Below are 55,338 nucleotides of genomic sequence, written 5' to 3' on the forward strand. Positions count from 1 at the left end.
CCGCGACTGCGGGCGATCGACGACGCCAGGAGGAGAGAGCCTCACAAGCGCCGCGGAGCGCAACCGGTGATCCGCGTCTCAGCGGATCGACGTGCGCGGAACGCAGGACGCTCTGCGAGACGCGACCACCCTCCCAGGCCGACTGCGGGCGATCGACGACGAAGGAGGAGAGAGCCTAGGAATGCTGCGGGAACCCGAGGTTGATGCCGCCGTGGGAGGGGTCGAGCCAGCGGCTGGTGATGGCCTTCTGCTGGGTGAAGAAGCGGACGCCTTCGGCTCCGTGGGCCTTGGTGTCGCCGAAGAGGGACGCCTTCCAGCCGCCGAAGGAGAACGTGGCGACGGGAACGGGGATGGGGACGTTGATGCCGATCATGCCGACCTCGACCTCGTTCTGGAAGCGGCGGGCCGCTCCTCCGTCGTTGGTGAAGATGGCCGTGCCGTTGCCGAACGCGCCGTTGTTGATCAGCGCGACGCCCTCCTCGTAGGAGGCGACGCGGACGATGGAGAGCACCGGTCCGAAGATCTCCTCCGTGTACGCGCGGGAGGTGGTGGGGACCTTGTCGAGCAGGGTCGGGCCGAGCCAGAACCCGTTCGCGTCGCCGTCCACCTCGATGCCGCGGCCGTCGATGACGACCTCCGCGCCGTCCTCCTCCGCGATCGCGATGTAGGAGGCGACCTTGTCGCGGTGCGCCTCGGTGATCAACGGGCCCATGTCGCAGCCACGGCGGCCGTCGCCGATGCGCAGCTTCGACGCCCTGTCCTGGATCCTGGTGATGAGCTCGTCGGCGACGGGCTCGACCGCGACGACGACCGAGATCGCCATGCACCGCTCCCCCGCCGAGCCGAAGCCGGCGTTGATGGCGGAGTCGGCGACGAGGTCCAGGTCCGCGTCGGGGAGCACCAGCATGTGGTTCTTCGCCCCGCCCAGCGCCTGCACCCGCTTGCCGTGCTTCGTGCCCGTCTCGTAGACGTACTGCGCGATCGGGGTGGAGCCGACGAACGAGATCGAGCGCACGTCGGAGTGCTCGAGCAGCCCGTCGACGGCCTGCTTGTCGCCGTTGAGCACCGTGTAGACGCCGTCGGGAAGGCCGGCCTCCTTCCAGAGGGCGCCGAGCCAGATCGCCGGGGACGGGTCCTTCTCGGAGGGCTTCACCACGACGGTGTTGCCGGCGGCGATGGCGATGGGGAAGAACCACATCGGCACCATCGCCGGGAAGTTGAAGGGGGAGATGATCCCGACCACGCCCAGCGGCTGCTTGGTCGAGTAGACGTCGACGCCCGTGGAGACCTGCTCCGAGTACTCGCCCTTGAGGTGGTGCGCGAGCCCGGTCGCGAACTCCACGACCTCCTGGCCGCGAGTGATCTCGCCGAGCGCGTCCGAGACGACCTTGCCGTGCTCCGACGTGATCAGCTCGGCGAGCTCCTGCTTCTTCGCCTCGAGGAGCTCGCGGAAGCGGAAGACGATCTGCTGCCGCTTCGCGAGCGACGTGTCGCGCCAGGCGGGGAAGGCGGCCTTCGCGGAGGCGACGGCGGCGTCCACCTCGGCGGAGTCGGCGAGCGCGACCTCCTTGGTCGCGACTCCCAGCGCCGGGTCGTAGACGGGAGCGGTGCGGCCGGACGAGGAGGCCGAGGGAGCCCCGTCGATCCAGTGGCCGACGACGGACAGGGCGGTGGCGGGCTCGGCGATGCTCATGGCGACGACTGTAGGGGCGTGATCACGGCCGCGGGGGTGCCGATCCGTCCAGCGGTGGAGGGGTGGTCTGGACGGATCGGCGCGCTCAGTCGGTGGGACGGGAGGCGTCGGGCGAGGGCGTCGCCGAATCGGGGCTCGAGGCGGCGGGGTCGGCCGCGCTCGGGCCCGCAGCGCCGAGGTCGGCGGCGCCGGCGCCGGCAGCGTCCGGCTCCGCGGTGTCCGGCTCCGCACCATCGGGATCGGCACCGGAGTCGGCAGCATCCTGCTCGGCTGTGCCGATCTCCTCACCGTGCACCTCGGCAGCGGACGCTTCAGCCGCTGCCTCCGCCGCACCCGCCGGGTCGAACCGCGCCAGCGCCGCCGTGATGTTGTCGTGCCCGCCGCGCTCGTTCGCCCAGGCGACCAGCGCCTCCGCGAGCGTGACCGGATCCGCGCCCACCCGCTCCTGCGACTCGCGCAGCACGCGCGCCAGGTCCTCGGCGGCGGACGCGTAGTTCCACAGCCCGTCGGAGCAGACCAGAACCCAGCCCGGCTCGGTCAGCTCCTCGGAGGCGACCCGCGGCTCCTCGTCGTGCGCGTCGGCGCCGAGCCAGCGGGTGATGGCGTGAGCGTCGGGCGCCGTCTCGGCCTGCTCCCGCGGCACTCCCGAGGCGATCTGCTCCTGCGCCCACGAATCGTCGACCGTGAGCTGCCGCGGCTCGCCCGCGTCCGGCATCCAGTAGCTGCGGCTGTCGCCCACGTTGCCCGTGACGAGCAGCGCGCCGTCCAGCACCGCCGCGGTGAAGGTGCACGAGGGCGGATTCGACCGCTTCTCGGGAACGGCCGCGTCGATCGCTCCGGAGGCGCGCGCGGTGGCCATCTGCAGCAGAGCGCGCCAGCGGTCCGCTCCCGCGCTCTCGCCGCCGACCTCGGCCTGCAGCGCGCTGAGTGCCGCGCGGGCCGCGGCGAGCGACGCCTTGTCGGAGTCGGGCGTCGAGGAGACCCCGTCGCAGACCACGAGCAGCGCCGTCCTCAGAGAGCCGTCGGCGCCGGTGGTCGCCCCGAGCGCCATCGCGTCCTCGTTGGCCGGGTGCCGGAGCCCGCGGTCGCAGACGCCGCCGACCAGCGGGTGCGGCGCTTCGGCCCAGTGCTCGCGCTCGGTCGGAGCGGGGCGTCCGCACTGCTCGCAGTAGCCGTCCTCGGCGACCGCTCCCCCGCAGTAGACGCAGGCGGCGGATCCTCCGACGGCGACGGGCGGAGCGGAGGGGGCGGCCGCGACGATCAGCGGCGTCCCGCAGGCCTCGCAGAACGCGTCGCCGGTCGTGACCGGCTCGCCGCAGTTCGGACAGGGAGTCGACAGCGCGCCGCTCATGTCAGCGTCCAGCGTCGGACCTCGTTGGCCCGGTCGACGAGGCGCAGGCGCTCGTCGCGCTCGCGAGTGGAGGCGGCGAGCGCGCGGTAGGAGGCCTCGAGGCCGTCGCGGATGGCGGCCTCGTTCGCCTCGACTCCACCGAGGGTCGCTCCCTCGGCCGGGCCGTCGCGCCGCACCAGCTCGAGGGCGGAGGCGAGGACCTGGGTCGTGAGCTCGAGGCGGGTCCGCTGGTCGATCGACACGGAGTCGACGCTCGCGAGGGCGGCCGAGAGCGCGGGCAGCCCGCGGCCCGACTCCGCCAGCAGCTCCGCCCGGCGGCGGCGCGCGTCGGAGTAGGAGGAGCGCGTGGGCGCGACGATGTCGAGCGCGTCGAGCGCCCCGTCGAGGTCGGAGCGCAGCTGCCGCACCCGCGCGAGACCGAAGGCGGCGGGTGCCGTGTAGTTCGCGTCGGCGCGGGCGCAGATCACGTAGAGGGACTCGGCGACCTCGGGCTCACCGCTCGCCTCGCACGCCGCGGCGAGCGCGAGCTTCGGGGCGAGCTCGCCGGGGACCTGCCCGTAGACGGTGTTGAAGGAGGCGCGGGCCCCGATGTCGTCGCCGCGCGCGAGCTGCGCGAGACCGCTCATCCAGACCGCCCGCCACTCCCACGGGTCCTCCGTGAGGATCTCGCCCGTCGCGCGGGCCGCCTCCTCCCAGCGCTGCGCCTCGATCGCCGCCCGGGCGCGGGCGAGCCGCACCTCGACCGTCACGGTGGGCGCGAGCGCGAGAGCGCGCAGGCGCACGATCGGGTCGGCGACGTTCACGCCCGCGAGCCACGACCGGGCGGGATCGGACTCGTCGCGGCGGAGCGCCGGCAGCGCGTCCCACGGCGGGACGCGGTCGACCACGTCGGCCACGGGCGCCTCGAACAGGGCCGACTCCGTCGAGTGCAGCGCGGGGTGTCCGGGACCGCGGTCGGTCGCGACGACCTCGCGCAGCACCCCGAGCAGCTGGCCGCGCATCTCGTCCACCGTGGCGAAGCGGTCCTGCGGGTCGGGAGCGCATGCCTTCGCGATCAGGCGGTAGAAGGAGTCGTAGCGCTGGAACAGCGGCGTCTCCGACACCGGCGGCAGCGAGGCGACGAAGGTCGTCTGGTTGCCGCGGAAGTCGAGCACCAGCGAGGCCAGCGTGCGGCCGATCGTGTAGACGTCGGAGGCGACCGAGGGACCGAGGTCGGCGACCTCCGGAGCCTGGTAGCCGACGGTGCCGTAGATGGCGGAGTCCTCGTCGTCGATCCGGCGCACTCCGCCGAGGTCGATCAGCTTGACCTGGTCGCCCACCTGGATCATGTTGTCCGGCTTGAAGTCGCAGTAGAGCAGGCCGTGGTCGTGCAGGTAGGCGAAGGCGGGCATGACCTCGAGCACGAAGGCGAGCGCCTGGTCCACCGGCAGCGGATCCGCGGCGCCGCCGTTGGCGTCCAGCCGCTCCTTCAGGATCTGCTTGAGGCTCGGCCCGCCGACGTACTCCATCACGATGTAGCCGGCGCCGTCGTGCAGGACGAAGTTGTAGATCTCGACGATCAGCGGGTGCTCGACCTCGGCCAGGAACCGGCGCTCGGTGACGGCCGCCGCGTACGCATCGGGGTCGCCGGAGTTGAGCAGGCCCTTGAGCACCACCCAGCGCCCCGAGACGTTCCGGTCGCGCGCGAGGTAGATCCAGCCGAGGCCGCCGTAGGCCAGGCAGCCGACGACCTCGTACTGGCCGCCGACGACGTCACCCTTCACCAGCTGCGGAGTGAACGAGAACGGCGTACGGCAGTTGGGGCAGAACCCCTCGGTGCGGCCGGGCCGACCGTCGCGCCCGCGGCCGACGGCCGTGCCGCAGTGCGAGCAGAAGCGCTTGCGCTCGGGGAGGACCGCCTCGGTCATCAGAGCGGCCATCGGGTCGGCGGCCGGGCGGGACGGGACGGTGGTGAGCCCGGCGCCGAGCCTCGGGCCGCGCAGTCGGGTCGAGGTGGTGCCGACGCGGCGGGTGACCTTCGAGCCGGTCTGCGCCGTGCGGGCGGAGCCGAGGGCGGCGGTGGCGAGGCGGGCGGAGGAGGTGCGCGTGCTGCGCGCGGTGGCCGACTCCTCCGCGGGCCCGGGTGCCGTGGCGCCGGGGGTGCCCTCGACGAAGCCGGTGCCGAAGGCGGCGGAGGCGGTGGCCGGCGGGGAGGCCGGAGCGGCGCGGCGCGCGGTCGGCGTGGAGGCGGCGGCGCCCTCCTCGGGCGGCAGGCCGCAGACGTTGCAGTAGCCGTCCTCGATCGTCCCGGTGCAGCCGGGAGTCGCGGTGCAGGGGGCGCCGTTCATAAAGTGGCCTTCCGGTGGTGCGCGGGGTCGGGGTGCGGGAGGTCGCGGGTGACGACGTCGTACTGCTCGACCAGGTGGCGGGCGAGCGGGACGGAGCAGGGCACCGCGTCGAGAGCGGCGCGCACCTCCTCCTCGGCCGCGACGCCGACGGCGGTGGCAGCGCGGCCGTTGCCCTCGGCACGCTCCCGCAGCGCCCGGAGGCGGAAGCCGAGGGCGGCCCGTTCGCGCAGCGGCGAGGTGTAAGCGGCCTCGACCGCGTCGAACGCGCGGCCGACGGCGGTCAGGCGGGCGAGGTGCGCGTCGAGCGCCTCGCGGTCGGACGGAGGATCGCCCAGCCGGGAGACGTCGGGCACGGCCAGCCGCGGCGGGTCGGCGATCTCGCGGCGGCAGCGGGCCACGAGCTCGCGCAGCGGCGCCTCGCGGCGCTCGGCCGCCTCCGCCAGCTCGCGCGCCCGACGGCGGTCGCGCTCGAGTCCGCGCCGCTCGGACGCGGCGATGATCAGGTCGCGCTCGAGCCGGGCGGAGTCGCTCTCGAGCTGGCCGAGCGGCCCCGTCACGTCGGCTCCCCGGCCCGCCCGCTCGGCGAGCGCGTCGAGGCGGGACCGCAGCACGGCGACCCGCTCCGCCCGCTCGCGGTCGACCGTGCCGCCGCGGTCACGGGTGAGGTCGCGGCAGCGCTCGATCTCGGCGCGCACCCCCACGATCCGTCCGGCGACGTCGGTGCCGCTGGGGTCGAGCTCGAGCCGGGAGCGCAGCTGGCCGACGACCGCGTCGCAGAGGCGCACCGCCTCCACCAGCGAGACCGCGCCGCTCCCGGAGGCGTCGAGACGGCCCCAGATCAGCTGCGACATCCGCTCGCGCGCCACGACGTCGACGCGGCCGGAGTCCCAGACCGCCTCGAGCTCGGCCAGGCGCCGGGTGACGGACTCGCGGAGCGACTGGGCGAGCACCACGTCGGCCGTGTAGTTCTCGGCCTGCGGCGACGCCAGCGCGGCGGCGTCGAGCCGCGAGAGCTCGCGCGTGGTCCGCTGCAGCCAGCGGGTGAGAGCGGCGAGGTACTCGAAGAGCTCGCGCTGCGGCGCGGCCTCCCCCAGCCGGCCCGGAGCGACGGGCGTTCCCTCCGCGAGACCGGTGCTCATCGGCCGTATACCGGGGCCGGCGGCGAGGCCTCGCCGAGGACCCCGAGCCAGCGATCGTAGATGCTCTGCCAGCGGCCGTCGCTGCGGATGCTCTCGAGCGAGGCGTTGACGAAGCGCACGAAGTCGGGGTCGTCGGCGGGCAGGCCGAGGCCGTAGGGCTCCGAGCTCAGGGCGTCGCCGACGACCTTCGCGTACGGATCCTGCGCCACGAAGCCCGCGAGGATCGTGTCGTCGCCCGCGATGGCGTCGACCTCGCCGGCCTGGAAGAGGGCGAGGCACTGCGAGTGCGTGGCGGCCTCGACGGCCTCGACCTCCGGGTAGTCGTTCTGCAGGCGGCTGAGCGTCGTGGTGCCGCTGGGCGCGCAGACCCTCTCCCCGCCGAGGTCGCCGATGCCCGTGATCGGGACGCCGTCGGGGTCGTCGGAGACGAGCACCTTGAGGCCGGCGTCGTAGTACTCGGACGAGAAGGCGATCGAGCTCCAGCGATCGCAGGTCATCGTGAGGGTGCGGGCCACCATGTCGACCTGCGGGGCGCCGTCGCCGCCGGTCAGCGCGGGGAGGCGCTGAGCGGAGGTGATCACGACGTAGTCGATGGAGTCGCTGCCGAGGATCGCCCGGGCGACCTCGCGGGCGATGTCGACGTCGAAGCCCTCGATCGCCCCCGTGATCGGGTTGCGGGCGCTCATCAGGAGGGTGTCGGCCGAGACGCCGACGCGCAGGGTCCCGCGCCCGCGGATCTCCGCGAGCCTGGTGCTGTCGGTCACGCCGGTCGGCGCGTAGGAGGTGACCGCCGAGGGCGAGCAGCCCGCCGCGGCAGGAGCGGCGGGAGCGGACGCGCTCGCCGTCGGAGTCGGGGTCGCCGCGGCGAGGGGCGTGCCGAGGTCGTCCGCCCCCGTCGTGCAGCCGGTGAGGGCGAGTGCCGCGGCGGTGGCCAGGGCGAGGGCGGCGGCGCGCAGGCGGTTCATCGGTACTCCTCCAGTCGCTGGGCTATGCCGCGCCAGGCGAACACGGCTCCGGCGAGACCCGCCGCCAGCAGGATCCACGAGACGAGGGTCGCGAACTCCGCACCTCTGTCGAGCGTGGTGGCGGCGGCCAGGGCCTTCTCCTGCACCACGTCGCGGGCGTCGTCGGAGAAGGTGGTGAAGAGGTCGTTCGGCGTGCCGTTCCCGGTGATCGTGGCGACGCGGACGGCCTGGTCCCAGTTCCCGGCGTCGTCCGCGGCGCGGATCTCCTCGTGGAACGACTGCCACTGCCCGAACTCGTCGACGAGCCGCGTCCTCGCCAGCTCGTCCTGCAGGTCGCCCGAGAGCTTCTCCCGGGCGGAGTCGACGGCCTGGGTGTAGCGCTCCTCGAGGGCGGCGCCGGAGCCGCGCTTGATCAGCGTGAAGCTCTCGAGCGACTTGGCGTCGCTCGCGGCGATGAGCGCGTTCGACACGGTGAGCGCCTCGCGGTAGGACTCGACCCGCGCCGTCCCCGCGTCCGCCGCGACCGATCCGTAGGCGAGCGCCCCGCCGACGCCGACGACCAGCAGGAGGGCGGTCCCCGTGGCGAGCGGGCGGTTGAGGTAGCGGTGCGTACGGCGGGCGAGCCAGAGCTGCGCCGCCAGGAGGAGGACCAGCATCACGAGCGAGCCGACCATGAGCAGGACGCTCCAGCGGACGGCGTCGTAGGCGGCCGCGACCCGGTCGGCGCCGGAGTCGACGAGCCCGTCGAGGTCCTCGAGGATGCCGCCGTCTCCCGAGAGGGCCGTCGACGCCTGGTCGAGATACGCCGAGGCGACGGGGAAGCCCTGCCGGTTGTTGGCCCGCGCCTGCTCGATCAGCCCGCTGTAGGTCGTGATGCTGCTGGCGACCCGGGCGAGGGCCCGGGTGTCCGCCGAGTCGGCGGCCGAGAGCCCGGCGATCGCGGAGGCGGCGCCGGTGAGGCTCGAGACGTACGACGCCCGCAGCTCGGTCGGCTCCAGTCCGCCGACGAGGAAGGTGTTGGCCGCGATCGCGTTGGCGTCCACCAGCAGCGTGCGGACGTTCTGCACGCCGAGGAGCTGCGCCGACTGCTCCCGGGCCGTCGTCGCGGCGCGCGCCTGCATCGCTCCGGCCTGCTGCGCGAACACGCCGAACAGCACGGCGGCCAGCGCCGTCAGGGCGAGCAGGAGGCGCAGGGTGGCCGGAGTGGTCGCGGTCGCGCGGGCGAGCAGCGACGGCTTCCGCTGCGCCGGCCGGTTGGCGACCTGGACGAGGGGCGGCTCGGGGATCCTCTGCGCGGGCGGCGCGGCGGGTGCGGTGCTCAACGGCTCTCCTCCTCGGGGTCGTCGGTGACGGGGACGGCCGTGCCGCTCGGGGCGGCGTCCGCCTGCCCGAAGGCCTCCTCAGAGCCGTCGACCGCGCCCTCGTCGTCGTCGCCGGCTCCGTCCGGGCTGCTCGAGGCTTCGGGGCTCTCCACCACGTCCTCGGGGAGCAGGATGCGCAGCTGGTCGAGCGTCGGCTCCTCCACGTCGCGGAGGCGCCAGGCGTGCCGGGCGATCGCCGCGTCGAGGACGTTGCGGACCCAGCGCCCGTTGCCGAACGCCTCCGTGCGCTGCTGCGCCGAGGCGAGGCCCGCGAACGCGGCGAGCGCCTCCTCCGTCGGCTCGAAGTCCGCGGAGGCGGCGAGGCGGCCGAAGATCGCCGAGAGCTCGTCGTCGGAGTAGTCGGCGAAGTCGATCGTGGTCGAGAAGCGGCTGGCGAGACCCGGGTTCGTGTCGAGGAAGCCCTGCATCGGCCCGGAGTAGCCGGCGACGATCACGACGAGGTCGCCGCGGTGGTCCTCCATGTCCTTCACGAGGGTGGTGACCGCCTCCGCGCCGTACTGGTCGAGCGCGAGCGCGTAGGCCTCGTCGATGAAGAGGACGCCGCCGCGCGCGGAGGCGATCACCTCCGCGGTCTTCGTCGCGGTCTGCCCGAGGTAGCCGGCCACCAGCTCCGATCGGTCGACCTCGACGAGCACGCCCTTCGAGAGGATGCCGAGCGAGCGGTAGATCCGCGAGACCAGCCGCGCCACCGTCGTCTTGCCCGTGCCGGGGTTCCCCGTGAAGACGAGGTGGCGGGTGAGCGTGGGCGTGCTGAGTCCGGCGGCCTGGCGCAGGGTGTCGATCCGGAGCAGCTGCGTCTGCCGCTTGATCTCGCTCTTCACCCGGTCGAGGCCGATCAGCGCGTCGAGCTCGGCGAGCAGGTCGTCGATGGACTCCGGCGGGTCGAGCGGCTCCGGCTCGGAGGCGGGCTCCGCGGCGGGAGCGGCGGCGGGCGCCGGCTCGTCCTGCGGACCGTCGTGCTCGGTCCGGCGGAGGCGCTCGAGGATCTCGTCGACCCCGGGCACGCCGGCGGGCAGACCGGTCGGCAGGTCGGCGCTCGCGGCACCGTCCGGCGTCCGGCCGGTCGTGTGCGGTACTCCTCCGCTCGTCGTCGGAGCGGCGCCCCGGGCGCCCGGGACGGCGGAGAGCTGGGCCGCGGCGGTCGCGGAGGCGGAGGCGATGCCGCCGATGCCCGGGTCGCCGAGAGCGCTGGCCGCCGAGACGACCTCGGTCAGGGCGCGGGCGTAGGCGGAGGAGTGGTGAGAGCCCGCGCCGACCAGGGCGGCCAGCTGATCGGTCGGCCCCGACCGCCAGCGCCGGCCGCTCGAGGCGGCGGTGAAGAACGCCTCCAGACCGCCCGTCGCGCCGGTCGCGGCGAGCCAGTCCTGCCCGGCGCCGCGGATCGACTCGGCGACGGCGGCGGCCAGCCGCGCACCCTCGTCGCGGACGGCCGCGGCGTCGAGGCCGGCGGCCGTCCCCGCGAGCACGAGGGCGTCCAGCGCCGGGGCGAGCGCGGTCACGAGGCGCTCGGCGGGGTCAGCGAGCCGGATCCGGACGGCGCTCCCGGCTGCGGAGGCGCGTCGAGACCGCTCGGGGAGAGCGAGGACTCCGTGAACTTCTCGGCCAGGAACTGCCCGTGCGCGATCAGCGCCGAGGCGTCCTGCCGCGAGACGGCGTCCGAGATGCGGTCGAGCGTGCCTCCGAGGAGGTCGAGCTGGTCGCAGAGGATCATCAGCGAGGTCTTCCCCCTGTGCACGGCGCGGCGGTCGGCGAAGTCCCTCGGCAGGCGGAGGTAGCCCTCCACCGCCTCGGGGAGGTAGCTGGTCGCGGTCGCGACGACGGTGTGGCCCTGCCGGCTCATCCCGCCGAGGCGGTCGAGACGGGGCACCATCTCGCGGACCGTCTCGTCGATCCGCTGGATGCGCGCCGCGACGATGCCGGGCACCCGGCCCTCCGTCCGCGTGCCGACCCGGTCGAGCGCCGCGAGGATGTCCTCGCTCGTCGGGACGCTCGGCAGAGCGGGCGCGGTCTCCTCCGGCGCCGCGGGGGCACCCGTGAACAGTCGGGAGAACCAGCCCATCGGCTAGCGGCCGAGATCGAGCGAGGACGTCGCGTCGATGTCCGAGTTGCTGCGGCGGGCCCGCTCGACGTACTCGCCGGCCTTCGCCGTCTCGGTCTGCAGGACTCCGACGGTCTGGGCCATGCTGTCGAGCGCCTTGATCTTGAAGTCCGAGATCGAGTCCATCGTCTGGTAGATGTTCGCGAACGCGGCCTGCAGCTGCGGCAGTCCGACCGTGGCCGAGGCGGCCTGCGACTGGATCGAGGCGGACTGGTCGGCGAGCATGCGCGAGGTGGCCTCGATCATGTTGGACGTCGTGGTGTTCAGCGCCGTGATCTGATCGAGCACGAGGCGCTGGTTGGCGAGCGCCTGCGCCACGATGACCGCCGTGCGCAGCGCCGAGACGGTCGTGGTCGTCGCCCGGTCGACGCCCTTGATCAGCTCGACGTTGTTCTTGATGACGACGTCGATCGCGAGGTAGCCCTGGATCGACACGGCCAGCTGGGTCAGCAGGTCCTGGTGCTTCTGGCGCGCGTAGAAGAGGACGTCCTCGCGCAGCGCCTTCGCCCGCTCCGGATCGGTCGCGTCGAGCTCGGCGATCTTCGCCGAGAGCTTCACGTCGAGCCGCTCGGCGACGTAGATGTACTCGTTGAGACGGGTCATCGTCTCCCAGAGGTTCTGCTTCTCGAGGTTCAGGGCCGCGTTGTCCTTCCGCAGCTCGTCCTGCCCGTCGTACAGGGCCTGGATGATCGCGTTCAGGTGCGACTGGGCGCTCTCGTAGCGGCGGAAGTAGTCGGTGATCTTGTTGCCGAACGGGATGAAGCCCAGGATCTTCTTCTGCAGGTTGTCCTCGGACGGGTCCAGATCCTCCACCGTGCGGCGCAGCTCGAGCAGCGTCTTGCCGATGGTCGACCCCTCGGAGAGCCCGCCCTCCTGGAGGGCGCGCACCGGCGTGCTCAGCAGCCGGTTCGACGAGTCGGCGGCCGAGCGGATGTCGGCGTCGCCCATCGTGCGGATGTCGTTGGCCCGCGTCGCGAACTCGGGGCTGCGGGACTCCGTCGCCAGGAGCGTGTCGAGGTAGCCGTCGACCTTCGCCTCGAGGCCGGGCAGGGCGGCTTCCGGCACCTTCGGCGCGATCGACGGCGCCGAGGTGGTCGGCACCGCTGCCACCGGCTCCGGAGGCGTGAGCGAGAGGGCGTTCTGGACGGGCGGCTGCAGGGCCTCGGTCATCGGGATCCTCACCGTTCCTGGCGCTCGGCGCCGACTGGGATGAACGTCCGTCCAGCATATCCCGGGCCCTCCCGCGGGATCCCCGCGAGCCGCCTCGTCCGAGGACTCGACGCGATCGGGCGGCTGTGGAGGAGCGTCCGCCGCCGGTCAGACCGCCTTCGGGCGCCTCCGCAGCGTCGCCACCGCGACTCCGGCCAGGGCGAGCGCGCCTCCGAGCAGCGCGGCGAGCGGCGGGGTCTCGCCCAGGACGAGCCAGGACAGCAGCACGACCACCGCGGGCACCGCGTAGGTGGACGCCGCGGTACGACCCGCGCTGGAGCGCGCGAGGACGTACCCCCACGTCGTGAAGGCGACGGCCGTCGGGAAGATCCCGAGGTAGACCACGGCCAGGATCGAGGAGAGCGGAGCGGCGGCGAGCGCCTCGACGAGCTCCGGGGCGAAGGGCAGGCACGCGACCGTGCCGGCGAGGCAGCCGAGCCAGGTCATCGTCGGCGCGTCGATCCGTCCCAGCAGGCGCTTCTGAAGGGTCGCCGCGCTGCCGTAGACGACGGCGGCGACCAGGCCGAGGGCGACGCCGATCACGTCGAACTGCCCGGTGGAGGTGGAGAACGCGATCACCGCGACGCCGGTCAGCGCCACGAGCATCCCGGCGAGGAGACGGCGGGGGAATCCCTCCCCCAGCAGCAGCCCGGCGAGCACGGCGGTGATCATCGGCGCGATGTTCACCAGCAGCGCCGCCGTCCCCGCGTCGACATGCCGCTCCGCAGCGTTCAACGCCAGGTTGTAGACCCCGAACCAGGCGACCCCCCAGCCCAGCACGAGCAGGAGGAGGCGCCCGCGCGGGACCGCCGTGCGCGGATCCGGAGCCGCCTCCGAGCGGCGCCTCCGGGCGGTGAGGACGACGCGCACCACCGTGAGCGCGAGCGACCCCACCACGATGCGGCCGAGGGTCAGCGCGCCCGGGCCGAAGTCCTCCGTCGTGGCGCGGATGCCGACGAAGGCCGACGCCCAGAGCAGGACGGTGACCGCGATCGCGCCCCACAGCAGGAGGGCGTCCCTCGTGGAGGGCGGGGCGGAGGAGGAGACGTCGGTCATGAGGCCATCGTGGCGCTGCCGGGGATTCAGCACCAGTTCCGTTCGCTGTCGGATCGTTCAGCCGGACTGTACGGTCGTCTCATGCTCGACGTGCACCGGCTCCGCATCCTCCGCTCCGTCGTCGCCTCCGGCTCGATCGCAGGAGCCGCCTCCGGCCTCGGCTACACGCCGTCCGCCGTCAGCCAGCACCTCTCCGCTCTGCAGCGCGAGACCGGACTGACCCTGCTGGAGCGGGTGGGCCGCGGCGTCCGCCCGACCCCAGCCGGACGCGCCCTCGCTGCCCAGGCGGACCGCGTCCTCGAGCGCCTCGCCGAAGCGGAGGCCGTGGTGGAGGAGCTGCGCGAGGGCCGCTCCGGCCGCCTCTCGGTGACGTACTTCGCCTCCGTCGGCAGCGCCTGGATGCCGGAGGTCGCCCGCCGGCTGACCGCCGCGTTCCCCGGCCTCGCCCTCGATCTGCGCCTGGGAGAGGAGCTCGACGACGACCTCGGCGCGCGCCCCGACGTGCAGCTCCTCGTCGCCTCCTCCGAGCCGACCGCCCCCGGATTCACGGCGCACCACCTCCTCGACGACCCCTACCTCGTCGTCCTGCCCGACGGTCATCCGCTCGCCTCCCGGAGCGAGATCGACCTCGCCGAGCTCGCGAACGAGCGCTGGGTCGACAACGACCTGCCCACCGGCTGGTGCCGCCGGAACGTCGTGGAGGCCTGCGCCGCCGCCGGGTTCGCGCCGCCCTTCCACGTCCAGGCCAACGACCACATCACCGCCGCCGCGTTCGTCGCCGCGGGCATGGGCGTGACGGTCCTGCCGGAGCTCGCGGCCCACCGTCTGCCGGACGGCGTCCGCGCCGTGCCCGTCGTCCGTCCCCGGCCTGTCCGCTCCCTCGAGGCCGTCGTGCGGAACTCCGCCGCCTCCTCCGCACCGGTGGCCCTGGTGCTGGAGACACTGAAGGCCCTCGCCGCGCGCCGCTGAGCGCGCCTGCACGGGCGAGCTCGCAGCACACCGGAGCACGATGGGCGCGTGAGCTCCGTCGAACCCGTCACCCGTTCCGCGCCCGCGCTCGGCGGACCGCGCATCCTGAAGCAGCGCTGGACCGAGGCGACGTTCCTGCACTGGCGGGTCGACCCCGCCCTGGTGGCGCCCCACCTCCCGGCCGGGACGAGGCCCGACGAGCACGACGGCTCCTCCTGGGTGGGCCTGATCCCGTTCCGGCTCTCGCGGACGGCCTTCCTCGGCGGCCCGCGGGTGCCCTGGCTCGGCACCTTCCCCGAGGTGAACGTCCGGCTCTACTCCGTCGACGAGCAGGGACGACGCGGAGTCGTGTTCGTCTCGCTCGACGCCTCCCACCTCCTTCCCGTGCTCACCGCGCAGGCGGTGTTCGGGCTCCCCTACCGCTGGGCCCGGATGAGCATCGAGCACCGCCACGGCGCGGTGATCTACGACACGATCCGGCACTCGGACTCGGCCGCCCGCTCCCGGATCGTCGTCCGCCCGGGCGACCCGGTCGGCGAGGACCCGCTCGCCTCGTTCCTCACTGCACGCTGGGCCTACCACGAGCGCCACCTGGGCTCCACCTGGTACGGCCGCAACCTGCACCGGCCGTGGCCGCTGCGCCGCGCGGAGCTGCTGGCGCTCGACGACGGGCTGCTCGACGCCGCGGGCTTCCCCGGGCTGGCGACGCGCGCGCCGGACTCGGTGCTGTACTCGGCGGGAGTGGAGACCGTGTTCACGGTGCCGCGGAAGGTGTGAGGGGGGCGACGCTCCTCCACAGACGGTTCTTCGCGATGCTGTCCGATGAAACGGCGCTCCCGAGGCCCACGGCGAGACTTCGTCCGGTGAGATCAGGGCATGAAGGAATCGGCGACAGTAGACGACGCGCTCACGGAGGCGCTCGCGCTCGCCGGCTCACGGCACGCTGAGCGGTCCGCCGTCGAGGCATCCCGGTACCGGGCAGTCGAGGAGGCACGCCGCCTCGCGATGGCGGCACCGGCGGCGCTCGTCGGCGAGCACGTCCAGGTGCAGGTGGATCGGGCGGAGGCGGCGCACCGGGCGCTGATCGCGGAGCTCGCGACGGGACTCCGGGTCTCGGAGGCGCACGCCTCTGCACTGGTCGACGAGGCGCGCCTGCTGGTGAACGACCTCCCGGCGACGTTGCGCGCACTCGCGGACGGAGCGCTCTCCCCCGAGCATGCGCGACTCGTGGTGCGAGGAGCACTCGACGTCCCCGCCGAGGTCCGTGGGCGCTTCGACGAGGAGGCCGCCACGATCGCGGTCGCCTGCACGCCGCCCCAGCTGCGACGCGCCCTCCGGTCGCTCCGGGAACGGCTGCACCCGCAGACGCTCAGCGAACGTCATAGGGACTGCGCCCGTCGTCGCGCGCTCTGGGTGGAGGGCCTCGACGACGGGATGGCGATCCTGCACCTCTACACCGCAGCTCCCGATGTGCTCGGCGCGATGGACAGGATCGACCGGGCCGCCCGCTCCCTCGCGGATCTGCCGGACGAGGAGCGGACGCTGGGCCAGCTCCGCGCAGACATCGCCGCTGCGCTGCTGGTCGACGGGGAGACATCGGCCGACGGAGACGGCACGTCGATGCCGGCGGGAGTGCGCGCCGAAGTCGCGGTGACCGTGCCGGCGCTGACCCTCCTCGGGCGGTCCGACCAGCCCGCCGTCCTCGACGGATACGGACCCGTCGATCCGGAGACCGCGCGGCGTCTCACAGCAGGTGCTCCCTCGTTCACGCGGCTGCTCACCCATCCGGAGAGCGGAGCGGTCCTCTCCGTCGGACGCGACTCCTACCGAGTGCCGGCGGACCTGCGTCGCCACCTCCAGCACCGCGACGGGACCTGCCGGTTCCCGGGATGCACCCGCAGCACCCGCCACGCGGACGTCGACCACGCGAACGACTGGCACCACGGAGGCACCACGTCGGCCGACAACCTCGCGCACCTCTGCCGACACCACCACCGGCTCCGCCACACCACGGGGTGGACCCACCGGCAGGAGCCGGACGGCACGCTGCACTGGACGAGCCCGACGGGACGGCAGCATGTCACCCGGCCCGGGGAGCCGGGGAACGGGACGGAGGGCGGACACGATCCGACCGGGACCGGCGGGCCGTGACAAGGGGCAGGTCGGGTGGCGTGGACGGGCAGGTCAAGGGGCGGGCCCGCTTCGGCGCGCCCGCGTAGCGTGGACGGCACGGGCCGATAGGCGCGGAAGCGACAAGAGGGGCAGCGACATGGCAGGAACGAAGGACAGGAAAGACGCGACGACGGGGACCTCCGCGGTGCTCTTCGACATCGACGGGACCCTCGCCGACACGAACTTCCTCCACGTCGAGGCGTGGTCGCGCGCCTTCTGGCAGGCCGACCTCGTCGTCCCCGCCTGGCGCATCCAACGAGCGATCGGCGCAGACTCGTCGGAGCTGCTCGACATGCTCCTCGAGGACGAAGTGAAGGAGGAGCAGCGCGCACTGGTGAAGTCGCTGCACACCAAGAACTACGCCGAGACGACAGCACGCATCGTTCCACTCCCGGGAGCTCGCGAGCTCGTCGCGACGCTCGTCGGTCGAGGCGTCCACGTCGTCCTCGCCACCTCGGCACCGCAGAACGAGCTGGACGTGCTTCTCGACGTCCTCGACTTCGGCGGCTCCGTCCACGCTGTCACCAGCGGCGCAGACGTCTCGACCGCCAAGCCAGCACCCGACCTGATCTCGATCGCGCTCGACCGCGCGGGCGTCTCCGTCGACCGCGCCGTCATGGTCGGCGACGCGACCTGGGACGTCCTGGCCGCCGAGCGCGCGGGCCTGGCAACGGTCGGAGTCCTCTCCGGCGGTACCTCGGAGCACGAACTCCGCGAGGCCGGGGCCGTCGCCGTCTACGAGGACGCGGCGGCCGTCCTGACCGGTCTCGGTGAAGGGCCCCTCGCGAGCCTCCTGAACTGACCGACCGCCACCCCAGGAGGCTCACGAGCCTCAGTCGCGGGGTCGCCGTCGCAGCACGAGGAGCGTCACTCCGATGGCGGCGGCGACCGCGGCGAGAGCGCCGCCGATCCACAGGACGTCCCCGAGGAGTGCCGGGTCCGATCCGGACGTCGCCTGCGCTTCGTCGGCGGACTCGGCCTGTCCTCCTGAGACCGCGACGGTGCCGTTGCAGTCCGGGACCGAGTCCGACCCGTCGGCGAGCGCGGTCCCGTCGGACGGCGCCCAGTCGAACGCGTACTGGCCCGACACGGGGTGCCCGTCGGTGGACACGACCTGCCAGGTCACCTCGTACTCCCCCGCCGCGCCGAGCTCGAGCGGCATCGACGCTTCCGGCCCGACGACGCTGACGCAGCCGTCGCCGTAGTAGAGCCCGTCCGGCCCGACGACGCGCAGAGCCGCCGCCGTTCCGTCCGTCCCGAGGACGAGCAGGTCGTCGTTCGTCGTCAGCACCAGCGTTCCCGGCTGCTCCGTCACGGTCGAGTCCGCAGCGGGAGTCGTCGAGACGAGGTAGTTGTGCGCGCTGGCGGGCGCCGCCACAGCGATCGAGCCGAGCAGCCCGATCGCGGTAGCGGCGACGAGGGCCTTCCGACGGGTCACGCCGACGCCCGGGGTCCGCGGCGGCGGGAGGCGAGCCCGACGGCCACGCCGACCGCGCCGACGACGAGCCCGCCGACTCCGAGGATGCGGGCGAGCACGTCGTCGCCGCTCGTGGCCGTCGTCGCCGAGGCGGTGGTCGCGACCGCGTCGTCACCGTCGCCGTCGTCGTCGTGTCCGCCCCCGTGGCCGGACCCCGCTTCCGCCGCGGTCACCGCGACGGTGGGAGCGGGCAGCTCGGGCTCGTCCTGGCCGTCGACGGTCGGCTGGTCCCAGGCGGTGCTGCCGGTCTCGCACGTCTGCAGCACGGGGAACTCCAGCGTGGAGCCCGCCGCGTCCTCGGGGAGCTGCAGCTGGAGGGCGACGGTGTCGCGGTAGCCGTCGGCGAGGGGCGTCTTCGCCGTGTAGACCACGTCCGAGACCCGCTTGGTCGCGGTGCTCCCGTGGGAGTCGGTGACCGGGTCGGCGATCGCGACCTCGTTCTTCACGACGTCCCAGTTCGGGTTGATCGTCGGGCTGACCGAGTTGATGCCGTCGGGCATCGTGATCGTGAGTCCCGTCGTCGGCGAGCCCTCGCAGCCGTGGGCCAGTGAGAACGTCACCACCGTGTACGAGCCGGCGGCGGTGCTGCTCGCCGCCGCGGTCACGTGTGCGCTGGCCGCAGTGGGCGCGGCGACAGCGAGCGCGAACGATCCGGCGGCGACGAGTGCGCCGCTGCCGACGAGGCGGAGCCGCGAGAAGGAAGAAGAAGAAGAAGAAGAAGAAGAAGAAGAAGAAGAAGAAGAACGGGTCATGACGGTCGTGTCCTCGGGGGAGATCCGGCGCGGGGCCGGGAGTTCTGGACGCAGCGCGGGTTCGCGGTGCATGCGGAGGCGCCGACCGGAGCCGCTCCCGCACGGGAGGGGCGTCAGGCGGCGCGGAGGACCCGCAGCGGCGGCCCGCGGTGCCGGAGGATCGAGAGGACCGCGTCGAGGGAACGGGGCGCCCGCGGCTCGGGGGTGCCCGTCATCGAGACGCCGGGTGCCGACGGGAGCGCGACCGCGGACGCGCGGGCGACGATCCGTACGATGACGCGCTGGAGGCCTGCTCCCAGCGTCCAGAAGAGGCGCTCGCCGTACCGGAACGCCGCGATCGTGAAGGCAGCCGCAGCGAGGTGGGCGACGAGCATCAGCGGAGCGTGGGCCGCGTGTCCGCCTCCGCCGGCGATCAGCTCGATGGTCGACCCGTCGTGGAAGTGCGCGCCGGTGCCCGTCGTCCCGACCACGCTCACCTCCCCACCGCTGCCCGTGATGAGGAAGAGGCCGTGGTACGCGATCTGGCTGAGGAGCACGGAGAGCGTCAGCCGGGGAAGGGACGGACGGCGCCCCGAGAGGAGGACGCAGACGACGACGGCGAACGCCGCGGCGAGGGCGAGCACGGCAGGAGCGGGGGTCTCGGCGCCCGCGAGCGTGTGGGAGGCGGCGGCCGTGGCGGTCGCGGCGAGAGCGGCGGCGACGCCGCGAGCCACTCGTGCACCTCGGGTCTGCACTCGCCCGTCCTCTCGTCGTCGCGTCGACGCGTGCGCGCGACGTCTCCAGGGTAATCGACGCGGCGGAGCAGCTCCCCGCCGTCCCGGTTCCCTGCCGTTACGAAGCCGTTACCTAGATCACCGAAAGAAATCCAAACCCCCGCAGGGAGGGCTCCGAACACATGTCAACGGCCGCGACACGGTCCACACAGAACAGGTCCTCCGCATCACGTGGGGGCCGTCTCACGAAGGAGTAATCCCATGCGATCCACCAAGCGTTCCGCCCTCGCCGCATTCGCCCTGCTGGGCACCGCCGCCCTCGGCCTCACCGCCTGCTCGAGCGGAAGCGGCTCGACCACCGCCGCCAGCGACGCGGCGACCGAGATGTCGACCCCGATGGCCACCTCGTCGGCCTCCGCCTCCTCGACCCCCATGGCGACCATGGACCCGGCCGCGAACCTCGTCGGCCCCGGCTGTGCCGCCTACGCCGAGCAGGTCCCGGACGGCGCCGGCTCGGTCGAGGGCATGTCGCTCGACCCCGTTGCGACCGCCGCGTCGAACAACCCGCTGCTCACCACCCTGACCGCTGCGATCTCCGGTGGCCTCAACCCCGACGTCAACCTCGTCGACACGCTGAACAGCGGCGAGTTCACCGTCTTCGCCCCGGTCGACGACGCGTTCGCCAAGCTCGACGCCGCGACCGTCGACTCCCTCAAGACCCCCGAGGGCGCCGCCACGCTGTCCTCGATCCTGACCTACCACGTCGTCCCCGGCCAGATCGCCCCTGACGCGATCGCCGGCGACCACGCCACTGTCCAGGGTGGCAACCTCACCGTCACCGGTTCCGGCGACGACCTGAAGGTCAACGACGCGTCCGTCATCTGCGGTGGCGTCCAGACCGCCAACGCGACCGTCTACCTCATCGACACCGTGCTGACCCCCCCGGCCAGCTAATTCCCTCACCGGCTCCGGCCGGTGAACACGCCGAAGGGCGGGCACCGCGAGGTGTCCGCCCTTCGGCGTTCGTGCGTGCAGAAGCCCTCCGCGAAGCCGGACACTGCAGAGTCGTCCGGCACAGAGTCGTCCAGCACAGAGCCGCGCAACGCAGAGCTGTCCGAACGGGAAGCCGCACAGCGAGGAGCCCTGCGCAGCGCGGAGTCGGAGGGTCACCACGACCCGGCACTCGCCGTCACTCCGCACCACAGCACTCACCACGAACGACACGAGGCGCGGACCCCGATGCAGGGGGTCCGCGCCTCGTCGTCGTGCGGTCGGCGGCTACTCGGCCGGGGCGCTGATCTCGCGCAGGACGCGGTCGCCGGGGCGGGCCTCGATCATCTCGGCCTCGATCTCGGCCCGGTCGAGCAGCTCCTCCATGCGGCGGCGACGGTTGCGCGTGATGAGCGTCACGACCGTGCCCGTCTTGCCCGCGCGGCCGGTGCGGCCGGAGCGGTGGAGGTACGTCTTGTACTCGTCGGGAGCGTCGGCCTGAATCACCAGGTCGATGTCGTCGACGTGGATGCCGCGCGCGGCCACGTCCGTCGCGACCAGCACGTCCACGCGTCCGCTGGTGAGCAGTGCGAGGTTGCGGGTGCGGCGCGACTGGTTGAGGTCGCCGTGGAGGCTCGTCGCGGGGATGTCCGCGTGGTCGAGCTGCTCCGCGAGCTGCTCCGCGAACGCGCGGGTCCGGGCGAAGATCAGCGTCTTGCCCTGGCGGGCGGCGAGCTGCTCGATGATCTCGGCCTTGTCGCGGTGCTCGATCAGGAGCACGCGGTGGTCGATGGTCGAGGACGCCTGGTCCTCGCCGGCGACCTCGTGGACGCTCGGCTCGACCAGGAACTCGTCCACGAGCGTCGCGACGCCCTTGTCGAGCGTGGCCGAGAACAGCAGCCGCTGGCCGCCGTCGGCGGTCTGGCGGAGGATGCGCTGCACGGGCTCGAGGAAGCCGAGGTCGCACATGTGGTCGGCCTCGTCGAGCACCGTGATGGTGATGTTCGAAAGGTCGAGGCGGCCCTGCTCGACGAGGTCCTCGAGGCGGCCCGGCGTCGCGATGACGATGTCGACTCCGCGCTGGAGGGCTCCGACCTGCTTGTACTGGGGGACGCCGCCGTAGATGGTCGTCGTGAACAGGCCGACGGAGCGGGCGATCGGCTGGATGGTCCGGTCGATCTGCATGGCGAGCTCGCGGGTCGGCGCGAGGATGAGCGCGCGCGGAGCGCGGCCCGGCTTGCGGCCCTTCGCTCCGTTGTTCTCCATCAGGCGCTCGACGACGGGGGCGCCGAAGGCGATGGTCTTGCCGGAGCCGGTCTTGCCGCGTCCGAGGACGTCCTTGCCGGCGAGCACCTCGGGGATGGTCGCGGCCTGGATCGGGAACGGCGCGGCCGCTCCGAGCTCGGTCAGCATCCGGACGATGTTCCCTCCCAGGCCGAGGTCGCCGAAGGTGACGCCCTCGACGTCGACGGCGAGAGTGGCCGTCGCCTCGAGGCGCTCGAGCACGACGTCGTCGGCCTGGTGCGGCGCACGGGCGTCGCGGCTGGGGTAGAAGTCCGAGCCGGAGTCGCGGCGCGAGGGCCGGGAGTCGCGGTCGAGCGAGCGGGTCGGGCGGTCGCCGCGGTCGTGGCCGCGCGAGGGACGCGCGTCCCGGTCGAAGGAGCGAGCCGGACGGTCGCTGCGGTCGAACGAGCGGGCGGGACGCTCGGTGCGGTCGTAGCCGCGCGAGGGGCGCTCGTCGCGGTCGCCGGTGCGGGCCGGACGGTCGTCGCGTCTGTAGGAACGCGCCGGACGCTCGTCGCGATCGTTCGAGCGCGCCGGACGCGCATCGCGGTCGAAGGAACGGGCCGGACGGTCGCTCCGGTCGAAGGAACGCGCCGGACGCTCATCGCGCCCGTAGGAACGCGCCGGACGCTCGTCGCGATCGTTCGAGCGCGCCGGACGCGCATCGCGGTCGAAGGAACGGGCCGGACGGTCACTGCGATCGAAGGATCGCGCCGGACGCTCGTCGCGGTCGTTCGAGCGCGCCGGGCGTGCGTCGCGGTCGTACCCGCGGACCGGACGCTCGTCACGGTCGTTCGAGCGCGCCGGACGCGCGTCGCGGTCGTAGCCGCGAGAGGGCCGCTCGTCGCGGTCGTTCCCGCGGGCGGGCCGATCGGCGCGCTCGGTGGCCCGCTCGGCGCGCTCGTCGGCGTTCCAGCGCGCCTTCTTGGGGGCGTTCTCGTCGACGGCGCGGAATCCGCGGTGGCCCTCGCTGCGCGAGCCCGGCTTGGCGCCGGGGAAGCGCGAGCGGCCGCCGAGCTGGGACTTGCCGCTCGAGGCGCCGAAGCGGTTGGGCTCGAAGTTCTTGGCCGGACGTCCGCCGGCGGGCTTCTTGTTCTTGGGCATGGCAGTTCTTCCTGGGTTCAGGTCGTGCGCGAGGAGGCGACGCCGGAGGAGCCCCGTCGTGAGGGGCGTCCGTGCGCTGGACTGCTGCGGGGCAGCAGGGGGGAGAACCCGGGCGAGTCATTGACCGGGGCCGATTCACACATGTGATTCGTCTCACGACGACTGTCGGAGACCCGGCCCACTTGACTAACAAACCCATCCGCACGAGAACGCACGGTGTCAAGAGCCGACCGAGCGAGTCTACACGCGGCCCCGGAGCCTGGCTAGGGCGGGGAGACGTGCGGCCAGGAGCCGCTCAGGTCGGGGGCCGCGAAAGCCGGGAGCCGCGAAGCCCGGGAGCCGCGAAGCCCGGGGGCCGCGCACCTCCGCAACCGGTCCCCCGCGGAGTCGCCCCGCAACAGCCCCCCGGCCCCGAGCCGCAGCACGATCGACGCGCGCCCGCGCGCAACGACCGCCCGTCCGCTACTGCGACGCCCGCCGGGCCCGGTACGCGGCCACGTTCGCGCGATTGCCGCAGTTGCCCGTGTCGCAGTAGCGCTTCGAGCGGTTGCGGGAGAAGTCCACGAGCACCGCCTCGCAGTCCTCCGCCGCGCAGACGCGGATCCGCTCGCGCTCGTCGCCGCGGATCACGTCGACGAACGCCATGGCGGCCTCGACCAGGATGCGAGTGGCGAGCGGGCTCTCGTCGCGCGTCGCGTGGAGGTGCCAGCCGTAGGGTCCGTGCCGGACCAGCTGCGGGAGCGCGCGGCCGGAGTCGAGCATCCCGTTGACGACGGGGACGAGGTCCTCCTCGGCGCGCGTGAGCCAGAGGGTGCGGAGGGAGGAGCGGATCGCCCGCACGGCCTCCAGTTCCTCGGCCGATCCGTCGCGGCTGCCCGTGTAGCGGTTCTGGAGGAGGAAGTCGTCCAGCTGCTCGATCGTCGCCATCTCGTCCTCGCCGGACGGCGACAGCTCGGGGAGCGTGTTGACGAGGGTGGCGGTGGAGGTCAGTGACGCCTCGACGTCATAGGCGAACACCATGTTGACTCCTGACAGTGCGGCTCAGTAGTGTGCGATCAGCTCGCTGTCACGAGTGTAATCCTTTTGACTCCTGAAGGAGCCGGCCATGACCGCCGAGAGCACCGCCGCCGTCACCCTCCCCGCCGCGAGCGCGCCCGCGCCTGCACGGCGCCTCGGCTCGGGCCTCGTCGCGGCGCTGGCCGCGTCGGCGGCGTTCGGTCTGGGCGGGCCGTTCGTGAAGCCGCTCCTCGAGGCGGGCTGGACGCCGGCGTCCGCGGTCCTCTGGCGCGCGGGCGGCGCCGCCCTGATCCTCGCGATCCCGGCGGTCCTGTCCCTCCGCGGCCGTTGGCCCGTGCTCCGCCGCAACCTCGGCACGATCGCCCTCTACGGAGTCTTCGCCGTGATCGCCGCGCAGCTCTGCTTCTACAGCGCGATCGAGCACATGTCGGTCGGCGTCGCCCTGCTGATCGAGTACCTCGCGCCGGTGTTCCTCGTCCTCCTCGCCTGGGCGCGCACCCGCCGGCACCCCGGCCGCTTCACCCTCGCCGGCTCCGCTCTCGCGCTCGGCGGCCTGGTGCTCGTGCTCGACCTGTCCGGCGAGTCGACCCCCGAGCTGGTCGGCATCGCCTGGGCGCTGACCGCCTCGCTCGGCCTGTGCGTCTACTACGTCATCGCCGGCCGAGTGGATCCGGAGCTGCCGCCGATCGCGCTCACGGCGGGGGCGATGACGGTCGGCGCCGCGATCCTGCTGGCACTCGGGGCGCTCGGCGTCACACCGCTGCGCGCGACCTTCGGAGAGGTGGTGTTCGTCGGAGCGGAGGTCAGCTGGCTCCTCCCCGCGGGCGTGATCCTCGGCATGTCGACGGTGCTGGCGTATCTGCTCGGGATCGAGGGCGGACGCCGTCTCGGCACGCGGATCGCCTCCTTCGTCGGCCTGACGGAGGTGCTGTTCTCGATCGCGGCCGCGTGGCTGATCCTCGGCGAGCTGCCCGCGCCGATCCAGTTCGGCGGCGGCGCGCTGATCCTCGCGGGGGTCGTCCTGGTCCGGCTGCAGCGCGAGCCCGGCACCCCCTGATCGCGGGGGTGCCGCATCCGGGGCGCCGGGCACCCCGTACGCTGATCGCACTCATGCGCGAGCCCACCCGATCCCCGCGACGCGTCGCCGCGGTCCTGGCCGCCCTCGCACTCCTCCTCTCGGGCTGCGCGAGCACCACTCCCGTCTCGGAGCCGGTGGCGCAGGCGCTCGGAGCGGCACCCGCACCCGACTGGTCCGGCGTGAGCGTGACGGCCGACGTCGTCTACGACGCGAGCACCGGGCAGAGCGTCGACGTCTGCTCCTCCCCTGCCCCGTCGGCGGAGCCGCGGCCCGCCGTCCTCGTCGTGCACGGCGGCAGCTGGGCCCGTGGAGGCAAGGCCGACGCGAACTGGCGCCCGATCTGCCAGTGGCTCGGATCGGAGGGGTTCGTCGCCGTCTCGGTCGACTACCGCCTCGCGCCCGCCGCCGTGTTCCCCGCGCAGCTCGACGATGTGACGGCCGCCCTCGACTGGCTGCTCGAGCCGGAGCAGACCGCGCGCTTCGGCATCGATCCGGAGCGGGTGGCGGCCTTCGGCGGCTCGGCCGGCGGCAACCTCGCCTCTCTGCTCGGCACGCTGCCGTCGACCTCGTCGCGCCTGGCCGCCGTGGTCGACCTGAGCGGTCCCTCCGATCTCAGCGCCGCCGGCCTCGCCGACGACGACCCGGTTGTCGGAGTCGCGGCCGCCGTGCGCAGCTACCTCGACTGCGCGGACCTCGCCTCCTGCCCCGCTGCGACCGCCGCCTCGCCCCTCGCGCAGGTGGACGGCTCCGAGCCGCCGTTCCTCATCGCGCACGCGGCGCACGAGCGGGTCGCGCTCAGCCAGTCGACCCGCTTCGCGGAGGCGCTGCGCGGAGCGGGCTCGAGCGTCGACCTCCTCGTCCTCCCCGGCTCGCTGCACTCGATCGCGCTCCTCGACGACGCTCTGCGTGCTCGGGTCGTCGAGTTCCTCCGCGCCCACCTGGGCTCGTGAGCGGAGTCGTCGTCCGCCTCGAGGACGCAGCCGGAGCGGAGGGCCTCCTCGCCGCGGTCCCGCCCCCGCACGCCCGCGTCCTGGTCGCCCGGATCGACGGGGCGGCGTCCGGCGTGCTGGTGCTCGCTCCCGGCCCGGACGACTTCGCCGAGGTGCTGGAGCTCGTGGTCGCCTCCGTCCACCGGCGCACGGGAGTCGCCCGACGGCTCGTCGCGGCGGCGGAGTCGTGGGCGCGGGTGCAGCGGATCCGCACGCTGCGCCTGGCCGCCGCTCCGGAGCTCGCCCCAGCGGCCGGGGCGCTCGGCTTCACGGCGATCGACGGCTTCGGAGCCCACGTCGGCGACGACGCGGTGCTCTGCTTCGCGCGTCCGGTCTGAGCAGCGCCCGCTCCGAGGCGTGTGCCGCTCCCGAGAGGCGGCCCCGCCTCGTCCGGCGCGCACCCCCGCCGTCAGTCGATCGAGCAGCCCGGCTCGTCCGACAGTGCCCGCTGGATCCGGGCGCGGTGCTCGTCCGACATCGGCGGCAGCGCGTCGGGCGCGAACCAGCCGACCTCGGTCGACTCGTCGTCCGCGACGTGGGCCTCCCCCGAGATCCAGCGGCAGCGCACCACGTGGTCGAGGTACTGCGAGCGGTCCCCGTTAGGGTACTGCATCGGTGGGAGGGTGTGCACCTGCACGAGGCGCTCGACCTCGATCTCGACGCCCGCCTCCTCCTGCGCCTCGCGGCGGGCGGTGCCGGCGACGGTCTCGCCCGGGTCGATGATCCCGGTGACGGCCGTCCAGGCGCCGGTGTCGGCGCGCCGGACGAGCAGGACCTCGAGCGCCGGCTCCTCGCGGAGGATCACCGCGGTCACGCCGGTGAGCCAGAGCAGCTCGGTCCCGATCCGCTCGCGCAGTCGCAGCACGAAGTCGGGAGTCGCCATCAGTGCTCTTCGGGTCGGAAGTCGAACGCGACGATGCCGGCCGTGTCGACGAACGGCCCGACGAACTCCTTGAACGCGTCGTGCGCCGGATCCCAGTGCGCGGGGTCCTCGACGGCCGGCCGGCCCAGGTAGTAGTGCAGGTCGCCCTCGGAGGAGAAGGTCAGCAGGAACGCGCGGTCGAAGCCCTCGCCCGCGCCCTCGATGCTCAGCTGCGGCCCGGTCTCGATCGACTCGATGTAGGGCCGTCCGTCGCGGACGCACTCGTCGGCCAGGGCGAGGAAGCGGCGGGTGACCTCGTCCGCCTCGGCGACCAGCGCCGTCGGGCGGAAGCGGATCAGGACGAGGTGCCGGAGCGTGCCCGGGCGGAAGTCGCGGGCGACGAAGCGCTCCGGACCGATCTCGTCGAGGACCGCGGTGGCGCGCTCCGGGCCGCTGCGCCAGCGCGAGCCGACCGTCCCGGCCGCATCCCTGATGTCCGTCATGCCGACGCCTTCCCGGCGCGGGCGGCACGCCGCCGCTCACGATACCCCTCGACAAGGTTGTAGACGACGGGCAGGACCACGAGGGTCAGCACCGTCGAGGACACCAGGCCGCCGATCACGACGATCGCCAGCGGCTGCGAGATGAAGCCGCCGTGGCCCGTGATCCCCAGCGCCATCGGCAGGAGGGCGAAGATCGTCGCGAGGGCGGTCATCAGGATGGGCCGGAGCCGCCGCTCGGTGCCGTGCAGCAGCGCCTCCCGCACCGGCATCCCGCGATCGCGGTACTGGTTCACCAGGTCCACGAGCACGATCGCGTTGGTGACGACGATGCCGATCAGCATCAGCACGCCGATCAGGGACGGCACGCCCAGCGGCACGCCGGTGATCACCTGCAGGAGGATCGCGCCGGTCGCCGCGAACGGCACGGACACGAGCAGGAGCAGCGGCTGCAGGAGCGAGCGGAACGTCGCCACCATCACGACGTAGACGATCAGGATCGCGACCAGCAGCGCGATGCCCAGCTGCGAGAACGCGTCGGCCTGGTCGGCGGTCACTCCGCCGAGGGAGGCGTCGACACCGGCCGGAAGCGCCGTCGCGTCGATCGCGTTCTGCACGGCGACGTTGGCCGAGGCGAGGTCGTCGCCCTCCGGGGTGACGGTGATGGTCGCGGTGCGCTGCCCGCGCTCGGTGGTGATGCTCGCCGGACCGTCCGTCTGCTCGACCGCCGCGAGGGTGGAGAGCGCGACGGTGCCGGTGAGGGTCGGCACCTCGAGGTTCCGCAGCTCGTCCACGGTGGCCGGCGGCTGCCCGTCGGCCAGGTAGATCGAGAGGGTGCGGTCGTCGATCACGACGCTGCCGACCTGGCTGGGCTGGAGCGCCTGGCTGACGATCGTGCCCACGGCGACCTCGCTGAGACCCGCCCGGGCCGCGGCGTCGCGGTCGACCCGCACCGCGATGTAGGGCAGCGAGGAGGAGAGGTTGCTCTCGGCCTGGCTGATCCCGTCGGTCCCGCGCAGGGCTTCGAGGAGCTGGTCGCTCGCGCTCTGGAGGTCGCTCTGCGAGGCGGTCGAGAGGTCGACCTCGATGTCCGAGGAGGCGCCGAAGCCGGAGGAGGCGGCGACGCTGATGTCCTCGGCCGAGGCGACGCCCGACAGCGCGTCGCGGACGTCCGCCTGCACGGCTACCTGGTCGGCCGACTCGTCGGTGGTGACGGAGTAGCGGATCGAGGTGCCGCCGCCTCCTCCCCCGCCGAACGCGCTCTGCAGGCCGCCGGAGGAGCCGACGGTGAGCTGGACGGTCTCGACGCCGTCGACGCCGAGGATCGCCGTGCTCGCCTGCTGCGCCGTCGCGTCCTGCGCGTCGAGGCTCTGGCCGACGGGGACCGTCTGGGTGACGGTGAAGGTGTCCTGCCCGCTGGAGCCGAGGAAGTTCGTCTTCATCAGCGGGTACAGCGCACCGGTCCCGACGAGCACGAGCAGCGCGAGGAGGACGGTGACGACCGAGTGCTTCAGGGTCCAGTGGATGATCGGGCCGTAGACCGACTGCAGCCCGCGCGCCCGCCGGGGAGCGGCGTGGGCGCCGTGGTGCGGGGCCTCCTCGACCGGCGCAGCGGTGTCGGCCGGGACGCCCGAGGCGGGTGCCCCTCCGGCCGCCGCGCGCTCCTCCGCGAGCGCCGCCTGCGCGGCCTGGCGCACCGCCGGCCGCATCGAGGGGCGGAGGAACCAGGAGGCCAGCACCGGCACGATCGTCAGCGCCACCACGAGGGAGGCGAGCAGGGCGATCGACACGGTCAGCGCGAAGGGCCGGAACAGCTCGCCCGTGGTGCCGCCGACGAACGAGATCGGCAGGAAGACCGCGACCGTGGTGATCGTGGAGGCGGTGATCGCGCCGGCGACCTCGCGGACGGCGACCGCGATGGTCCGGGCCCGGTCCTCGCCCGCGTCGAGGTGCCGCTTGATGTTCTCGATCACGACGATGGAGTCGTCGACCACACGCCCGATCGCGATGGTGAGCGCGCCGAGGGTCAGGATGTTGAGGGTGTAGCCGGCCGTCTGCAGGCCGATGAACGTGATCAGCACCGACGTCGGGATCGAGATGGCCGTGACCAGGGTCGAGCGCACCGACAGCAGGAACAGCAGGATCACCAGCACGGCGAAGACGAGGCCGAGCGCCCCCTCCTGCGCGAGCGACGCGATCGACTCCTGGATGTAGGGCGCCTGGTCGAAGACCGGGGTGAAGGCGGCGTTGTCGCCGATCGACTCCTCGAGGTCCGGGAGCAGCGCGGCCACGCCGGTCGACACGTCGACGGTGTTCGCCGCGGGGAGCTTGGTGATCGAGAGGGTCAGGGCGGGCTGGCCGTTGACGCGCGAGATCGAGGTGACGGGGGCGTCGGTGACGGCGACGGTCGCGACGGAGCCGAGGGTGGTGACCGTCGGCTCTGCGGTCACGGCCGCGCCTCCCGCCGCCGCTCCGACGTCGGAGCCGCCGACCGAAGCGCCGGAGCCCGCGGAGGCACCCGCGCCCGCTGACGCACCGGCGCCGCCCGCACCCGCGGAGGCACCTGCGGACGGCAGCAGCGGCAGCGCCGCGATCGCGTCGGTCGAGTCGAGCTTGACGCCCGACTGCACCGAGAAGGTCGAGCCGTCCTGGGTGATCTGTCCGCCCGCGACGAGCACGCCGTTCTGCTGCAGGGCCGAGCGGATGTCGCCGGTCGAGAGGCCGGCCGCGGCGAGCGCCGCGTCGTCCGGGGTGATCGTGACGCGCTGGGCGGTCTCGCCGACGAGCGCCGCCTCGCGCACGCCCTCGACCTTCTCCAGGTCCGGGATGACCGTGGTGCGCAGGCGCTCGGCCAGCGCGTCCGCGTCGCCGTCGCTCGACACGGCGAGCTGCAGCACCGGCAGGTCGTCGAGGGAGCCGGTGACCACCTGCGGGTCGACGCCGTCCGGGAGCGTGCTCTTGATCCGGTTGATCGCCTGCAGGATCTTCTGCTCGGCGGTGGCGAGGTCGGTGCCGTAGGTGAAGGACGCCGAGATGAGGGAGGAGTCCGTGGAGGACGTCGCGCTGGTCGTCTCGAGCCCCGGCACCCCCTGGATGGCGGTCTCGATCGGCGTCGAGACGTCGTCGTTGACCACCTCCGGAGCGGCGCCCGGGTAGGACGTGACGACGGCGAGCTGCGGGAAGGAGATCGACGGCGCGAGCTCCTGCTTGAGCCCGGTCAGGGCGACTCCGCCGAAGACGGCGATGACGACGGTGACGAGCGCGATGAGCGCCCGGTTCTTCATGCTGAGGACCGCGAGGAGATGCACCCTCCGAGTCTTCCATCAGCCGACTGAGTGTTGGGAGGGACGCGGCGTTCCGGGGCGTGCGACGGGGCGACCGGCGCCACCGGCCGGCCCCGGACGCCCTCAGCCCAGGCGGACCTCAGCCGTCGACGACCCGACGGGGAGGCTCACTGCAGCGCCCGCCCCGGCGCTCGAGAGCGCGAAGTCCCCGGCGAAGGCCCGGACGCCGACGCGCCCCTCGGCGTCCGTCCGGAGCACCGTCGGCTCGAGCCACCAGTCCCCGCGGATCCGCGAGCGCAGCGCCTCGTAGGCCGGCTTCGGGCTCCCGTCGCGGCGGAGGAACCCGCCCGGCGCTCCGAGCCAGGCGCCGGCGTCGTCGAAGCCCCAGTAGGTGATCGCCTCGACCGCCGGATGCGCGACCAGCGTCTCGTAGTGCCGCACCATCTCGTCCGCCTGCCGCGCCTCCCCCTCCGGGGTGGTCGGCCAGTCCTCGACCACGTGGTCGTTGAGGTCCTCGATCTCGGCGGGCATCAGCTCGCCCGAGACGAGGGTGGTCTCGGTCCAGTGCAGCGGCAGGCCGAAGCGCGCGAACCTGTCGCAGATCGCCGCGATCTGCTCCTCCCCGCGGAACCCCTGGTGCATGTGCGACTGCAGGCCGATCGCATCGGGCCGGATCCCGGCCTCGAGCACGTCCTCGATCAGCCGCTCGTACTCGGGCCCGAGGTCGAAGTCGTTCAGCACGAGCACCGGTCCGGTGCCGAGGCTGCGCGCCTCCGAGAAGGCCAGCTCGACCATGCCGACGCGTCCCTTCTCGCGGGCGAGGCGGGTGACGGCGTTCGTCACGCCGTCCGGCTCGTTCGCGAAGCGCGGCATGATGACGACCTCGTTGATCGCGTCCCAGGTGTCGATCAGCCCGGCGAAGGCGCCCACCTCCCGGCGGATGCGCGCGCGGAGGAGCTGCTCGGCCTCGTCCAGCGGCAGCGCGTCGAGCCACTCCGGCTTCACGTAGTGCCAGACCAGCGGGTGCCCCTTCAGCCGGACGCCGTCCGCGGCGAGCGCGCGCGCCTCGGTGAGCACCTCCTCCGTCGCGGTGCGGCCGCGCTCCTGCTCGAAGCGGCCCCAGTAGACGGGGAGCGTCGCCGTGTCGAACAGGTCGAGCCAGAGCCGGCGCTCCTCGGCGCGCGCGGGGTCGGTGCTCGGCGGAGTGCAGCCGAAGGCGAAGGCGTGGCGGCGCTGCTCGACCGTCACGTCGGCGTGGGCGAGCGGAGCGCCGTCGGCACCGAGGACGGTGACGAGGGCGTCGGCGAGACGGGGGCTGAAGTCGGTCATGCGGGGCCTCTCAGGCGGGGTGGCGCTCGTCGAGCGCCGTGTACTCGGATCGGGTGAGCGGGAGGACCGCTCCGTGCTTGGTGTCCTCGGGCAGGTCGAACTCCTCCGCGAGCTCCCAGCGGCCCGAGGCCGGGTCGGTGCTCGTGTAGGCGCGGTAGCCGTAGGGGCGGAGGGCGTACTGGTCGACCCAGAGCGACCAGCGCTCCTCGCGGTGGTGCCGGAAGACCAGCGGCCCCTCGATGCTCGGGCCGAGCTCCTGCCCGATCCCCCGGGCGACGGTGGTGAAGTCGTCCGCGAGGAGGGAGGAGCCGACCTGCTGGAACACCTGCATCGTGTCGGGGGCCTCGTCGTGCTGCTTGGCGAAACGGTGGACGGCCGTGCGCTCGATCAGGAGCGTCATGTCGATCACTCCGCCGGGCAGCCGCAGGTAGGTCTCGGGCTCGGTGAACGTGCGGAAGTCGCGCGTGCGGGAGAGCAGGATGCGGCTGTCGCCCGTCTCGCCGGTGGCGGGGTCGCCGTCCTCGGCCAGCCCGGAGGACCAGTGCACGAGGAAGTCGCCCGAGACCGGGTCGTAGACCGACTCCGGCGCCCAGGCCATGCCCGCGCCCTCGGGAGCGACGGCGACCGCTCGCGGCTCGGACCACTCGAGGAGGTCAGGGGAGTCCCAGACCACGAGGTCGCGGCTCCCCCGGTGCCGGTAGAGGTCCCAGTCCGGGCTCTCGGGCCGCCAGACGCGGAGATCGGTGGCGACGAGGTGGAAGCCCCGCGGCCCGCGGACGATGTGGGGGTCGCGGACGCCGCCCGTGCCGCCGGTCCACTCCAGCACCGGCCCGAGCGCCCGCCAGCGCAGCGGATCGTCGCCCCGGCTGAGCGAGAGGAAGATCTTCTCGCTGTGGCCGGTCCGGTCCTCCACGAAGTGGACCAGCAGGTAGCCGTACCCGTCGCTCATGAGAGAACGATCTCACACGCCCGGCGGGCACTCCACCTCAGACCACGTCGGCGAGGTACCCCGGGTCGGCCGCCGGGTGCCGGGCGACCTGCGCCCACGCCGTCGCGAGCGCCTCCACGGCCCGGTCGGTCGCCTCGGGCGAGTAGCCGATCGGGATGCGGAGGAAGCGCTCGAAGGCGCCGTCGATCCCGAAGCGCGGGCCCGCGGTGATCAGCAGGCCCGCCGTCCGGGCGGCGAGCGCGAGCTGCGAGCTCGCCGGCCGGCCCAGGCCCACCCAGGTGGAGAGGCCGCCCGAGACCCGCGGCACGCTCCACTCCGGGATCGCGCGCGCCAGGGCCGCTTCGAGGTGGTCGCGGCCCGCGCGCAGCTGCGAGCGCCGCAGCTCCAGCACGCCGTCCATCCGGCCGAGCATGTCCGCGACCAGGAGCTGCTCCAGGATCGGCGTGCCGAGGTCGCTCGCCGAGCGCGCCAGCGCCAGCTTGCGGATCACCACCCGCTCGGCGCGGATCCAGCCGATCCGGATGCCGCCCCACAGCGTCTTGCCGACGGAGCCTATCGAGAGCACCGTCCCCTCGGGCCCGTAGGCGGCGAACGGCAGCGGCGTCATCCGCCGGTCGATGTCGAGCTCGGCCGTCGTCTCGTCGGCGATGATCAGCGTGCCCTGCCGGGCCGCGGCGGCGATCGCCCGCTCCCGCAGCTCGGGGGCCATGGAGCGGCCGGTCGGGTTGTGGAAGTCGGGCATCAGGTAGGCCAGACTCGGGCTCGTGCCGCGCAGCGCGGCGATCAGGCCCTCTCCGTCCCAGCCGTCCGCCCCGTCGACGTTCACCGGCACGAGCCGCGCGCCGGCCAGCCGGAGGGCCTCGTAGGCGTGCGGGTAGGTCGGGGCCTCGATCAGCGCCCGGTCGCCCCTCGCGAGCAGGGTGCGGGCGACGAGCGCGATCGCGTGCTGCGCGCCGATGGTCACCATGATCTGGCCGGGCTCGGTGCGCAGACCCCGCGCGGTGTAGCGCTCGGCGATCGCGCGGCGCAGCACCGGCAGACCGACCGTGTCGTAGGAGCCGGAGTCGAAGTGCTCGGGGGCCGCCTGCGCCGCGCGGGTGTAGGCCTCGGCCAGCTCGGGGAGGGCGGGCAGGGCCGCCTTGGTGAAGTCGAGGAAGTCCGGCGCGAGCGAGGGCACCGCGTGCACGGCCGCTCCCGGCAGGCGGGTGACGCTGCCGGAGCCGCGCACGCTGACGAGGTAGCCGCTGTCGCGCAGCTCGCGGTACGCGGCGGCCACGGTCGTGCGGCTGACGCCGAGGCGGGCCGAGAGCTCGCGCTCGGCGGGCAGGCGGCTGCCCGCGGGGATGCGGCCGTCGATCCCGAGGAGGCGGATCCGGTCGGCCAGCGCGAGGTAGGCGGGCCGGGTGCCGCGCTGCTCGCGCCAGTCGCCGAGGAGGGTCTGCAGGGCGCGCGCGCCGAAGTGGACATCAGCCATGCGTCCAAGGTAGCCGAATTGGACCGCGCGAAGAAGGCCAATGTCGCGCTGTGATGAGTCCATGACGCTCACCGCTCCCGTTGCCGCCGCCGCTCCCCCGGCTGGCCAGTGGCGCCTCCGACCCGTGCCGCGCCTGCTGGTGGGCCTGATCCTCTACGGATTCGCCGACGCGATGATGATCCGCGCGGCGATCGGCGTGGACCCGTGGACCGTCTTCGCCCAGGGGGTCGCGCACCAGACCGGGCTCGGGATCGGACTGCTCACGAACGTGATCGGCCTGCTCGTCCTGCTGCTGTGGATCCCCCTCCGACAGCGGCCCGGTCTCGGCACCGTGCTGAACGTGCTCGTGGTCGGCACGATGATCGACGTCGGACTGCGTGTGCTGGCGACGCCGGAGGAGTGGTGGGCCCGCGGCCTGCTCTTCGCAGGCGGTCTCGTGCTGCTGGCGGTCGCGAGCGGGATCTACATCGGCGCCCGCCTCGGTCCGGGGCCCCGCGACGGACTGATGCTGGGCCTGCACACCCGCACGGGCCTGCCGATCTGGGTGGCGCGCTCGGGCGTCGAGCTCACGGTGCTGCTCATCGGCTGGGCCCTCGGCGGCGACGCCGGCCTCGGCACCCTCCTCTTCGCGGTGCTGATCGGGCCGCTCTGCTCGGTGACCCTGCCTCTGCTCGGGGTGCGGAGGCACTGACCCGCGCACGACGGACGCCCCGCCTCCCAGACCGGTTCCGGGAGGCGGGGCCTTCGCGATCGGATCGGCTAGCGCTTGGCCGCGATCTCCGCGCGCATCCGCGACGCCTCGTCGGAGTCCTGGATCGAGGCGATCCCCTCGGTGATCGAGGTGCCCGACGCGGGGGCCTCGTGCTCGTCCGCTCCGAGCGTGGTCTCGTCGAAGGGCGAGCGCCCGCCGAGGACCTCGCGGACCTGCACCATGTCGATCTGCTTGGTCCAGGTGCCCACGAGAAGGGTGGCGACCGCGTTGCCGGTGAAGTTGGTGACCGCGCGGGCCTCGGACATGAAGCGGTCGATGCCGACGATCACACCGACGCCGTTGACCAGGTCGGGACGGAAGGACTGGAGGCCGCCGGCCAGCGTGGCCAGGCCCGCTCCGGTGACGCCCGCGGCGCCCTTCGAGGCGATCATCATGAAGAGGAGGAGGCCGATCTGCTCCGGGATCGACATCGGCGCTCCGGTGGCCGAGGCGATGAACAGCGACGCCATCGTGAGGTAGATCGCCGTGCCGTCGAGGTTGAAGGAGTAGCCGGTGGGCACGGTGATGCCGACGACGGGCTTGGAGACGCCGAGGTGCTCCATCTTCGCGATCAGGCGGGGCAGCGCCGCCTCCGAGGAGGAGGTGCCGACGATGAGCAGGTACTCGCGGGCCAGGTACTTCATCAGCGAGAAGATGCTGACGCCGGTCACCAGGCGCAGCAGCAGGCCGAGGACGACGACCACGAAGATCGCGCAGGTGATGTAGAAGCCGATCATCAGGGTGGCGAGAGCGACGACCGCTCCCCAGCCGGTCTTGCCGACGACCGCGGCGATGGCGCCGAACGCGCCGATCGGGGCGACCCAGAGCACCATCGAGAGGATGCGGAAGACCAGGACCTGGAGCTGCTTGATCGCTCCGAGGATCGGCTGGCCCTTGGCGCCCATCTTCTGCAGCGCGAAGCCGACGAGCAGCGCGACGAAGAGGGTCTGCAGGATGCTGCCGTCCACGAGCGAGGAGAACAGCGAGACGGGGATGATCCCGAGGACGAAGTCGCTGGTGCTCTCGGCCTTGAGGTCGCTGGTGTCGTAGGTGGCGCTCGAGATGTCGAGGCCCTCGCCCGGGTGCAGGATGTTGCCGACGACGAGGCCGATCGCCAGGGCGAAGGTCGACATCACGATGAAGTAGCCCAGCGCGAGTCCGCCGACCTTGCCGACCGTGGCGGCCTTCGCGATGGAGCCGATGCCGATGACGATGGTGCAGAAGATGATCGGCGCGATCATCATCTTGATCAGTCCGACGAAGGCCTTGCCGACGGGCTCGAGCGTCGCCGCGAAGGCGGGAGCGACGAGTCCGACCACGACGCCGGCGACCACGGCGATGATGACGGCGATGTAGAGCCAGTGGTTCCGGTCGATGCGCCGCCGGGTCTTCGGAGGGGTGACCGCGGGGATCAGCCGGTCGGACGGCGTCTGAGGCGTCTTCGCCATGGGGGTGTCCTTCTCTTCGTCGAGGTGAGGGGGTAGGACGATGGTGGCCCCGCCTCCGGAGCCCGGCACGGTTGCGTTCATACTGTTCACGGCGGGGCGCCCCGAGCGCTCGCTCACGAGGGAGTGGCATGGTCAGGACGCCGAGCGCACGCGGACCGCGCGGCAGCATCGCCGCGCGCCTGTTCGCCGTGCAGCTGCTGAGCATCCTGCTGATCGCCGCAGCGGCCGTCGCGGTGCTGGCCCTCGACGCGCGGAGCCGGGCGGGCGACGAGGCCGCCCAGCGGAGCCTCGTCGTGGCGCGGACGGTGGCCGACAATCCGTTCGTCCTCGAGTCGACGGCCGGCGCGGATCCCTCCGCGAGCCTGCAGCCGTACGCCGAGGAGGTCATGCGGGACACCGGCGTCGACTTCCTCACGATCATGGCGCCCGACCGCACCCGGTACACCCACCGCGACCGCGACCGGATCGGCCTGCCGTTCCAGGGCACGATCGAGCCCGCGCTGGAGGGGCGGACCTTCACCGAGACGTACACCGGCACGCTCGGGCCCTCCGTCCGCGCCGTCGCGCCGATCGAGGACGCCGACGGCGCGGTCGTCGCGCTCGTGTCGGCGGGCGTCACGCTCTCGGCCGTGGACGCCTCCTTCGCCGCCCGCGTGCAGGTCGTCGCGTGGGGCGCGCTCGGCGCGGTCGCGCTCGGCGCGCTCGGCTCGTGGCTCCTCGCACGCTACCTGCGCCGGGTCACGGGCGGGCGGGGCCCGGAGCAGATGAGCCAGGTCTTCGCCTACTACGAGTCCGTCCTGCACTCGGTGCGGGAGGGGCTGCTGCTGGTCGACGACCGCGGCCGACTGGTGCTCGCCAACGACCACGCGCTGGAACTGCTCGGGCTCGAGGGCGTGCGGACGCCGGTGCCGGTCGCCGAGCTCGACCTCCCCGTCGCCCTGCGCGAGCTGCTGCAGGACGACGAGCCCGTCTCGGACCGCCTGGTCGTGGCCCGGGAGCGGATCCTCGTGGTGAACGAGCGGCCCGCCGCCTCCCCCGGCGCCCGCCCCCTGGGCACGGTCGTCACGCTCCGCGACCGCACCGAGCTGCAGCGGGTGAGCGGCGAGCTGGAGTCGCTGCGCACCCTCTCGGACGCGCTGCGCTCGCAGACCCACGAGTTCTCGAACCGCCTGCACACCATCGCGTCGCTGATCGAGCTCGGCCGGCCCGACGAGGCGCTCGCGTTCGCCGCCGGCGAGCTGAACCTCAGCCAGCGCCTGGCCGACCGGGTCCTCGGCTCCGTGCAGGAGCCGGTGATCGCCGCCCTGCTGCTGGGCAAGGCCGCGCAGGCCCGCGAGCGCGGCGTCGAGCTGCACTTCGAGACGCACCTCGAGCCCGGCACGCAGGGGCTGGAGCCCGGGGACCTCGTGACGGTGCTGGGCAATCTGATCGACAACGCCCTCGACGCGGCCGCCTCCTCCGCTCCGGACCGCGAGCCGTGGGTGGAGGTCTACCTCGGCCTCGCCGAGGGCGAGCTGGTGGTGCAGGTGTCGGACAGCGGCCCCGGAGTCGCCGGCACCGCCGACGTCTTCGCGCGCGGCTACTCGACGAAGGAGTCGGACGGCTTCGGCCGCGGCATCGGCCTGGCGCTGGTGCAGCAGGTGGTGGAGCGGCTCGGCGGCTCGATCGAGGTCTCGCGCCACGTCGGCGCGGTGTTCACGGTGCAGCTGCCGCTGCCCGCGCGGGTGGCGTCGTGATCCGAGTGCTCGTCGTCGAGGACGAGCCGCTGACCGCGAGCGCCCACGCCGACTACGTCCGGCGGGTCGACGGCTTCGAGGTGGCCGCGGTCGCCGGCAGCGGCGCGGAGGCGATCCGGGCGCTGCGCGCGGACCCGGGCATCGCGCTGATCCTGCTCGACATGAACCTGCCGGACATGGGCGGCCTCGACCTCTGCCGGGCCGTCCGGGCGGCGGGCCTGGACGTCGACGTCATCGCGATCACCGCCGTCCGCGACGCCGCGAACGTGCGCGCCTCCGTCGCCGCCGGCATCGTGCAGTACCTGATCAAGCCGTTCGTCTTCAGCGCGTTCGCCGCCAAGCTCGCCAGCTACCGGTCGTACCGCGAGCGGATGCACGGCGCCGACGTCGCCAGCCAGCACGAGGTGGACGGGGCCTTCGCGGCGCTCCGCACCTCCAACGCCCCGGGTCTGGCGAAGGGGCTCTCGGCGCAGACCCTCGAGGCCGTCACCGCGCTGCTGGGCCCCGTCGGCCTCTCGGCGGCCGAGCTCGCCACCCGCCTCGACATCTCGCGGGTGACGGCCCGCCGCTACCTCGAGCACCTCGCCGACTCCGGAGTGGCGGACCGCGCGCCCCGCTACGGCTCCCCCGGCCGCCCGGAGCTGGAGTACCGCCGCCGCTGAGCGCGCGTCAGGCGGCCTGCAGCGCGTCGGCGATCTCCTCCTCGATCAGGTCGTGGTTGATCGCCGCGCCCACGCGCAGCCCGTCGGCGGACGAGGCGACGACCTGAGCCATCGGCTCGACCAGCGAGCCCGCGGCGAAGACCCCGGCGACGCCGGTCCGGCCCATCGGATCGACGGCGAGGTGCCGCGCGACTCCCGACGGGTGGTCGGCGAGCTCGAGGCCGAGCCCCTCGGGGAGCCGCCCCTCGACCCGCGGGCCGACGACGAGCGCGTCGAGCTCGTGCCGCCGACCGTCGATCACCACGCCGACCAGGCGGTCGTCCTCGACGAGGACCCTCTCGACGCGGCCGGGCACCAGAGCGATCCCGCGGGCGGCCAGCGCCGCCGCCTCGTCGCCGGCGGGCGCGGGTGCGCCGTGGAGCAGGATCGACGTCCGGTCGCTGAGCTGCCGGAACATCTGCGCCTGGTGCCCGGCGAACGAGCTGCCGAGCACGCCGATCCGCCGGCCGCGCACCTCGAAGCCGTGGCAGTAGGGGCAGTGCAGGACGTCCCGTCCCCAGCGGGCGCCGAGCCCGGGGATCTCCGGCAGCAGGTCGCGGACGCCGGTCGCGAGCAGGAGGCGGCGCGCGCGGAGGATCGTGCCGTCGGCGAGGGTCGCGGTCACGCCCTCGGCACCCGCGGAGGCGCGGACCGCCTCGCCCTCGACCACCCGGGCACCGTAGCCCTCGGCCTCGGCGCGCGCCAGGCGCACCAGCTCCGTGGGCGGGACGCCGTCGCGGGTCAGCACGTTGTGGGCACCGGGCGAGGGTGCGTTGCGTGGAGGTCCGCCGTCGACGACGAGGACGTCGCGGAGACTGCGGCCGAGGGCGGTGGCAGCGGCGAGGCCGGCGAAGGAGGCGCCGAGGATCAGGACGTCGGCGGGGGCGGGGACGGACGGGCCGGTGGGGGCGTCGGTGGAGGTCATGGGTCGATGCTCCGCCGCCCCGGGGCGGGCCGCGAGGATCCGTGCCGTTCCGGCATGCGGCGCGACCGCCCGTGCCAGGATGGCGTCGTGCCCGAGACCCCGCCCGCCCCCTCCGACGACGAGATCGTCGCCGCCGTCGGACCGCGGCTCCGTCGCCTGCGCACCCGCCGCGACCGCACGCTCGCGTCCCTCGCCGCCGAGACCGGCATCTCGGCGAGCACCCTCTCGCGCCTCGAGAGCGGCGGCCGCCGCGCGACGCTGGAGCTGCTCCTCCCGATCGCCCGCGCCCTCGGGGCGCCGCTCGACGAGCTCGTCGGCGCGGCGCCGGAGGATCCCCGCGTGCACGGGCGGCCGGTGCGCCGGAACGGCATGCTCATCCAGCCGCTCAGCCGCGACGCGGGCGCGCTCCAGGCGTTCAAGCACACGCTCCCGGCCGGGCCGGTGACGGAGCCGGCGGAGCAGCGCGCGCACGAGGGCTTCGAGTGGCTCTACGTGCTGAGCGGGCGGCTCCGCCTGCGGCTCGGCGAGCACGATCTGGTGCTGCCGGCCGGCGAGGCCGCCGAGTTCGACACCCGGGTGCCGCACTGGTTCGGCCGCGCCGACGAGCAGCAGGTCGAGTTCCTCAGCCTCTTCGGCCGCCAGGGCGAGCGGATGCACGTGCGCGCGTCCACGCGCCGCTGAGCGCGGTCACGCCTCGCCGAGCACCTCACGCGCGAAGCCCTCGGTGCGCGCCCGCAGAGTCGCGATCCGCTGTGCCCGCGCCGCCTCGAGGTCGAACCCGATGTAGGCCACCGACGGGCGCCGCCGCACATTCACCGAGCACTCGAAGCGGGAGCAGACGAGCGTGCCGAGCGAGTCCCCCGCCCGCCCGGCCGCTCCGGCCTTCCGCGCCCCGAAGAAGACGACGTCGTTCGGGAGCTGCACGTCGCGGCACCACGAGCACTGCGCCCGCGAGCGCGGCAGGGCGTCGGCCTGGGTGAGCAGGACCCCGACGAGGCGCTCCTCCAGCGGCACGACGACGTAGGCGCGGCGGCCCATCCTCCGGTCGCGCCAGCCGAGGTGGTCGATGACCGACCAGTCCAGCGCGTCGAAGTCCTTCGGCAGCGCGAGATCGGCGACCTCCTTGCGGGAGGCGTTGACGAAGGACTCGCGGATCTCGGTCTCGGTCAGTGGCTGCATAGCGCTTCCGAGCCTAGGCCGGGATCAGCCCAGGTGGGCGACGGCCTCCTTCGGAGCCTGAGCGAGGAACTCCTCCTTCTTCACCCGGATCATCGCGACGGCGACGACGGAGGCGACGACCAGCCCGATCGCGGCCGCGACGAAGACCGCGGAGTAGCCGTCGACGAAGGCGACCGGCGACTGCTGCTCACCCGCGACTCCCGCGTAGAGGGTCGTGAAGATCGACAGCCCGATCGAGCCGCCGATCTGCATGGCGGCGTTCGCGGTCGCTCCGGCGGCACCGGCGTCGTGGGCCGCGACTCCGGTGAGCGCGAGATTCTGCAGCGGCACGAAGACCATCGCCATGCCGACGCCCAGGAGGATCAGCGCGGGCAGCACCTCGAGGAGGTAGCCGCCGTCGGGGGTGATGCGGCTCAGGTAGAGGAGCCCGGCCGCCGCGATCAGCGGGCCGACGATCATCAGCACGCGCGGGCCGATGCGCGGCAGCAGCTTGGCGGCGACTCCGGCGACGATCATGATCGTCACCGTCATCGGCAGATTGGCCAGGCCCGCCTCGAGCGGCGGCAGGCCCAGGACCAGCTGCAGGTGCAGGGTCAGGTAGAGGGTGGAGCCGATCATCACGCTGCCGACGATCGCCTGGACCAGGAAGGCTCCGCCGCGGACGCGGTCGGCGACGATGCGCAGCGGCAGCGACGGGTGGTCGGAGCGGGCCTGGATCCGCACGAAGAGGGCCAGCAGCAGCACGCCGACGAGGAGGAAGCCGAGGGTGTCGACGCGGAGCCAGCCCTGCTCGGCGAGGGTGAAGCCGTAGACGACGCTCGCGAGCCCGAGCGCGACGGTGATCGTCCCGGCGACATCGAAGCGGTTGCGCCCCTCCGCGCGGCTCTCGGTGACGAGCAGCTGGCCGGCGATCGCGCCGACCACGACGACGGGGACGTTGACGAGGAGGCACCAGCGCCAGTCGGCGAACTCGGTGAGCAGCCCGCCCAGCACGAGGCCGACGGCGGCGCCCGCTCCGGCGACCGCTCCGAAGACGGCGAAGGCCGTGCCCCGCTCGCGGCCGGAGGGGAAGGAGACGGTGAGGAGGGCCAGAGCGGCCGGAGCGAGCAGCGCGGCGAAGGCGCCCTGCAGCCCGCGGGCGGCGATCAGCTCGGTGCCGGAGGTGGCGAGGCCGCCCCAGGCGGAGGCGGCGCCGAAGCCGATCATCCCGATCAGGTAGGTGCGCTTGCGGCCGGTGTAGTCGGCGATGCGGCCGCCCAGGAGCAGGAGCGCGCCGAACGCGAGGGCGTAGGCGGTGACGACCCACTGGCGCTCGACGTCGGTGAGGCCGAGGTCGGCCTGTGCGGCGGGGAGCGCGATCGTGACGATGGTGCCGTCGAGCACGACGACGAGCTGCGTGAGCGCGAGGATCACGAGCACCCACCAGCGGCGGGCGGAGGAGGGAGCGGACGGGGAGGGCATGGCGGCCTTTCACACGGAGCGGAGCGGGACCGGCGGGTCCGGATCCGAGCCGCGTCATCGGGGCCGAACCACCCCAACCAGTTGGTTGGGCGAAGAAGAGTGTATCGTTCGAGCGCCTGGAGGTGAACCATGGAGCCGACATCCGATGCGGCGCTGCCCGCACGCGAGCGGATCCTCCGCGCCGCCTCCGTCGAGTTCGCCGCCCACGGCTTCGCGGGCGCCCGGGTCGACCGTGTGGCCGCGGCGGCGGGTCTGAACAAGGAGCGGCTCTACGCCTACTACGGCGGCAAGCGCGGCCTGTTCGTCGCGACCGTCGTCGAGGCGCTCGGCGCTCTCGACGAGACGCTCCTCGCCGAGGCGGCGGACCTCCCCGACCTCGCGGGCCGCATGTTCGACCATGTGTGGGAGCACCCGGAGTTCCTGCGCCTGCTCACGTGGGCGCGCCTGGAGGGAGCCGGCGTCTGGGAGGAGGCCGGCGAGCAGCTCGGCGGGGTCCCCGCCCCCGAGGCCCGGGTCCTCGAGTGGCAGCGCACCGGCGTCGTCGACGCGAGCTGGTCCGCCGACGACCTCTTCATCGCCCTCCTCGGCCTCTGCGAGATCTGGCACCTCACCCCCTTCGCCTCCCGGGGCGGGGAGAAGACGCGCGACCGCCGCCGCGCCTTCGTCGTGCACGTCGCGCAGCTGGTGGGCGCACCGCGCTGAGGCCGACCCCTCCCCCGGCAACGGAAGCGACGTCGGCATCTCCGATCCGGACGCGGTGGACGGGGCGGCTCATCCCTCCGAGCCGGAACCCGACGGATCGGAGGAGACTGGGAGGTCCCGCGGATCCGGCTTCGGGACGACCCCTTCATCACCCGGAAGGACCGCGCCCGCCGCGCGCTGAGCCTCGTCCTCGAGGAGGAGTGATTCGAAATCGCCGGGCGCGCACGGCATCTCCGCCCCGATCATGTACATCTCCTCGACAGCGCCGGTGACGAAGCTCGCCCGCAGCACCGGTCCGCCCTGCCCGTAGACCGTCGGGCGCGGAGTCGAATCGGTCACTCTCACCGTCATCCCCAGAGACTCCCAGTAGTCCGCGACCTTCCGCGCATCCCCCTCGACATCGGTGCCCGCCGGGGCCCACCAGGCGTAGCTGTAGCTCGCACCGCTCACCCGGTCGCCGGGGCCGCACACATCGGGCCTGGCCGCGCCGCTCCGCGGCCACCACCCCTCCACATCGAGCCGCCCCGCGGAGTCCCGCACGAACTCCACCACCCGATCCCGACCCTCCCGAGGACTCATCGTGCTCACCGGTCTCGCCTCCTTCTCCGTTGCACAAGCGGTCATCGACATCACGAGCAGAGCGGCGACGGTCAGCGCGACGCCCGTCCGCTGAGGAGAGCCTCTACCCGCCATGGGAGGCTCCCACGACCGCCTTCTGGAAGGCGGTCGGTCCGAGCGGCCGGTTCTCGGTCAGCAGGTCGAGTCGCCGGGAGACGGCCCACGCCGCGTTCTGCAGGGACTCGGTGTTCGTGTCGAGATACCCCGCGAGATCGCCGTCGTCGCTCTTCAGCGCAGCGTGATCCGTCACGATCCTCCCGGCGTCGCCTCCGGTCTCCACACCGAAGACGCGCGCGCCGAAGTCCTCGTCAGCGGGATCCGTGTGGTGGTTCCAGCTGAAGGCGCGGCCCATCCACGCGGCCTCGTCGCCGCTCTCGGTCTCGCCGAGGTACTTGTCCCGCGCCTGCCCCGCGAAGACGGATTCCGCGTGCAGGTCGCTCGCCTCGTCGACGCTGTCCGGGAGGCCGGCCGAGCCCAGCGTCACGACGACCCCGAGCTCGACGTCCGAGCGCGAGGCGGCGACGGCCATGACGGTGCTGCCGTAGGAGTGGGCGACGACGTTCGGCTTCGGCAGGTCGTCGCCCCGGACCGCGGAGAGCCCCTGGACAGCCGAGGCGAGTGCGGCGCCGCCGGCGACCGCCTGGTTCGAGGTGAGGACGTCCATGCCGTTCCCGCCGAGCCGCGCCATCGGCGGGGTCTCGTAGCCGATCCAGGAGACGACGGCGCTGCCGGGCGGGAGGAGCGACTGCAGATTCTGCGACGCCTTCGTCCATCGGGTCATGCTCTCCGTCGTCTGTCCCATCCCGGGGACGGCGTAGGTGACGTTCGTGGCGGTGTCGGGATCGCCGATCGAGACGGCGGCGAGCGGAGGCTCGTCGGCGGTCAGGGAGATGAGGAAGCGCGGGTCCTGACCGAGACCGCGCCGGAGCGATGCCCTCACGTCCCTCAGCGCCACCAGCTGCGACTCCACCGCCGCGAGTCGCTCCCCGTCGCCCGCCTTCCCGCGCAGGCCCGCCGCCTCGCTCCTCAGCGCCACGATCCGCGCCCTCAGCGCCCTCTCGTTCGCCCTCACCCGGGCGCGGTAGGGAACACCCTCCAGATTTCCGATCACCCCGGGCAGACCGGCGACCAGCGCCTCCTGCTGCGGCGAGAAGCGCGCGCCGTCCGTGGAGTCGAGGCTCCGCCACCAGTCGTTCACGAGGGTCGGAGCCAGTCGCCCGAGGCGGGCCGCGAGATCGGGCGACGCGGCGAGGAGTGTCGCGAGATCGTCGGACGAGAGCGCCGCGAGGGAGTCGAGCAGGCTCCGGCCGCCCCGGGGCCGCGCCAGGGTGCCGACGGCGTCGAGGACGGGAACGGAGAGCGCCGCTCCCCCGGCGGCGGTGAAGGCCAGGGAGATCTGCTCGACCCAGGTCGCGTCGGCCGCACCGATCGACAGCAGCTCGCGGAAGCCCTGGAGCACCGAGAAGGACTCGACCGGCGCCCACGAGCAGCGGTTGCCGAAGGCTCCCCAGGCGGCCAACAGATCCTGGAGCCGGGAGCGCATCGCGTCGTCCGCCTGCCGGGTCTGCGAGACGAACACGTCGAGACGCTCGGGGTCGGCGGAGGTCGTGCCTCCCGAGGCGGAGCCGCCCGGGGACGTGCGGGGCACCGACCGGGGGGAGAACAGCGCACGGATCGGCGGAGGCACGACCGGCCGATCGGACGGCGGCCGGTCGACGACCTCGTCGACTCCCGCCGCGAGGGCCGCGATCGGATCGAGGCGGCGCTGCTGCTCGCGCTCGTCCGCCCGCCGCTCCCAGGCCGCGTACTCCTCCCGGCGCCGACGCTCCTCCTCGGCCTTCCTCGCCACGAGCCGCACCGTGTCGGCGAGCTCGTGCAGCTCGGCGCTCAGCCGACCGCGGTTCTCCCTGTCGCAGAGGCGGACCCGGCGGAACAGCTCGGCGTACGCGCCGCGGAACTCGCCCAGTGCGTACTCGGCAGCGACGGACCTCAGCAGCTCCTGGGAGGCGAGCGCCTCCGCCGCCTCGTCCGAGGCACGGACCAGCTCCGCCGCTGCTGCATGGTCGAAAGAGAACAGGGTCATCGCCTCCTGAGTGAGAACATCTCAGGAAATGTAGAACGACCACGACGGCGTCGGCACCGGGTGGCGCGAGACGGCGCGCGGTCAGCGCGCCCGCGCCGCGTCCGGCGGCACGCAGAAGTGGCGCGGACCGCATCGGTCCGCGCCACTCGTTCAGATCACGCGGCTCACTCGGCCGCGGTCAGCCGCTCCAGGTATCCCGCGAACGCACGCAGGTCCTCCTCGGGCCAGGCGCTCAGCGCCTCCTGCATCCGCTGCCGCTGACGGCCGCCGAGGTCGCGCATCCGCTCGCATCCGGCCGCGCTGAGCGAGAGGAACCGCGCTCGGCCGTCGGCGGGATCGGAGGTCATCTCGACCAGGCCCAGCTCGGCGAGCTGGCGGGCCTGGCGGCTGATCGCGCTGCGGTCGACCCCGAGCCGCTCCGCCGCGGCGCCGGAGTGGACCGGACCGCAGCGCTCGAGGATCCGCAGCAGCCGCAGTCCGAAGGGCGGCAGCGCCGGGTCGATCGACGCCGCCGCGTCCCGGACGGCGAGGCGCACCTGGACGGCGAGCACGGTGATCTGCTCCTCGACCTCGTGCAGCGCCTCGGCCGAGGGCGCGGCGGCGGGCATCAGGAGCGCTCGATCACGTCGACGGAGCCGGTGGGAGCGGCGTGCCGGGCGTGCCCGACCGGCTCCTCCTGCCGCTCCTCGTCGGCGTGGCGGCCGTGTCCGACGGGAGTGGCCTCGCGACCCTCCCGGGCGTGCGTCGCGTCGTCCGTCCGCCTGGCCTGGCCGACGGGGCGGAGCGCCGCCTGGCCGTCCGAGGCGGCGATGAGGGCGTCCTCCGCGGCCTGCAGCGGAGTGGTCGGCTCCGCCTTGAGCTGCACCGCGTTCTTCGAGCCGAGGCTCACGTTCGGCAGGAGGACGACGGCGATCAGCGTGACCACGGCGAGCGGGATGCTGTAGAGGAACACGTCGCCGACGCCGATCCCGTAGGCGCTCTCGACCACGACGCGCACGGCGTCGGGCAGGGTGGCCGGCTGCGGGATCGTGCCGCTGCCCAGCGCCTGCGCGGCGAGAGCCTGGTCGGCGGGAGCGAGCCCCGCGATGCCGGTCTTGATGCGGTCGGCGATCACGGTGCCGAGCATCGAGCCCAGGACCGAGACTCCGACGGTGCCGCCGAGGCTGCGGAAGAACGTGACCGCGCTGGTCGCGACGCCGAGGTTCTTCACCTCGATCGAGTTCTGCACCACCAGGACGAGGTTCTGCATCAGCATGCCCAGGCCGGCGCCGAGGACGGCCATGTAGATCCCGACGAGGACCAGGTCCGTGTCGTAGCGGAGGGTGCTGAGGAGGGAGGTTCCGATCACGGCGAGCACGCCGCCGCTGATCATGATCGCCTTCCACTTGCCGGTGCGCGAGATGATCCCGCCGAAGATCGTCGAGGCGATCAGCAGGCCGGCCATCATCGGGATGGTGAGCAGGCCCGACTGGGTCGGCGTGGCTCCGCGGGCCAGCTGCATGTACTGCGCGAGGAAGACGGCGACGCCGAACATCGAGACGCCGACCGAGATGCTCGCCACGACGGCGAGGCTGAAGGTGCGGTTCTTGAACATCCCCATCGGGATGATCGGCTCGGCCACGGTGAGCTCGGTGATCACGGCGGCGATCAGCAGCACGACGGCGCCGCCGACCATGACCGCGGTCTCCCACGAGGCCCAGTCGAAGTTCTTGCCGGCGAGGGAGACCCAGATCAGCAGGAGCGAGACTCCGCCCGCGATGAGCACGGCGCCGAGGTAGTCGATCCGCACCTTGCGCTTCGGGTGCGCGGGGAGGCGGAGGGTCATCTGGAGGAGGACGATCGCGACGATCGCGACGGGCATCGCGATGAAGAAGTTCCAGCGCCAGCCGAACGCGTCGGTCACGACGCCGCCCAGGAGCGGGCCGCCGACGGTGCCGATCGCCATCACGCCGCCGAAGAGGCCGGCGTACTTGCCGCGCTCACGGGGGCTGATGATGTCGGCCATGATGATCTGGCTCAGCGCGGCGAGTCCGCCGGCGCCCAGGCCCTGGAACACGCGGAAGACGATCAGCATGTTCGTGTCCTGCGAGAAGCCGGCCAGGGCGGAGCCGATGACGAACAGCCCGAGGGCGAGCTGGATCAGCAGCTTGCGGTTGAACAGGTCGGCGAACTTGCCCCAGAGCGGGGTGGAGACCGTGGTCGCGAGCAGGGTCGCGGTGACGACCCAGGTGTAGGCGTTCTGGTCGCCCTTGAGGTCGGAGATGATCCGGGGCAGCGAGGTCGACACGACCGTGCCCGCGAGGATCGAGACGAACATGCCCAGCAGCAGGCCGCTGAGCGATTCGAGCACCTGGCGGTGCGACATGGCGCCGTCCGGCCCGGCGGGGGCGTGCGGCGCGGTGGTTCCGCGCGATGCGGCGCGGTGTTCGGGGTATGACATGGGCTCCTCTTCAGCACGGCGGCGGTTCTAGTTGACTGCGATCAACTATTGACCGAGAGCAACTATATAGCCGGGCGTCACGAATCTCCAGTGGCACTCTGCTGCCGTCCAGGCGCCGCTCCGGCCGCGCCTATCCTCGGAGCATGGACAACATCGATCGGAAGATCCTCGATCTGCTGCGCCAGAACTCCCGCGCGGGCTACGGCGACATCGGCGGCGTGGTCGGGCTCTCCGCCTCCGCGGTGAAGCGCCGCGTCGACCGACTCGTGGCCGACGGCGTGATCCGCGGCTTCACGATCAAGGTCGACCCCGCGGTCGACGGCATGGCCACCGAGGCCTACGTCGAGCTCTTCTGCCGCGGCACCGTCGCTCCGGACGAGCTCCGCCGCATCCTCTCCGCGGTCCCCGAGGTCGTCGACGCGGGCACGGTCACCGGCTCCGCCGACGCGATCGTCCACATCCGCTCGCGCGACATCCCCAGCCTCGAGCTCGCCCTCGAGAAGGTCCGCATCGCGCCCAACGTCGACCACACGCGCTCCGCGATCGTCCTCTCCCGCCTCATCCAGCGCAGCGAGGCCTGACGGATCGCGCCACCTCCTCGACGCGCGTCGCGACCGCCTGGTACTCCATACCTGTATGGTGAATCCAGGAGGGCGAGCATGAGCGACAGGGAACAGGCCGGTACGGCGGCACGACGGAGACGGCGCATCTGGCTGATGCTGCCGGCACTGTTCGTCGGCGTCCTGGCCGGGCACCTCGTCGCGACCGCGGTGGGCGCCGAGGATCCGTGGGACGTCGTGGTCACCGCCGCCGTCGCGGCAGCGGTGGCGTCCGTCGTCCTCGCCCTCGTCGACCGGCGGCGCTGAGCCCTCCCTCCTGGATCGGAATCCGAGGGAGGGAACGACGATGGAACGACAGAGGACGAGCACGGCACTGGTCGCGGCGGCGGCCGCTCTGCTGGCGGTGCCGCTGTTCACAGCGCAGGCCGCGCACGCCGAGCCGGCGAGGCAGGAGACGAGCAGCCGGGTGCACCTCGAGGCACGGGGCGGATCGGCGTCGACGGTGACCTTCGACGTCACCGACGGCACGCGGATCGTCGAGCTGGCGGGCGGCGGGGTCGGCTTCACGGACGGCGCCGAGACGTCCGACGCACTCCCGGAGAGGATCGACGTCGGACGCGGCCGCACCGTGTCGGGCCACTGGTCGATCGACGACTCCGACACGCTCACCTTCCACTTCGCCCCGGACTCGGCGTCCCGCTCGGCGGCGGGCGGCCTGCACCTGAACAGCGACTGGAGCTCGCCCGAGTGGGGCCACTGCGTCGCCGGGAGCGGCGTCAGCGGTGCCGCGACCGGCGGGGTGATCGGCGCGATCTCCGGTCCCGGCGCGATCGCCTCCGCGACCGGCGGGCTGCTCGCGGGGATCATCGGCGGAGCGATCACCTGCTGAGCGCCGCCTCCTGAACGACCCGGATCAGGCGGGCGCGTCCGCTGCGGTGTGGACGCGCTCGCCGCCGATCCAGGTGCCCAGCACCCGGGTGTCCCCGATCGCGCGGAGGTCGCCGGCGAAGGGATCCCGGTCCAGCAGGGCGAAGTCCGCCGCGAGTCCCACGGCGATCGAGCCCGACTCGCCGTCCAGGCCGTTCACCCACGCCGAGCCGGCCGTGGAGGCGGAGAGGGCGGTGGCGAGGTCGAGGCGCTGCTCCGGGAGGAACACCTCCTCGCTCCACCCCGGCTCGCGCTCGGACGGCGCCGAGAGCCGGTTCACCGCGACGTGGATCGCGGCGAGCGGGTCGGGCGTCGACACCGGCCAGTCGCTCCCCGACGCGAGCACCGCGCCCGAGCGGAGCAGATCGCCGAACGGGTACTGCCACGAGCCGCGCCGCTCACCGAGGAACGGCAGCGTCAGCTCCACCATCTGCGGCTCCGCCGAGGCCCACAGCATCTGCAGGTTCGCCGCGACGTCGAGCGCACGGAAGCGCGGCAGGTCGTCCGGATGCACGACCTGCAGGTGCGCGAGATGGTGGCGGTTGCCGCGGCGCCCGTTCGCCTCGATCGCCCGCTCGACCGCGTCCAGGCACTCGCGCACGGCGCGATCGCCGATCGCGTGGAAGTGCACCTGGAACCCGGCCGCGTCCAGGAGCGGCACGGCCTCGTTCAGGAGGCGCGGGTCGACCATCGAGAGGCCGTCGCCGTGACCGTGGCCGCCGTGCCCGTCGAGGTAGGGCTCGAGCATCGCCGCCGTGAAGTTCTCGGCGACCCCGTCCTGCATGATCTTGACGGTCGTCGGAGCGAAGCCGTCGGCGGCGAGCGCCGCGCGCCGCTCGACGAGCTCCGGGATCTGCTCGACGCCGCGGCCCCGGTCCCACCACAGCGCACCGCGGACGCGCCCGGTCAGCTCGCCGCTCAGCGCCGCGCGGCGGTACACCGGACCGGGGTCGCCCACATCGCCGTAGGAGCCGATGATCGCGTCCTGCCACGCCGTCACTCCGAACGAGTGCAGGGTCTCCTGCCCGAGGAGCAGCGCCCGGTGGAGCTCGTCCGCGCTCGCGGGCGGGAGGTGGCGGCGGACCGCGTCCATCGCCCCCTCGTGCAGGGTGCCGGAGGGGGTGCCGTCGGCCAGGCGCTCGATGCGGCCGTCGGCGGGGTCCGGCGTCGTGCGGTCGATCCCCGCGAGGCGCAGTGCGGCGGAGTTGACCCAGGCGCCGTGCCCGTCGGCGTTGGTGAGGAAGGCGGGCCGGTCAGGGACGACCGTGTCGAGCTCGCGGGCGGTCGGGGTGCCTCCGGGGAAGTCGGGCAGGTTCCAGCCGCCGCCGAGGATCCACTCCGCTCCGCTCTCCCGAGCCGCGTACTCGGCGACCGTCGCCAGGTGCTCAGCGGGCGACCCTCCCGCTCCGAGCCAGCAGCGCAGCAGCGCGGCGCCGCCCCAGACCGGGTGCACGTGGGCGTCCTGGAAGCCGGGGACGAGCATCCGGCCCTCGAGGTCGACCACCTCGGTGCGCGGCCCGATCAGGTCGGAGGCGTCGGCGCCGACCGCGACGATCCGCCCTCCGACGACAGCGACGCCGTGCGCTCGGGAGCGCACGGCGTCGGCGGTGAAGACGGCGCCGCCGGTCAGGACGAGATCGGCGGCGCGCACGGGTTCAGAAGCCCGCGGGAGCGAAGGCCTGCGTCATCTGGGAGAAGAGCGACACCGTCCAGCCGATCGCGATGAGGAACGACACGACCACGACGCCGAGGAAGACCCAGAGCGGGAGGAGGCCGCCGCCGGTCACGCGCTTCACGACCACGCTGCGGCCGATCACGTAGACGTAGGGAGCGGCGAGGAAGGCCCACGCCCAGTGGAACGGACGCTGCAGGCCGGCTCGCTTCAGCTGGCGCCAGTCGAGGAAGGCGAAGACGACCTCCGCCGCGTAGATCAGGAAGCCGACGACCTGGAGCACGCCGAGGCCGACGAGGTAGGCCGTCGACATCCCCATCGAGGAGCTCGGCCCGTAGGTCGAGGCCATCGACGAGTCGACGATCGCGCTCGGCGGGAGGAGGAAGATCGACAGCGCCGAGAGCAGCGGCAGGAGGACCACCACCCAGATCCACGGGGTGGACGTGACGATGCTCGTGTCACGCTGCTGCACGGGTGCTCCGGGAGCCGCGGAGTAGGCCGGGTACTGCGGCTGCTGCTGGTTGTAGGGCTGCTGCGGCTGCTGGCCGTAGGGCTGCTGGCCGTACCCCTGCTGGCCGTACTGCTGGGGAGCCTGCTGGCCGTAGCCCTGCTGCGGCTGCTGCTGGCCGGAGGGCTGCTGCGGCTGCGGCTGCTGACCGGCGCCCTGCTGGCCGTAGCCCTGCTGCCCGTAGCTCTGCTGCCCGTAGCTCTGCTGCGGGTCGGCGGACGACGGCTGCTGCGGATACCGACCCGAGGCCGACTGTCCGTAGCTCGTCGCCGCTCCGCTCGACGTCTCCCCGTAGGCGGGACGCTCGGCGGGCGGCGCGGGCGGAGTCGGTGCGGTCGGCGGAACGGGAGTCGCGGCGGCCTGCGCCGACCCGCTCCCGGCCGGGGCGGTGGGAGTGGCCGCCGGCGCGTCGCGGAGCGACTCCGTCCAGCCGGTCCCGTCCCACCAGCGCTGACGGGACGAGCCCGCCGGGTCCGGGTACCACCCGGCGCGGGGTCCGGAGGCCTCGCCGCCCGTGCTCGCGCCCTGGTCCGTGCCGGTTCCGTTGTCGTCCGTCATGGCGTCCTCCACTCCCCTCCGGGCGTCTGCCCGCGATCTCGGACCACCGTAGCGCCGCGACACGATGCGTGGCCTGAGGGCGGGCTGATCGCGCGCTGTCCGAGCGCTGTCCGCACCGGCAGGCGCCGGAGGCCGCCGACCGCCAGGATGGACGCATGCCCCACCTCCTCCGAGCCCGCGCCGCCCTCTTCGACATGGACGGGACGCTCGTCGACTCGACGGCCGTCGTGGAGACCATCTGGGGTGCCTTCGCCGAGCGCTTCGCTCTCGACCACGACGCGGTGCTCGGCGCCGTTCACGGTGTCCGCGCCGCCGACAGCGTCCGCCGCTTCGCCCCGGCCGGCAGCGACGTCGACGCGATCGTCGCGGAGCTCGACGCGTACGAGCTCGAGCACACCGAGGGCACCGTCGAGATCCCCGGCGCGACGGCGTTCCTCGCCTCACTCCCCCGCGAGCGCGTCGCCCTGGTCACGTCCGCGAGCCCGGCGCTGGCGGCCGCACGTCTGGCTGCGGCGGGCGTCCCCTCCCCCGACACCGTCGTCACCGCGCACGACGTCGCGAACGGCAAGCCTGCTCCCGACGGCTACCTCGCCGCCGCGGCCCTGCTCGGCGTCTCCCCCGAGGACGCGCTGGTGTTCGAGGACGCCGAGGCCGGCATCCGGGCGGGTCTGGACGCCGGCATGCGCGTGATCGTCGTCGGGAGCCACGAGAGCGCGAGCACCCGGGGTCTGCCCCGGATCGCGCACTACTCCGACGCACGCGCCGTGCTCGAGGGCGACGAGCTCGTCGTCACCCTCGGCGGGCCTCAGTAGCGGATCGCGTCGATCACCTTCACCCGCACGGCGACGATCGCCGGCACCAGGCCCGCGAGCGCGCCGACGAGGGTCGCCGCCCCGAGCCCGAGCAGCGCCGCCTCGGCCGGGAAAGGCGGGATGTCAGCGATCCCGTTGTCCTGCACGAAGGCCACGGTCCAGGGGTTGGTGACGAGGATGACCGCGATCGTCACGCCGACCACTCCGGCGACGACGGTCGCCACGACGCTCTCCATCATGATCGAGAAGAAGATGCGGCCGGAGGAGGCGCCGAAGCTGCGCCGGATGCCGATCTCGCGGATCCGCTGCCGGACGGTGACCAGGGCGATGTTGAGCAGTCCGAGCGCGCCGAGCGCCAGCACCAGGCCCGCCACGCCGCCGATCACCCAGGTCAGCACGCCGAAGGGGTCGGAGTCGTAGACCAGGTAGTCCTGCCGGTCGACCGACACCTCGAAGTCGGATCCCAGGGCGCCGGCCACGTCGCGCTCCACCGCCGCGGCGAGGGGCTCGGCCAGGTCGAGCGGCACCCACATCTCGTAGTTCGGCACGCCCTGCCCGCCGTACTGCGGGTCGGCGTCGCGGGCGACCGCCGGGTAGGCGTCCGCGAGCATCATCATCGACGGATCCGTCTCGAACTGCGAGGAGGGAGTCACGCCGACCACCACGCCCGTGACGTCGCGCTCGGAGCCGAGCAGGGTGACCACCGGGTGGGTGCGCAGATCCGGGCTCCCGATCCGCTCCCAGAAGCGCTCGTTGACGACGAGGGCGGGAGCGAGGCGCTGGGAGTCGCGGGCGGTGAACCAGGAGCCGTCCACGATCTTCAGCCGGTGCATCTCGGCGAAGGGCTGGTCGACCGCCTGCACCGCGACGTCGACGGCGCCGTCGGCGAACTGGACGCGCGCGCTGCCGTAGGTCGAGCGGCTCGCGTAGGTGATGGAGTACCGCTCGAGCGCACCGGTCCACGCGGCCTGGAGTGCGTCGGCATCCACCTCGGCGGTGCCGGTGCCGGAGGGGTAGGCGGAGAGGAAGAGGCTCGCCGGGCGCCCGCTGGAGCGCTCGGCCTGCTCGATGCTGGCCTGGCGGGCGATGCCGCCGGCGGCGACGACCGCGGTCAGGGCGGCGACGGCCACCGCGACTCCGATCAGCGAGAGCAGCACGCGGCCGCGGTGGATCCGCAGCTCGGTCCACGCCTCGACGATCGCGCCGGCGATCCCGACGAGCACGCGCATCAGAGGACCCCCGCCTCGGCGACGGGGCCCGCATCCGCGGTCGAGCCCAGTCGGCCGTGGTCGAGCCGGTAGTGGCGCTCGGCCCGCGCCGCGATGGCCGGGTCGTGGGTGATGGTGACCAGCGCGGAGCCGGACTCGCGGGCGATCTCGTCGAGCAGGCCCATCACGCTCTCGCCGGTGTCGGTGTCGAGGGCGCCCGTCGGCTCGTCGGCGAGGATCAGCCGCGGTCGGCGCACCAGGGCGCGGGCGATCGCGATCCGCTGCTGCTCGCCGCCGGACATGCGCCCGGGCATCGAGTCCACGCGGTGCCCGAGGCCGACCCGCTCCAGCATCTCGGCCGCGAGGTCGCGGCGGCGCCAGAACTCCGATCCGGTCGCGTAGAGCAGCGGCGTCATCACGTTCTCGCGGGCGGTCCGCCCCTCCAGCAGGTTGAACTGCTGGAAGATGAAGCCGATGCTGCCGCCGCGGATGCGCGCGCGGGCCCGCGAGGACAGGGTCTCGGTGGGAGCGCCCTCGAGCAGCATCCGCCCCTCGGTGGGCTCGTCGATGAGTCCGAGGATGTTGAGCAGCGTCGACTTGCCGGAACCGCTGCGGCCCACGACCGAGACGTGGTCGCCCTCGCCCACCTCGAGATCGACTCCGTCGAGGATCGTCAGCGGCGGCGCGTCGGGCAGCGGGACGACCTTGCGGATCCCCTCGAGCCGGAGGATCGTCACGAGCAGAAGACCGAGCCGTCGGGCTGCGCGATGCAGTCGCCGCCCAGCTGGACGTCGGGAGCAGCCTCCTCCGCGCCCGGCACGAACTGCAGGAGCTCGGCGCCCTCCTCCACTCCGCCGGTGATCTCGACGGAGCTGCCGTCGGTGAG

General features: G+C 73.4%; 51 protein-coding genes (1 of these 51 only partly in view). 17 read left to right on the forward strand and 34 right to left on the reverse strand.

Features of this window, described 5'->3' with window-relative positions:
* Positions 1-175 precede the first annotated feature (175 nt).
* The 10 genes from C5C99_RS02800 to C5C99_RS02845 form a co-directional block, all read right to left on the reverse strand.
* The gene (locus tag C5C99_RS02800) at positions 176-1,693 is read right to left on the reverse strand and encodes a CoA-acylating methylmalonate-semialdehyde dehydrogenase (RefSeq protein WP_104339564.1); all 1,518 of its coding nucleotides are present in this window, start codon (positions 1,691-1,693) and stop codon (positions 176-178) included.
* 85 nt (positions 1,694-1,778) lie between these two features.
* The gene (locus C5C99_RS02805) at positions 1,779-3,044 is read right to left on the reverse strand and encodes a PP2C family serine/threonine-protein phosphatase (protein WP_104339565.1); all 1,266 of its coding nucleotides are present in this window, start codon (positions 3,042-3,044) and stop codon (positions 1,779-1,781) included.
* The gene (locus C5C99_RS02810; protein ID WP_104223838.1) at positions 3,041-5,371 is read right to left on the reverse strand and encodes a serine/threonine-protein kinase; all 2,331 of its coding nucleotides are present in this window, start codon (positions 5,369-5,371) and stop codon (positions 3,041-3,043) included. Before C5C99_RS02810 ends, C5C99_RS02805 begins: the two co-directional genes overlap by 4 nt.
* The gene (locus C5C99_RS02815) at positions 5,368-6,510 is read right to left on the reverse strand and encodes a hypothetical protein (protein WP_104339566.1); all 1,143 of its coding nucleotides are present in this window, start codon (positions 6,508-6,510) and stop codon (positions 5,368-5,370) included. Before C5C99_RS02815 ends, C5C99_RS02810 begins: the two co-directional genes overlap by 4 nt.
* A complete protein-coding gene (locus tag C5C99_RS02820) occupies positions 6,507-7,475 on the reverse strand; it encodes a glutamate ABC transporter substrate-binding protein (RefSeq protein ID WP_104339567.1) in 969 nt (322 codons plus the stop codon). The genes C5C99_RS02815 and C5C99_RS02820 overlap by 4 nt, the downstream gene beginning before the upstream one ends.
* Positions 7,472-8,797 (reverse strand): hypothetical protein, encoded by a 1,326-nt coding sequence (locus C5C99_RS02825; RefSeq protein WP_104339568.1) that lies wholly within the window; start codon positions 8,795-8,797, stop codon positions 7,472-7,474. The genes C5C99_RS02820 and C5C99_RS02825 overlap by 4 nt, the downstream gene beginning before the upstream one ends.
* Positions 8,794-10,356 (reverse strand): AAA family ATPase, encoded by a 1,563-nt coding sequence (locus C5C99_RS02830; protein WP_258063609.1) that lies wholly within the window; start codon positions 10,354-10,356, stop codon positions 8,794-8,796. Before C5C99_RS02830 ends, C5C99_RS02825 begins: the two co-directional genes overlap by 4 nt.
* Complete coding sequence (locus C5C99_RS02835) at positions 10,353-10,916, reverse strand: hypothetical protein (RefSeq protein WP_104223834.1); 564 nt, start codon at positions 10,914-10,916, stop codon at positions 10,353-10,355. The genes C5C99_RS02830 and C5C99_RS02835 overlap by 4 nt, the downstream gene beginning before the upstream one ends.
* Positions 10,917-10,919: 3 nt before the next feature.
* On the reverse strand, positions 10,920-12,125 hold the full coding sequence (locus C5C99_RS02840; protein ID WP_104223833.1) for a toxic anion resistance protein: 1,206 nt from the start codon (positions 12,123-12,125) through the stop codon (positions 10,920-10,922).
* A 147-nt stretch (positions 12,126-12,272) separates the two neighbouring features.
* Positions 12,273-13,220, reverse strand: coding sequence for a DMT family transporter (locus C5C99_RS02845; protein WP_104249861.1), 948 nt, complete (start codon positions 13,218-13,220; stop codon positions 12,273-12,275).
* An 81-nt stretch (positions 13,221-13,301) separates the two neighbouring features.
* Between C5C99_RS02845 and C5C99_RS02850 the strand changes: the two genes are divergently transcribed.
* The 4 genes from C5C99_RS02850 to C5C99_RS02865 all read left to right on the forward strand — a co-directional run bounded on the left by C5C99_RS02850 (position 13,302) and on the right by C5C99_RS02865 (position 17,163).
* A complete protein-coding gene (locus C5C99_RS02850; protein WP_104335515.1) occupies positions 13,302-14,189 on the forward strand; it encodes a LysR family transcriptional regulator in 888 nt (295 codons plus the stop codon).
* A gap of 48 nt (positions 14,190-14,237) precedes the next feature.
* On the forward strand, positions 14,238-14,966 hold the full coding sequence (locus tag C5C99_RS02855) for a YqjF family protein (RefSeq protein ID WP_104237664.1): 729 nt from the start codon (positions 14,238-14,240) through the stop codon (positions 14,964-14,966).
* Between the two features lie 99 nt (positions 14,967-15,065).
* Positions 15,066-16,340, forward strand: a complete 1,275-nt coding sequence (locus C5C99_RS02860; RefSeq protein ID WP_104339569.1) for an HNH endonuclease signature motif containing protein — start codon at positions 15,066-15,068, stop codon at positions 16,338-16,340.
* Between the two features lie 118 nt (positions 16,341-16,458).
* On the forward strand, positions 16,459-17,163 hold the full coding sequence (locus C5C99_RS02865; RefSeq protein WP_104223828.1) for an HAD family hydrolase: 705 nt from the start codon (positions 16,459-16,461) through the stop codon (positions 17,161-17,163).
* 30 nt (positions 17,164-17,193) lie between these two features.
* On the opposite strand, the gene C5C99_RS02870 is transcribed toward C5C99_RS02865, so the two are convergent.
* Genes C5C99_RS02870 through C5C99_RS02880 form a run of 3 tightly spaced genes read right to left on the reverse strand, consistent with a single transcriptional unit; the run spans position 17,194 to position 19,324 of the window.
* Positions 17,194-17,799 (reverse strand): copper resistance CopC family protein, encoded by a 606-nt coding sequence (locus C5C99_RS02870; RefSeq protein ID WP_104283177.1) that lies wholly within the window; start codon positions 17,797-17,799, stop codon positions 17,194-17,196.
* A complete protein-coding gene (locus tag C5C99_RS02875; RefSeq protein WP_104339570.1) occupies positions 17,796-18,662 on the reverse strand; it encodes a YcnI family protein in 867 nt (288 codons plus the stop codon). Before C5C99_RS02875 ends, C5C99_RS02870 begins: the two co-directional genes overlap by 4 nt.
* Before the next feature lie 41 nt (positions 18,663-18,703).
* Complete coding sequence (locus C5C99_RS02880) at positions 18,704-19,324, reverse strand: hypothetical protein (protein WP_146085456.1); 621 nt, start codon at positions 19,322-19,324, stop codon at positions 18,704-18,706.
* 240 nt (positions 19,325-19,564) lie between these two features.
* Between C5C99_RS02880 and C5C99_RS02885 the strand changes: the two genes are divergently transcribed.
* Entirely contained in the window at positions 19,565-20,257 is a 693-nt protein-coding gene (locus tag C5C99_RS02885; RefSeq protein ID WP_104246890.1) for a fasciclin domain-containing protein, read from the forward strand.
* A 324-nt stretch (positions 20,258-20,581) separates the two neighbouring features.
* Here the strand turns inward: C5C99_RS02885 and C5C99_RS02890 are convergent, their stop codons facing one another.
* Positions 20,582-22,681: a DEAD/DEAH box helicase gene (locus C5C99_RS02890; protein ID WP_104287865.1), complete on the reverse strand. Its 2,100-nt coding sequence runs from the start codon at positions 22,679-22,681 to the stop codon at positions 20,582-20,584.
* Positions 22,682-23,143: 462 nt separating this feature from the next.
* Positions 23,144-23,701, reverse strand: coding sequence for a CGNR zinc finger domain-containing protein (locus C5C99_RS02895; RefSeq protein WP_104309369.1), 558 nt, complete (start codon positions 23,699-23,701; stop codon positions 23,144-23,146).
* Positions 23,702-23,786: 85 nt separating this feature from the next.
* On the opposite strand from C5C99_RS02895, the gene C5C99_RS02900 reads away from it, so the two are divergent.
* From C5C99_RS02900 to C5C99_RS02910, 3 genes are read left to right on the forward strand one after another with little or no spacing between them, the layout of a single operon-like run.
* Positions 23,787-24,755: a DMT family transporter gene (locus tag C5C99_RS02900; RefSeq protein ID WP_104257663.1), complete on the forward strand. Its 969-nt coding sequence runs from the start codon at positions 23,787-23,789 to the stop codon at positions 24,753-24,755.
* Positions 24,756-24,808: 53 nt separating this feature from the next.
* Positions 24,809-25,726, forward strand: coding sequence for an alpha/beta hydrolase (locus tag C5C99_RS02905; protein WP_104223819.1), 918 nt, complete (start codon positions 24,809-24,811; stop codon positions 25,724-25,726).
* Positions 25,723-26,103, forward strand: a complete 381-nt coding sequence (locus tag C5C99_RS02910) for a GNAT family N-acetyltransferase (RefSeq protein ID WP_104246893.1) — start codon at positions 25,723-25,725, stop codon at positions 26,101-26,103. The genes C5C99_RS02905 and C5C99_RS02910 overlap by 4 nt, the downstream gene beginning before the upstream one ends.
* 71 nt (positions 26,104-26,174) lie before the next feature.
* On the opposite strand, the gene C5C99_RS02915 is transcribed toward C5C99_RS02910, so the two are convergent.
* From C5C99_RS02915 to C5C99_RS02940, 6 genes are all read right to left on the reverse strand, one after another.
* Positions 26,175-26,648: an NUDIX domain-containing protein gene (locus C5C99_RS02915; RefSeq protein WP_104246894.1), complete on the reverse strand. Its 474-nt coding sequence runs from the start codon at positions 26,646-26,648 to the stop codon at positions 26,175-26,177.
* Entirely contained in the window at positions 26,648-27,130 is a 483-nt protein-coding gene (locus C5C99_RS02920) for a Dabb family protein (protein WP_104246895.1), read from the reverse strand. Before C5C99_RS02920 ends, C5C99_RS02915 begins: the two co-directional genes overlap by 1 nt.
* Positions 27,127-30,435: an efflux RND transporter permease subunit gene (locus C5C99_RS02925; RefSeq protein WP_104339572.1), complete on the reverse strand. Its 3,309-nt coding sequence runs from the start codon at positions 30,433-30,435 to the stop codon at positions 27,127-27,129. Before C5C99_RS02925 ends, C5C99_RS02920 begins: the two co-directional genes overlap by 4 nt.
* 99 nt (positions 30,436-30,534) lie before the next feature.
* Entirely contained in the window at positions 30,535-31,740 is a 1,206-nt protein-coding gene (locus C5C99_RS02930) for an endo-1,4-beta-xylanase (protein ID WP_104339573.1), read from the reverse strand.
* A gap of 10 nt (positions 31,741-31,750) precedes the next feature.
* Positions 31,751-32,689, reverse strand: coding sequence for a glycoside hydrolase family 43 protein (locus C5C99_RS02935; protein WP_104339303.1), 939 nt, complete (start codon positions 32,687-32,689; stop codon positions 31,751-31,753).
* Positions 32,690-32,726: 37 nt separating this feature from the next.
* Entirely contained in the window at positions 32,727-34,163 is a 1,437-nt protein-coding gene (locus C5C99_RS02940; protein WP_104339574.1) for a PLP-dependent aminotransferase family protein, read from the reverse strand.
* Positions 34,164-34,224: 61 nt separating this feature from the next.
* Here C5C99_RS02940 and C5C99_RS02945 point away from each other — a divergent pair, with 61 nt between their 5' ends.
* Positions 34,225-34,854: a YitT family protein gene (locus C5C99_RS02945; protein WP_374953139.1), complete on the forward strand. Its 630-nt coding sequence runs from the start codon at positions 34,225-34,227 to the stop codon at positions 34,852-34,854.
* A gap of 68 nt (positions 34,855-34,922) precedes the next feature.
* On the opposite strand, the gene C5C99_RS02950 is transcribed toward C5C99_RS02945, so the two are convergent.
* Positions 34,923-36,362, reverse strand: a complete 1,440-nt coding sequence (locus C5C99_RS02950; protein WP_104223811.1) for a cation:dicarboxylate symporter family transporter — start codon at positions 36,360-36,362, stop codon at positions 34,923-34,925.
* Between the two features lie 128 nt (positions 36,363-36,490).
* Between C5C99_RS02950 and C5C99_RS02955 the strand changes: the two genes are divergently transcribed.
* Positions 36,491-38,098: a sensor histidine kinase gene (locus C5C99_RS02955; protein WP_104233114.1), complete on the forward strand. Its 1,608-nt coding sequence runs from the start codon at positions 36,491-36,493 to the stop codon at positions 38,096-38,098.
* Positions 38,095-38,760, forward strand: a complete 666-nt coding sequence (locus tag C5C99_RS02960) for a response regulator (RefSeq protein ID WP_104223809.1) — start codon at positions 38,095-38,097, stop codon at positions 38,758-38,760. The genes C5C99_RS02955 and C5C99_RS02960 overlap by 4 nt, the downstream gene beginning before the upstream one ends.
* Before the next feature lie 7 nt (positions 38,761-38,767).
* Here the strand turns inward: C5C99_RS02960 and C5C99_RS02965 are convergent, their stop codons facing one another.
* Positions 38,768-39,724, reverse strand: a complete 957-nt coding sequence (locus C5C99_RS02965) for an NAD(P)/FAD-dependent oxidoreductase (protein WP_104339575.1) — start codon at positions 39,722-39,724, stop codon at positions 38,768-38,770.
* 87 nt (positions 39,725-39,811) lie between these two features.
* On the opposite strand from C5C99_RS02965, the gene C5C99_RS02970 reads away from it, so the two are divergent.
* Positions 39,812-40,405 carry a helix-turn-helix domain-containing protein gene (locus tag C5C99_RS02970; RefSeq protein WP_104283164.1) on the forward strand — a complete coding sequence of 198 codons (594 nt, stop codon included), beginning with the start codon at positions 39,812-39,814 and terminating at the stop codon, positions 40,403-40,405.
* 6 nt (positions 40,406-40,411) lie between these two features.
* Here C5C99_RS02970 and C5C99_RS02975 read toward each other — a convergent pair whose 3' ends face one another.
* Positions 40,412-40,903: an FBP domain-containing protein gene (locus C5C99_RS02975; RefSeq protein ID WP_104222848.1), complete on the reverse strand. Its 492-nt coding sequence runs from the start codon at positions 40,901-40,903 to the stop codon at positions 40,412-40,414.
* Between the two features lie 24 nt (positions 40,904-40,927).
* Positions 40,928-42,364 (reverse strand): MFS transporter, encoded by a 1,437-nt coding sequence (locus C5C99_RS02980; protein WP_104222849.1) that lies wholly within the window; start codon positions 42,362-42,364, stop codon positions 40,928-40,930.
* Positions 42,365-42,493: 129 nt separating this feature from the next.
* Between C5C99_RS02980 and C5C99_RS02985 the strand changes: the two genes are divergently transcribed.
* Positions 42,494-43,066 carry a TetR family transcriptional regulator gene (locus tag C5C99_RS02985; protein WP_104233110.1) on the forward strand — a complete coding sequence of 191 codons (573 nt, stop codon included), beginning with the start codon at positions 42,494-42,496 and terminating at the stop codon, positions 43,064-43,066.
* Between the two features lie 69 nt (positions 43,067-43,135).
* Here C5C99_RS02985 and C5C99_RS02990 read toward each other — a convergent pair whose 3' ends face one another.
* The 4 genes from C5C99_RS02990 to C5C99_RS03005 all read right to left on the reverse strand — a co-directional run bounded on the left by C5C99_RS02990 (position 43,136) and on the right by C5C99_RS03005 (position 48,132).
* Positions 43,136-43,618 (reverse strand): hypothetical protein, encoded by a 483-nt coding sequence (locus C5C99_RS02990; protein ID WP_146078788.1) that lies wholly within the window; start codon positions 43,616-43,618, stop codon positions 43,136-43,138.
* A 130-nt stretch (positions 43,619-43,748) separates the two neighbouring features.
* Positions 43,749-45,767, reverse strand: coding sequence for an alpha/beta hydrolase (locus C5C99_RS02995; RefSeq protein ID WP_104339576.1), 2,019 nt, complete (start codon positions 45,765-45,767; stop codon positions 43,749-43,751).
* A 164-nt stretch (positions 45,768-45,931) separates the two neighbouring features.
* Positions 45,932-46,375, reverse strand: a complete 444-nt coding sequence (locus C5C99_RS03000; RefSeq protein ID WP_104222853.1) for a MarR family winged helix-turn-helix transcriptional regulator — start codon at positions 46,373-46,375, stop codon at positions 45,932-45,934.
* Positions 46,375-48,132, reverse strand: a complete 1,758-nt coding sequence (locus tag C5C99_RS03005) for an MDR family MFS transporter (RefSeq protein ID WP_104273714.1) — start codon at positions 48,130-48,132, stop codon at positions 46,375-46,377. The genes C5C99_RS03000 and C5C99_RS03005 overlap by 1 nt, the downstream gene beginning before the upstream one ends.
* A 218-nt stretch (positions 48,133-48,350) precedes the next feature.
* Between C5C99_RS03005 and C5C99_RS03010 the strand changes: the two genes are divergently transcribed.
* The 3 genes from C5C99_RS03010 to C5C99_RS03015 all read left to right on the forward strand — a co-directional run bounded on the left by C5C99_RS03010 (position 48,351) and on the right by C5C99_RS03015 (position 49,656).
* Positions 48,351-48,788 carry an Lrp/AsnC family transcriptional regulator gene (locus C5C99_RS03010; protein WP_104222855.1) on the forward strand — a complete coding sequence of 146 codons (438 nt, stop codon included), beginning with the start codon at positions 48,351-48,353 and terminating at the stop codon, positions 48,786-48,788.
* A 78-nt stretch (positions 48,789-48,866) separates the two neighbouring features.
* On the forward strand, positions 48,867-49,073 hold the full coding sequence (locus C5C99_RS16710; protein WP_146076614.1) for a hypothetical protein: 207 nt from the start codon (positions 48,867-48,869) through the stop codon (positions 49,071-49,073).
* Between the two features lie 40 nt (positions 49,074-49,113).
* Positions 49,114-49,656 carry a hypothetical protein gene (locus C5C99_RS03015; protein WP_104222856.1) on the forward strand — a complete coding sequence of 181 codons (543 nt, stop codon included), beginning with the start codon at positions 49,114-49,116 and terminating at the stop codon, positions 49,654-49,656.
* 24 nt (positions 49,657-49,680) lie between these two features.
* Here the strand turns inward: C5C99_RS03015 and C5C99_RS03020 are convergent, their stop codons facing one another.
* On the reverse strand, positions 49,681-51,345 hold the full coding sequence (locus C5C99_RS03020; protein ID WP_104339577.1) for an amidohydrolase: 1,665 nt from the start codon (positions 51,343-51,345) through the stop codon (positions 49,681-49,683).
* Positions 51,346-51,349: 4 nt separating this feature from the next.
* A complete protein-coding gene (locus tag C5C99_RS03025) occupies positions 51,350-52,432 on the reverse strand; it encodes a DUF2510 domain-containing protein (RefSeq protein ID WP_146082421.1) in 1,083 nt (360 codons plus the stop codon).
* 155 nt (positions 52,433-52,587) lie between these two features.
* On the opposite strand from C5C99_RS03025, the gene C5C99_RS03030 reads away from it, so the two are divergent.
* On the forward strand, positions 52,588-53,244 hold the full coding sequence (locus tag C5C99_RS03030) for an HAD-IA family hydrolase (protein WP_104237636.1): 657 nt from the start codon (positions 52,588-52,590) through the stop codon (positions 53,242-53,244).
* On the opposite strand, the gene C5C99_RS03035 is transcribed toward C5C99_RS03030, so the two are convergent.
* The 3 genes in view from C5C99_RS03035 to C5C99_RS03045 are tightly spaced (each overlapping or abutting the next) and all read right to left on the reverse strand, a layout consistent with a single transcriptional unit that may run on beyond the window.
* Positions 53,238-54,473, reverse strand: a complete 1,236-nt coding sequence (locus tag C5C99_RS03035) for an ABC transporter permease (protein WP_104246910.1) — start codon at positions 54,471-54,473, stop codon at positions 53,238-53,240. The genes C5C99_RS03030 and C5C99_RS03035 overlap by 7 nt on opposite strands.
* On the reverse strand, positions 54,473-55,189 hold the full coding sequence (locus tag C5C99_RS03040; RefSeq protein ID WP_104246911.1) for an ABC transporter ATP-binding protein: 717 nt from the start codon (positions 55,187-55,189) through the stop codon (positions 54,473-54,475). Before C5C99_RS03040 ends, C5C99_RS03035 begins: the two co-directional genes overlap by 1 nt.
* Positions 55,186-55,338 carry the end of an efflux RND transporter periplasmic adaptor subunit gene (locus tag C5C99_RS03045; protein ID WP_104246912.1) on the reverse strand. Its footprint extends 870 nt past the window's final position, so only the last 153 of its 1,023 coding nucleotides appear in the window; its start codon lies off the right edge, out of view — the gene reads right to left on this strand; the stop codon is at positions 55,186-55,188. Before C5C99_RS03045 ends, C5C99_RS03040 begins: the two co-directional genes overlap by 4 nt.

It is taken from the genome of Rathayibacter sp. AY1C4, assembly GCF_002932195.1.
In the GTDB taxonomy this organism is placed as follows: Bacteria; Actinomycetota; Actinomycetes; order Actinomycetales; family Microbacteriaceae; genus Rathayibacter.

Excerpts from the sequence above, each read along its gene's own strand:
- C5C99_RS02800 (WP_104339564.1), bottom strand. The coding sequence starts at position 1,693 with ATGAGCATCGCCGAGCCCGCCACCGCCCTGTCCGTCGTCGGCCACTGG.
- C5C99_RS02805 (WP_104339565.1), bottom strand. The coding sequence starts at position 3,044 with ATGAGCGGCGCGCTGTCGACTCCCTGTCCGAACTGCGGCGAGCCGGTC.
- C5C99_RS02810 (WP_104223838.1), bottom strand. The coding sequence starts at position 5,371 with ATGAACGGCGCCCCCTGCACCGCGACTCCCGGCTGCACCGGGACGATC.
- C5C99_RS02815 (WP_104339566.1), bottom strand. The coding sequence starts at position 6,510 with ATGAGCACCGGTCTCGCGGAGGGAACGCCCGTCGCTCCGGGCCGGCTG.
- C5C99_RS02820 (WP_104339567.1), bottom strand. The coding sequence starts at position 7,475 with ATGAACCGCCTGCGCGCCGCCGCCCTCGCCCTGGCCACCGCCGCGGCA.
- C5C99_RS02835 (WP_104223834.1), bottom strand. The coding sequence starts at position 10,916 with ATGGGCTGGTTCTCCCGACTGTTCACGGGTGCCCCCGCGGCGCCGGAG.
- C5C99_RS02840 (WP_104223833.1), bottom strand. The coding sequence starts at position 12,125 with ATGACCGAGGCCCTGCAGCCGCCCGTCCAGAACGCCCTCTCGCTCACG.
- C5C99_RS02845 (WP_104249861.1), bottom strand. The coding sequence starts at position 13,220 with ATGACCGACGTCTCCTCCTCCGCCCCGCCCTCCACGAGGGACGCCCTC.
- C5C99_RS02850 (WP_104335515.1), top strand. The coding sequence starts at position 13,302 with ATGCTCGACGTGCACCGGCTCCGCATCCTCCGCTCCGTCGTCGCCTCC.
- C5C99_RS02860 (WP_104339569.1), top strand. The coding sequence starts at position 15,066 with ATGAAGGAATCGGCGACAGTAGACGACGCGCTCACGGAGGCGCTCGCG.
- C5C99_RS02865 (WP_104223828.1), top strand. The coding sequence starts at position 16,459 with ATGGCAGGAACGAAGGACAGGAAAGACGCGACGACGGGGACCTCCGCG.
- C5C99_RS02875 (WP_104339570.1), bottom strand. The coding sequence starts at position 18,662 with ATGCACCGCGAACCCGCGCTGCGTCCAGAACTCCCGGCCCCGCGCCGG.
- C5C99_RS02885 (WP_104246890.1), top strand. The coding sequence starts at position 19,565 with ATGCGATCCACCAAGCGTTCCGCCCTCGCCGCATTCGCCCTGCTGGGC.
- C5C99_RS02890 (WP_104287865.1), bottom strand. The coding sequence starts at position 22,681 with ATGCCCAAGAACAAGAAGCCCGCCGGCGGACGTCCGGCCAAGAACTTC.
- C5C99_RS02895 (WP_104309369.1), bottom strand. The coding sequence starts at position 23,701 with ATGGTGTTCGCCTATGACGTCGAGGCGTCACTGACCTCCACCGCCACC.
- C5C99_RS02900 (WP_104257663.1), top strand. The coding sequence starts at position 23,787 with ATGACCGCCGAGAGCACCGCCGCCGTCACCCTCCCCGCCGCGAGCGCG.
- C5C99_RS02905 (WP_104223819.1), top strand. The coding sequence starts at position 24,809 with ATGCGCGAGCCCACCCGATCCCCGCGACGCGTCGCCGCGGTCCTGGCC.
- C5C99_RS02915 (WP_104246894.1), bottom strand. The coding sequence starts at position 26,648 with ATGGCGACTCCCGACTTCGTGCTGCGACTGCGCGAGCGGATCGGGACC.
- C5C99_RS02920 (WP_104246895.1), bottom strand. The coding sequence starts at position 27,130 with ATGACGGACATCAGGGATGCGGCCGGGACGGTCGGCTCGCGCTGGCGC.
- C5C99_RS02930 (WP_104339573.1), bottom strand. The coding sequence starts at position 31,740 with ATGACCGACTTCAGCCCCCGTCTCGCCGACGCCCTCGTCACCGTCCTC.
- C5C99_RS02935 (WP_104339303.1), bottom strand. The coding sequence starts at position 32,689 with ATGAGCGACGGGTACGGCTACCTGCTGGTCCACTTCGTGGAGGACCGG.
- C5C99_RS02940 (WP_104339574.1), bottom strand. The coding sequence starts at position 34,163 with ATGGCTGATGTCCACTTCGGCGCGCGCGCCCTGCAGACCCTCCTCGGC.
- C5C99_RS02945 (WP_374953139.1), top strand. The coding sequence starts at position 34,225 with ATGACGCTCACCGCTCCCGTTGCCGCCGCCGCTCCCCCGGCTGGCCAG.
- C5C99_RS02950 (WP_104223811.1), bottom strand. The coding sequence starts at position 36,362 with ATGGCGAAGACGCCTCAGACGCCGTCCGACCGGCTGATCCCCGCGGTC.
- C5C99_RS02955 (WP_104233114.1), top strand. The coding sequence starts at position 36,491 with ATGGTCAGGACGCCGAGCGCACGCGGACCGCGCGGCAGCATCGCCGCG.
- C5C99_RS02965 (WP_104339575.1), bottom strand. The coding sequence starts at position 39,724 with ATGACCTCCACCGACGCCCCCACCGGCCCGTCCGTCCCCGCCCCCGCC.
- C5C99_RS02975 (WP_104222848.1), bottom strand. The coding sequence starts at position 40,903 with ATGCAGCCACTGACCGAGACCGAGATCCGCGAGTCCTTCGTCAACGCC.
- C5C99_RS02980 (WP_104222849.1), bottom strand. The coding sequence starts at position 42,364 with ATGCCCTCCCCGTCCGCTCCCTCCTCCGCCCGCCGCTGGTGGGTGCTC.
- C5C99_RS02985 (WP_104233110.1), top strand. The coding sequence starts at position 42,494 with ATGGAGCCGACATCCGATGCGGCGCTGCCCGCACGCGAGCGGATCCTC.
- C5C99_RS02995 (WP_104339576.1), bottom strand. The coding sequence starts at position 45,767 with ATGACCCTGTTCTCTTTCGACCATGCAGCAGCGGCGGAGCTGGTCCGT.
- C5C99_RS03000 (WP_104222853.1), bottom strand. The coding sequence starts at position 46,375 with ATGCCCGCCGCCGCGCCCTCGGCCGAGGCGCTGCACGAGGTCGAGGAG.
- C5C99_RS03005 (WP_104273714.1), bottom strand. The coding sequence starts at position 48,132 with ATGTCGCACCGCCAGGTGCTCGAATCGCTCAGCGGCCTGCTGCTGGGC.
- C5C99_RS03010 (WP_104222855.1), top strand. The coding sequence starts at position 48,351 with ATGGACAACATCGATCGGAAGATCCTCGATCTGCTGCGCCAGAACTCC.
- C5C99_RS16710 (WP_146076614.1), top strand. The coding sequence starts at position 48,867 with ATGAGCGACAGGGAACAGGCCGGTACGGCGGCACGACGGAGACGGCGC.
- C5C99_RS03015 (WP_104222856.1), top strand. The coding sequence starts at position 49,114 with ATGGAACGACAGAGGACGAGCACGGCACTGGTCGCGGCGGCGGCCGCT.
- C5C99_RS03025 (WP_146082421.1), bottom strand. The coding sequence starts at position 52,432 with ATGACGGACGACAACGGAACCGGCACGGACCAGGGCGCGAGCACGGGC.
- C5C99_RS03030 (WP_104237636.1), top strand. The coding sequence starts at position 52,588 with ATGCCCCACCTCCTCCGAGCCCGCGCCGCCCTCTTCGACATGGACGGG.
- C5C99_RS03035 (WP_104246910.1), bottom strand. The coding sequence starts at position 54,473 with ATGCGCGTGCTCGTCGGGATCGCCGGCGCGATCGTCGAGGCGTGGACC.